Origin of the sequence: Halobaculum rubrum (assembly GCF_019880225.1) — an archaeon.
In the GTDB taxonomy this organism is placed as follows: Archaea; Halobacteriota; Halobacteria; order Halobacteriales; family Haloferacaceae; genus Halobaculum; species Halobaculum rubrum.
Window position 1 is genome coordinate 2740460 of record NZ_CP082284.1, and the last position, 55914, is coordinate 2796373.

54 protein-coding genes and 3 tRNA genes (2 of these 57 only partly in view) are annotated in these 55914 nt (G+C 65.3%); 40 read left to right on the forward strand and 17 right to left on the reverse strand.

Translation table 11 applies throughout. The annotated features are described in order from the left end of the window. The 12 genes from K6T25_RS13975 to rpsB form a co-directional block, all read left to right on the forward strand. Nucleotides 1-522, forward strand: partial view of a 30S ribosomal protein S13 gene (locus K6T25_RS13975; RefSeq protein ID WP_222915113.1) — the 3' portion only. It extends 18 nt beyond the left edge of the window; 522 of the gene's 540 nt are visible here — the last part of the coding sequence; its start codon lies beyond the left edge, outside the window; the stop codon is at nucleotides 520-522. Then, complete coding sequence (locus K6T25_RS13980; RefSeq protein WP_222915116.1) at nucleotides 519-1043, forward strand: 30S ribosomal protein S4; 525 nt, start codon at nucleotides 519-521, stop codon at nucleotides 1041-1043. The genes K6T25_RS13975 and K6T25_RS13980 overlap by 4 nt, the downstream gene beginning before the upstream one ends. Further along, nucleotides 1044-1442 carry a 30S ribosomal protein S11 gene (locus K6T25_RS13985; protein WP_222915118.1) on the forward strand — a complete coding sequence of 133 codons (399 nt, stop codon included), beginning with the start codon at nucleotides 1044-1046 and terminating at the stop codon, nucleotides 1440-1442. A gap of 3 nt (nucleotides 1443-1445) precedes the next feature. Then, the gene (locus K6T25_RS13990; RefSeq protein WP_222915120.1) at nucleotides 1446-2195 is read left to right on the forward strand and encodes a DNA-directed RNA polymerase subunit D; all 750 of its coding nucleotides are present in this window, start codon (nucleotides 1446-1448) and stop codon (nucleotides 2193-2195) included. Nucleotides 2196-2341: 146 nt separating this feature from the next. Beyond that, nucleotides 2342-2426, forward strand: a tRNA-Leu gene (locus tag K6T25_RS13995). 60 nt (nucleotides 2427-2486) lie between these two features. Beyond that, nucleotides 2487-2903, forward strand: a complete 417-nt coding sequence (locus K6T25_RS14000; protein WP_225917759.1) for a 50S ribosomal protein L18e — start codon at nucleotides 2487-2489, stop codon at nucleotides 2901-2903. After that, nucleotides 2900-3367: a 50S ribosomal protein L13 gene (locus tag K6T25_RS14005; protein WP_222915124.1), complete on the forward strand. Its 468-nt coding sequence runs from the start codon at nucleotides 2900-2902 to the stop codon at nucleotides 3365-3367. Before K6T25_RS14000 ends, K6T25_RS14005 begins: the two co-directional genes overlap by 4 nt. Next, a complete protein-coding gene (locus tag K6T25_RS14010; protein ID WP_222915125.1) occupies nucleotides 3361-3759 on the forward strand; it encodes a 30S ribosomal protein S9 in 399 nt (132 codons plus the stop codon). The genes K6T25_RS14005 and K6T25_RS14010 overlap by 7 nt, the downstream gene beginning before the upstream one ends. Nucleotides 3760-3771: 12 nt before the next feature. Beyond that, the gene (locus tag K6T25_RS14015; protein WP_222607868.1) at nucleotides 3772-3966 is read left to right on the forward strand and encodes a DNA-directed RNA polymerase subunit N; all 195 of its coding nucleotides are present in this window, start codon (nucleotides 3772-3774) and stop codon (nucleotides 3964-3966) included. Then, a complete protein-coding gene (locus K6T25_RS14020; RefSeq protein WP_222915127.1) occupies nucleotides 3963-4145 on the forward strand; it encodes a DNA-directed RNA polymerase subunit K in 183 nt (60 codons plus the stop codon). Before K6T25_RS14015 ends, K6T25_RS14020 begins: the two co-directional genes overlap by 4 nt. Further along, nucleotides 4146-5402: a phosphopyruvate hydratase gene (eno, locus tag K6T25_RS14025; protein WP_222915129.1), complete on the forward strand. Its 1257-nt coding sequence runs from the start codon at nucleotides 4146-4148 to the stop codon at nucleotides 5400-5402. It abuts the gene before it with no gap. Then, nucleotides 5399-6178 (forward strand): 30S ribosomal protein S2, encoded by a 780-nt coding sequence (rpsB, locus tag K6T25_RS14030; RefSeq protein WP_222915131.1) that lies wholly within the window; start codon nucleotides 5399-5401, stop codon nucleotides 6176-6178. Before eno ends, rpsB begins: the two co-directional genes overlap by 4 nt. A 117-nt stretch (nucleotides 6179-6295) precedes the next feature. Here rpsB and K6T25_RS14035 read toward each other — a convergent pair whose 3' ends face one another. Further along, nucleotides 6296-6646, reverse strand: a complete 351-nt coding sequence (locus K6T25_RS14035) for a hypothetical protein (protein ID WP_222915134.1) — start codon at nucleotides 6644-6646, stop codon at nucleotides 6296-6298. A 358-nt stretch (nucleotides 6647-7004) separates the two neighbouring features. Here K6T25_RS14035 and mvk point away from each other — a divergent pair, with 358 nt between their 5' ends. Further along, a complete protein-coding gene (gene mvk / locus K6T25_RS14040) occupies nucleotides 7005-8021 on the forward strand; it encodes a mevalonate kinase (RefSeq protein ID WP_222915136.1) in 1017 nt (338 codons plus the stop codon). Further along, nucleotides 8022-8756, forward strand: a complete 735-nt coding sequence (locus K6T25_RS14045) for an isopentenyl phosphate kinase (RefSeq protein ID WP_222915137.1) — start codon at nucleotides 8022-8024, stop codon at nucleotides 8754-8756. Between the two features lie 6 nt (nucleotides 8757-8762). Here the strand turns inward: K6T25_RS14045 and K6T25_RS14050 are convergent, their stop codons facing one another. Both K6T25_RS14050 and K6T25_RS14055 read right to left on the reverse strand, forming a co-directional pair. Then, a complete protein-coding gene (locus K6T25_RS14050; protein ID WP_222915140.1) occupies nucleotides 8763-9722 on the reverse strand; it encodes a DMT family transporter in 960 nt (319 codons plus the stop codon). A gap of 82 nt (nucleotides 9723-9804) precedes the next feature. Continuing rightward, nucleotides 9805-10671 carry an MBL fold metallo-hydrolase gene (locus K6T25_RS14055; RefSeq protein ID WP_222915142.1) on the reverse strand — a complete coding sequence of 289 codons (867 nt, stop codon included), beginning with the start codon at nucleotides 10669-10671 and terminating at the stop codon, nucleotides 9805-9807. Between the two features lie 121 nt (nucleotides 10672-10792). Between K6T25_RS14055 and K6T25_RS14060 the strand changes: the two genes are divergently transcribed. From K6T25_RS14060 to K6T25_RS14070, 3 genes are all read left to right on the forward strand, one after another. Then, nucleotides 10793-13747 carry an ATP-dependent helicase gene (locus K6T25_RS14060; protein ID WP_222915144.1) on the forward strand — a complete coding sequence of 985 codons (2955 nt, stop codon included), beginning with the start codon at nucleotides 10793-10795 and terminating at the stop codon, nucleotides 13745-13747. 89 nt (nucleotides 13748-13836) lie between these two features. Beyond that, nucleotides 13837-14295, forward strand: coding sequence for a PH domain-containing protein (locus K6T25_RS14065; protein WP_222915146.1), 459 nt, complete (start codon nucleotides 13837-13839; stop codon nucleotides 14293-14295). Beyond that, the gene (locus tag K6T25_RS14070; protein ID WP_222915148.1) at nucleotides 14295-16145 is read left to right on the forward strand and encodes a PH domain-containing protein; all 1851 of its coding nucleotides are present in this window, start codon (nucleotides 14295-14297) and stop codon (nucleotides 16143-16145) included. Before K6T25_RS14065 ends, K6T25_RS14070 begins: the two co-directional genes overlap by 1 nt. Before the next feature lie 45 nt (nucleotides 16146-16190). Here the strand turns inward: K6T25_RS14070 and K6T25_RS14075 are convergent, their stop codons facing one another. The 4 genes from K6T25_RS14075 to K6T25_RS14090 form a co-directional block, all read right to left on the reverse strand. Further along, the gene (locus K6T25_RS14075) at nucleotides 16191-18962 is read right to left on the reverse strand and encodes an AAA domain-containing protein (RefSeq protein ID WP_225917760.1); all 2772 of its coding nucleotides are present in this window, start codon (nucleotides 18960-18962) and stop codon (nucleotides 16191-16193) included. A gap of 114 nt (nucleotides 18963-19076) precedes the next feature. After that, nucleotides 19077-20129, reverse strand: a complete 1053-nt coding sequence (locus K6T25_RS14080; RefSeq protein WP_222915152.1) for a two-component system sensor histidine kinase NtrB — start codon at nucleotides 20127-20129, stop codon at nucleotides 19077-19079. A gap of 73 nt (nucleotides 20130-20202) precedes the next feature. Beyond that, nucleotides 20203-20658, reverse strand: coding sequence for a UPF0179 family protein (locus tag K6T25_RS14085; RefSeq protein ID WP_222915154.1), 456 nt, complete (start codon nucleotides 20656-20658; stop codon nucleotides 20203-20205). 127 nt (nucleotides 20659-20785) lie between these two features. Then, complete coding sequence (locus K6T25_RS14090; protein ID WP_222918068.1) at nucleotides 20786-21157, reverse strand: DUF5820 family protein; 372 nt, start codon at nucleotides 21155-21157, stop codon at nucleotides 20786-20788. Between the two features lie 587 nt (nucleotides 21158-21744). On the opposite strand from K6T25_RS14090, the gene K6T25_RS14095 reads away from it, so the two are divergent. The 7 genes from K6T25_RS14095 to K6T25_RS14125 all read left to right on the forward strand — a co-directional run bounded on the left by K6T25_RS14095 (nucleotide 21745) and on the right by K6T25_RS14125 (nucleotide 33149). Continuing rightward, nucleotides 21745-23859, forward strand: a complete 2115-nt coding sequence (locus K6T25_RS14095) for a PrkA family serine protein kinase (RefSeq protein ID WP_222915156.1) — start codon at nucleotides 21745-21747, stop codon at nucleotides 23857-23859. Nucleotides 23860-23869: 10 nt separating this feature from the next. Next, the gene (locus K6T25_RS14100; RefSeq protein ID WP_222918070.1) at nucleotides 23870-26164 is read left to right on the forward strand and encodes a PrkA family serine protein kinase; all 2295 of its coding nucleotides are present in this window, start codon (nucleotides 23870-23872) and stop codon (nucleotides 26162-26164) included. Then, the gene (locus tag K6T25_RS14105; protein ID WP_222915158.1) at nucleotides 26155-27489 is read left to right on the forward strand and encodes a DUF444 family protein; all 1335 of its coding nucleotides are present in this window, start codon (nucleotides 26155-26157) and stop codon (nucleotides 27487-27489) included. Before K6T25_RS14100 ends, K6T25_RS14105 begins: the two co-directional genes overlap by 10 nt. Nucleotide 27490: 1 nt before the next feature. After that, a complete protein-coding gene (locus tag K6T25_RS14110; protein WP_222915160.1) occupies nucleotides 27491-29482 on the forward strand; it encodes a SpoVR family protein in 1992 nt (663 codons plus the stop codon). Nucleotides 29483-29611: 129 nt separating this feature from the next. Continuing rightward, nucleotides 29612-31045 carry a DASH family cryptochrome gene (locus K6T25_RS14115; RefSeq protein ID WP_222915162.1) on the forward strand — a complete coding sequence of 478 codons (1434 nt, stop codon included), beginning with the start codon at nucleotides 29612-29614 and terminating at the stop codon, nucleotides 31043-31045. 122 nt (nucleotides 31046-31167) lie between these two features. Then, a complete protein-coding gene (locus K6T25_RS14120; RefSeq protein ID WP_222915164.1) occupies nucleotides 31168-31962 on the forward strand; it encodes an HpcH/HpaI aldolase family protein in 795 nt (264 codons plus the stop codon). A gap of 44 nt (nucleotides 31963-32006) precedes the next feature. After that, nucleotides 32007-33149 (forward strand): ATP-binding protein, encoded by a 1143-nt coding sequence (locus K6T25_RS14125; protein WP_225917761.1) that lies wholly within the window; start codon nucleotides 32007-32009, stop codon nucleotides 33147-33149. A 17-nt stretch (nucleotides 33150-33166) separates the two neighbouring features. Here K6T25_RS14125 and K6T25_RS14130 read toward each other — a convergent pair whose 3' ends face one another. The 3 genes from K6T25_RS14130 to fen form a co-directional block, all read right to left on the reverse strand. Next, nucleotides 33167-33466, reverse strand: a complete 300-nt coding sequence (locus tag K6T25_RS14130) for a hypothetical protein (RefSeq protein WP_222915167.1) — start codon at nucleotides 33464-33466, stop codon at nucleotides 33167-33169. A 55-nt stretch (nucleotides 33467-33521) separates the two neighbouring features. Beyond that, a tRNA-Glu gene (locus K6T25_RS14135) sits at nucleotides 33522-33596 on the reverse strand. Between the two features lie 105 nt (nucleotides 33597-33701). After that, a complete protein-coding gene (gene fen, locus K6T25_RS14140) occupies nucleotides 33702-34679 on the reverse strand; it encodes a flap endonuclease-1 (protein WP_222915169.1) in 978 nt (325 codons plus the stop codon). A 246-nt stretch (nucleotides 34680-34925) separates the two neighbouring features. Here fen and K6T25_RS14145 point away from each other — a divergent pair, with 246 nt between their 5' ends. Both K6T25_RS14145 and K6T25_RS14150 read left to right on the forward strand, forming a co-directional pair. Beyond that, nucleotides 34926-35312 (forward strand): cupin domain-containing protein, encoded by a 387-nt coding sequence (locus K6T25_RS14145; RefSeq protein ID WP_222915171.1) that lies wholly within the window; start codon nucleotides 34926-34928, stop codon nucleotides 35310-35312. Continuing rightward, a complete protein-coding gene (locus K6T25_RS14150) occupies nucleotides 35309-35614 on the forward strand; it encodes a cupin domain-containing protein (RefSeq protein ID WP_222915173.1) in 306 nt (101 codons plus the stop codon). The genes K6T25_RS14145 and K6T25_RS14150 overlap by 4 nt, the downstream gene beginning before the upstream one ends. A 58-nt stretch (nucleotides 35615-35672) precedes the next feature. Here the strand turns inward: K6T25_RS14150 and K6T25_RS14155 are convergent, their stop codons facing one another. Beyond that, nucleotides 35673-36092, reverse strand: a complete 420-nt coding sequence (locus K6T25_RS14155; RefSeq protein WP_222915175.1) for an SRPBCC family protein — start codon at nucleotides 36090-36092, stop codon at nucleotides 35673-35675. 91 nt (nucleotides 36093-36183) lie between these two features. Here K6T25_RS14155 and K6T25_RS14160 point away from each other — a divergent pair, with 91 nt between their 5' ends. Further along, nucleotides 36184-36498 carry a CGCGG family putative rSAM-modified RiPP protein gene (locus K6T25_RS14160; RefSeq protein ID WP_222915177.1) on the forward strand — a complete coding sequence of 105 codons (315 nt, stop codon included), beginning with the start codon at nucleotides 36184-36186 and terminating at the stop codon, nucleotides 36496-36498. A 63-nt stretch (nucleotides 36499-36561) separates the two neighbouring features. After that, on the forward strand, nucleotides 36562-37149 hold the full coding sequence (locus tag K6T25_RS14165) for a DUF7998 family protein (protein WP_222915180.1): 588 nt from the start codon (nucleotides 36562-36564) through the stop codon (nucleotides 37147-37149). Between the two features lie 50 nt (nucleotides 37150-37199). Here the strand turns inward: K6T25_RS14165 and K6T25_RS14170 are convergent, their stop codons facing one another. Next, nucleotides 37200-38570 (reverse strand): hypothetical protein, encoded by a 1371-nt coding sequence (locus tag K6T25_RS14170; protein WP_222915182.1) that lies wholly within the window; start codon nucleotides 38568-38570, stop codon nucleotides 37200-37202. Nucleotides 38571-38651: 81 nt separating this feature from the next. On the opposite strand from K6T25_RS14170, the gene K6T25_RS14175 reads away from it, so the two are divergent. After that, nucleotides 38652-38981, forward strand: a complete 330-nt coding sequence (locus tag K6T25_RS14175; RefSeq protein WP_222915184.1) for a DUF2249 domain-containing protein — start codon at nucleotides 38652-38654, stop codon at nucleotides 38979-38981. A 21-nt stretch (nucleotides 38982-39002) separates the two neighbouring features. Here the strand turns inward: K6T25_RS14175 and K6T25_RS14180 are convergent, their stop codons facing one another. Continuing rightward, the gene (locus tag K6T25_RS14180) at nucleotides 39003-39617 is read right to left on the reverse strand and encodes a GNAT family N-acetyltransferase (protein ID WP_222915186.1); all 615 of its coding nucleotides are present in this window, start codon (nucleotides 39615-39617) and stop codon (nucleotides 39003-39005) included. Nucleotides 39618-39688: 71 nt separating this feature from the next. Here K6T25_RS14180 and K6T25_RS14185 point away from each other — a divergent pair, with 71 nt between their 5' ends. After that, the gene (locus K6T25_RS14185; RefSeq protein ID WP_222915188.1) at nucleotides 39689-40336 is read left to right on the forward strand and encodes a class I SAM-dependent methyltransferase; all 648 of its coding nucleotides are present in this window, start codon (nucleotides 39689-39691) and stop codon (nucleotides 40334-40336) included. Nucleotides 40337-40360: 24 nt separating this feature from the next. Continuing rightward, nucleotides 40361-40795: a DUF3054 domain-containing protein gene (locus K6T25_RS14190; RefSeq protein WP_222915190.1), complete on the forward strand. Its 435-nt coding sequence runs from the start codon at nucleotides 40361-40363 to the stop codon at nucleotides 40793-40795. Nucleotides 40796-40838: 43 nt separating this feature from the next. Here K6T25_RS14190 and K6T25_RS14195 read toward each other — a convergent pair. Beyond that, nucleotides 40839-40920: transfer RNA gene (locus K6T25_RS14195), tRNA-Ser, on the reverse strand. Nucleotides 40921-41058: 138 nt separating this feature from the next. Here K6T25_RS14195 and K6T25_RS14200 point away from each other — a divergent pair. Then, nucleotides 41059-42162, forward strand: coding sequence for a tyrosine-type recombinase/integrase (locus K6T25_RS14200; RefSeq protein WP_222915192.1), 1104 nt, complete (start codon nucleotides 41059-41061; stop codon nucleotides 42160-42162). 61 nt (nucleotides 42163-42223) lie between these two features. Continuing rightward, nucleotides 42224-42673 carry a hypothetical protein gene (locus K6T25_RS14205; protein WP_222915193.1) on the forward strand — a complete coding sequence of 150 codons (450 nt, stop codon included), beginning with the start codon at nucleotides 42224-42226 and terminating at the stop codon, nucleotides 42671-42673. Nucleotides 42674-42861: 188 nt separating this feature from the next. Here K6T25_RS14205 and K6T25_RS14210 read toward each other — a convergent pair whose 3' ends face one another. After that, nucleotides 42862-43395: a uracil-DNA glycosylase family protein gene (locus K6T25_RS14210; protein WP_222915196.1), complete on the reverse strand. Its 534-nt coding sequence runs from the start codon at nucleotides 43393-43395 to the stop codon at nucleotides 42862-42864. Nucleotides 43396-43601: 206 nt separating this feature from the next. Between K6T25_RS14210 and K6T25_RS14215 the strand changes: the two genes are divergently transcribed. Further along, complete coding sequence (locus K6T25_RS14215; RefSeq protein WP_222915198.1) at nucleotides 43602-45395, forward strand: hypothetical protein; 1794 nt, start codon at nucleotides 43602-43604, stop codon at nucleotides 45393-45395. 828 nt (nucleotides 45396-46223) lie between these two features. Here K6T25_RS14215 and K6T25_RS14220 read toward each other — a convergent pair. Next, the gene (locus K6T25_RS14220; protein WP_222915200.1) at nucleotides 46224-46382 is read right to left on the reverse strand and encodes a hypothetical protein; all 159 of its coding nucleotides are present in this window, start codon (nucleotides 46380-46382) and stop codon (nucleotides 46224-46226) included. Between the two features lie 249 nt (nucleotides 46383-46631). Here K6T25_RS14220 and K6T25_RS14225 point away from each other — a divergent pair, with 249 nt between their 5' ends. The 6 genes from K6T25_RS14225 to K6T25_RS14250 are packed head-to-tail and all read left to right on the forward strand — an operon-like array spanning nucleotide 46632 to nucleotide 54141. Next, complete coding sequence (locus tag K6T25_RS14225; protein WP_222915202.1) at nucleotides 46632-47240, forward strand: hypothetical protein; 609 nt, start codon at nucleotides 46632-46634, stop codon at nucleotides 47238-47240. A 59-nt stretch (nucleotides 47241-47299) separates the two neighbouring features. Beyond that, complete coding sequence (locus K6T25_RS14230) at nucleotides 47300-48802, forward strand: type I restriction-modification system subunit M (RefSeq protein WP_222915205.1); 1503 nt, start codon at nucleotides 47300-47302, stop codon at nucleotides 48800-48802. Next, nucleotides 48795-50138 carry a restriction endonuclease subunit S gene (locus tag K6T25_RS14235; protein ID WP_222915207.1) on the forward strand — a complete coding sequence of 448 codons (1344 nt, stop codon included), beginning with the start codon at nucleotides 48795-48797 and terminating at the stop codon, nucleotides 50136-50138. Before K6T25_RS14230 ends, K6T25_RS14235 begins: the two co-directional genes overlap by 8 nt. After that, nucleotides 50131-50466 (forward strand): hypothetical protein, encoded by a 336-nt coding sequence (locus K6T25_RS14240; RefSeq protein WP_222915209.1) that lies wholly within the window; start codon nucleotides 50131-50133, stop codon nucleotides 50464-50466. Before K6T25_RS14235 ends, K6T25_RS14240 begins: the two co-directional genes overlap by 8 nt. Then, nucleotides 50466-53426, forward strand: a complete 2961-nt coding sequence (locus tag K6T25_RS14245; protein ID WP_222915211.1) for a type I restriction endonuclease subunit R — start codon at nucleotides 50466-50468, stop codon at nucleotides 53424-53426. Before K6T25_RS14240 ends, K6T25_RS14245 begins: the two co-directional genes overlap by 1 nt. After that, complete coding sequence (locus tag K6T25_RS14250) at nucleotides 53419-54141, forward strand: M48 family metallopeptidase (RefSeq protein WP_222915213.1); 723 nt, start codon at nucleotides 53419-53421, stop codon at nucleotides 54139-54141. Before K6T25_RS14245 ends, K6T25_RS14250 begins: the two co-directional genes overlap by 8 nt. A 1102-nt stretch (nucleotides 54142-55243) precedes the next feature. Here K6T25_RS14250 and K6T25_RS14255 read toward each other — a convergent pair. After that, nucleotides 55244-55914, reverse strand: partial view of a hypothetical protein gene (locus K6T25_RS14255; RefSeq protein WP_222915215.1) — the 3' portion only. The gene runs 76 nt beyond the window's last position; 671 of the gene's 747 nt are visible here — the last part of the coding sequence; its start codon lies off the right edge, out of view; the stop codon is at nucleotides 55244-55246.

Here is a 55914-nt window from a genome sequence, read left to right on the forward strand (position 1 = left end):
GAGAACGCGCCCGACGCGGAGGAGGACGACGAGGACCTCCAGTACTTCGTCCGTATCGGCCAGACGGACCTGGACGGGACGAAGGCCGTCGAGCGCAGTCTCAGCGACATGAAAGGTATCGGCCAGCGCACGGCGCGCCTGGTGGCCGAGACGGCCGACGTGGACCGAACGGCCACGATCGGCCGCCTCGATCAGGACGACATCGACAGCATCGTCGACGTCGTCCAGAACTTCTCCGACCACGTCCCCGAGTGGATGGTCAACCGGCAGAAGGACTTCTTCACCGGCGAGACCGACCACATCGTGGGCGGGGACCTCAACGAGAAGCGCCGCCACGACATCAACCGGATGAAGATGATCGACTCCTACAAGGGCGTCCGCCACAAGCGCGGGCAGAAGGTCCGCGGACAGCGGACCAAGTCCACGGGCCGGACCGAGGGCACCATCGGGGTCAACGTCGAGGAGATCCGCGAGGAACAGGCCGAGGAGGAAGCGGCCGCCGCGGAGGATGACGACGAATGAGTACCGGAACCTCCACCAAGCGCTACGAGACGCCGAACCACCCGTACCAGGGCGAGCGTATCGACGAGGAGTCGGACCTGCTCTCCCGCTACGGCCTGAAGAACAAAGAGGAGCTGTGGCGCGCGCAGTCGGAGCTGCGTCGCTACCGCCGCGAGGCGCGACGCCTCATCGGCGAGTCGCAGGGCGACGTCGAGGCCGCCAACGAGGCCGGCGCCGACTTCGTCTCGCGACTCCAGCGCCTCGGCATCCTCGACGACGCGGACGCCATCACGGACGTGCTGTCGCTCGACGTGACCGACGTGCTCGAACGCCGGCTCCAGACGGTCGCGTACCGCAACGGCGTCGGTAACTCGACCAAACAGGCGCGGCAGTTCATCCTCCACGGCCACGTGGTCGTCGGGGACGCCCGCGTCACGCGCCCGTCGTACAAGGTCGAGACGGTCGAGGAGAGTCTCGTCGACTTCGACGAGATCTCCCCGCTCGCGGACGAACTCCACCCCGAACGCGCGGAGGGCCAATAAATGAGTGAATCCGAGAACGAAACCGAGAGCCGCTGGGCGATCGCGAACGTGTTCGCGTCGTTCAACAACACGCTCATCACGGTCACCGACATCACCGGGGCGGAGACGCTGATCAAGTCCTCGGGCGGCGCCGTGGTGAAGCAGAACCGGGACGAGGCGTCGCCGTACGCGGCCATGCAGATGGCCGAGGGCGTCGCCGAGCAGCTCCAGGCGCAGGGTATCGAGGGCGTCCACGTCCGCATCCGCGGACCCGGCGGCAACGCCCAGAAGTCCCCCGGGCCGGGCGCGCAGCCGACGATCCGCGCGCTCGCCCGCGCCGGGATCGAGATCGGTCGCATCGAGGACGTGACCCCGATCCCGCACGACGGCACTCGAGCGGCAAAGAAGAACCGCCTGTAACCCATGGCGGATGACTTCGACGTCGAGGTAGTCACCCGAGACGACCGATCCGCGCGGCTGCTCGTCCGCGGGCTCACCCCCGCGGTCGCGAACGGCCTGCGCCGGACGATCCTCTCGGAGGTGCCGACGTTCTCGATCGACACCGTCCGATTCGTCGAGAACTCGTCGGTGATGTTCGACGAGATGGTCGGGCTCCGCCTGGGGCTCGTCCCGCTGACGACGCCGCTGGACGACTACGAGGTCGGCGAAACCGCCACCCTCGCGCTCGACGTCGAGGGGCCGGCGACGGCGTACTCGGGCGACATCGAGACGTCCGACGACCTCGTCCAGCCCGCCGACGAGAACGTCCCCATCATCGAACTGAAGGAGGGGCAGCGGCTGGAGCTCGAGGCCGACGCGGTGCTCGACTCCGGGAAGGAACACGCGAAACACCAGGGCGGCGTGGCCGTCGGCTACCGCCACCTGCAGCGCGTGACCGTCGTCGGCGACGCCGCCGAGTTCGACGAGGAGGAGCCGAACATCCTCCGCGGCGTCATCGAGACCGAGGACGGCGAACTCGTCCACACGGAGGAGTTCGATTCCGACCTCACGAACCGTTACCCCGGCAAGGAACTGGACATCGAGGACGTGCCCGGCGCGTTCGTCTTCCACATCGAGACGGACGGGTCGATGAGCGTCGAGGAACTCACCCTCCGCGCGGTCGAGTCGTTGCGTGACCGCGCGGACGAACTGGCAGACAAGGTCGCAGTCTAATCCACAGATGACGCTGTCCCACCACACCCCTCGAACGTTCGCCCCCGCGGCGGGTCCGACCGGCCAGCGGACCCGCCGTCACCGCCACGCGCGGACGGGGTGGACCGAAGGGGTTATCCGGTGGGACAGCAAACGACGGGACGCGAGCAGGGGTAGCCCAGTCTGGCCAACGGCGCAGCGTTCAGGGCGCTGTCCTGTAGAGGTTCGCAGGTTCAAATCCTGCCCCCTGCACTCCCGTTTTCACACATCGACTCGGTCGCGACCGAGTACCGGCGTCGACCACACGACGACGTGTGGTCCGCGCCGTCGGCTCGCGACCGACCCGACAACTCCCACTCAGGAGGTAACCGTATGAGTAGTAGCAAGACTAATCCGAGACTTCAAAACCTCATCGCCGAACTGAAGTCGGTCGCGCGGTCGTCCGATGCCACCGTCTGGCAGGACATCGCCGACCGGCTCGAAAAGCCGCGGCGCACGCACGCGGAGGTCAACCTCGGCCGCATCGAGCGGTACGCAAACGAGGACGAGACCGTCGTCGTGCCGGGCAAGGTGCTCGGCTCGGGCGTGCTCCGTAAGGACGTCACCGTCGCCGCCGTCGACTTCTCCGGCACCGCCGAGACGAAGATCGACCAGGCCGGCGAGGCCGTCCGGCTGGAGGAAGCGCTGTCGAACAACCCCGAAGGGACCGACGTCCGGGTGATCCGATGAGCCTCGCAGAGTTCGAGGCCGACGTGGTCGTCGACGGACGCGACGCCATCATGGGTCGCGTCGCGTCGAAGGTCGCACAGCGGGCGCTCGACGGCGAGCGCGTCGCTATCGTCAACGCCGAGCGCACGGTCATCACCGGAAACTCCGAGGCGACGCTCGAGAAGTACCGCACCCGCGCGAACCTCGGCTCCGACTCGGGTCCGTACTACCCGAAGCGGCCGGACCGCATCTTCAAGCGGTCGGTCCGCGGGATGCTGCCGTACAAGACCACGAAGGGTCGCGAGGCGTTCGAGAACGTCCGCGTGTACATCGGCAACCCGTTCGAGTCCGAGACGACCTCGCCCGACGAGGACGCGCCGGAGCCGGAGGTGCTCGATGGCACCTCCCTCGATCGCCTGTCGAACATCAAGTTCACCACCCTCGGCGAGGTCGCCGAGGACCTGGGGGCCAACGTCACATGGTAACGAACACGTCCGGAAAGAAGAAGACCGCCGTCGCCCGCGCCACCGTCACGGACGGCGAGGGGCGAGTGCGTATCGACTCCCAGCCCGTCGAGCTGGTCGAACCGGAGATGGCGCGCCTGAAGATGCTGGAGCCGTTCCGCGTCGCCGGCGACGACCTCCGCGCGGAGGTCGACATCGACGTGACCGTCAACGGCGGCGGCTTCGCCGGGCAGGCGGACGCGGTCCGCACCGCCATCGCCCGCGGGATGGTGCAGCACCGAAACGACGCCGAGCTCCGCGACGCGTTCATGGAGTTCGACCGCTCCCTGCTGGTCAACGACTCCCGGCAGAGCGAACCGAAGAAGTGGGGCGGGCCCGGCGCGCGCGCCCGCTACCAGAAGTCGTACCGCTGAGGTGATCCATCCATGATGATCCCTGTCCGGTGTTTCACGTGCGGCAACGTCATCGGTGAACACTGGGAGGAGTTCAAAGCCCGCGCCAAGGAGGGCGACGAGGACCCCGCGGCGGTCCTCGACGAGCTCGGCGTGGACCGCCACTGCTGTCGGCGGATGATGGTGAGTCACACCGATCTGGTCGACGTCGTCTCCCCCTACCAATGAGCGGGAACCTGGAGTACAACCGGTACGAGAAGGCCCGCATCCTGGGTGCGCGAGCGCTGCAGTTGGCGTTCGGCGCGCCGGCGCTGATCGACAGCGAGCAGTCCGAGCCGATCCTCATCGCGGCCGAGGAGTACGACGCCGGAGTGCTTCCGTTCACGGTGCGCCGGGAGGGGAAGTAGATGACCCTGATCGAGTCGGTATCGCTGCGTCGCGTGCTCGATTCCCGGGGCAACCCGACGGTCGAGGCGGACGTACTCACCCAGTCGGGCGGCTTCGGCCGCGCGGCGGCGCCCTCCGGGGCGTCGACGGGCGAGTACGAGGCGATCGAGCTGCCGCCGATGGAGGCCATCGCGGCCGCCCGCGAACACGCCGTGCCGCGGCTCGAGGGCTCGGTCCACGCCGGCAACCAGCGCGACGTCGACGCCGCGCTGCACGCGGCCGACGGGACCGAGGACTTCTCGGAGATCGGCGCCAACAGCGCGGTCGCGATCAGCATGGCGGCGTCGAAGGCCGGCGCCGACGTGCTGGGCGCGCCGCTGTTCCAGCACCTCGGGGGCACGTTCCGCGACGCGGACCGGTCGTTCCCGATCCCGCTGGGGAACGTCGTCGGCGGCGGCGAACACGCCGCCGACGCGACCCACATCCAGGAGTTCCTCTCGGCGCCCGTGGGGGCGCCGTCGGTCGCGGAGGCGGTCTTCGCGAACGCCGACGTGCACGCCACGGTCGCCGAGATCCTCGCCGACCGCGGCGTCGCCGCCGCGAAGGGTGACGAGGGCGCGTGGGCGCCCGCCGTCTCCGACGCGGAGGCGTTCGAGATCGTCGACGAGGCGACCTCGCGCGTCGAGGAGACGCTGGGCTTCGAGATCAAGTTCGGCCTCGACGTGGCCGCCTCGGAGCTGTACGACGCCGACGCCGGCGTCTACCGCTACGGGGACATCGAGCGGACCTCGGCCGAGCAGGTCGAGTACATGGCCGAACTGGTCGAGGAGTACGACCTCGCGTACGTCGAGGACCCCCTCGACGAGGACGACTACGACGGGTTCGCCGACCTGACCGACAGAGTGGGCGGCGGGGCTTCAGCCCCGGGTGCGAGCGGGCAAGGCCCGCGAGCCGACCGCACGCTGATCTGCGGCGACGACCTGTTCGTCACGAACGTCGAGCGCCTCTCGCGAGGCATCGACGAGGGCGCGGCCAACAGCATCCTGATCAAGCCGAACCAGATCGGGACGCTGTCGGACGCGTTCGACGCCGTGGAGCTGGCCCAGCGCAACGGGCTCGACGCGGTCGTCTCCCACCGCTCGGGCGAGACCGAGGACACGACCATCGCACACCTCGCCGTCGCGACCGGCGCCTCGTTCATCAAGACGGGGACGGTCGGCGGCGAGCGCACCGCAAAGCTGAACGAACTCATCCGCATCGCGGAGGAGGCAGTATGAGCGAAAGCGAGAACGACGCAGACACCGAAGAGGCGGCCGACGCCGAGGAGGAGGTCGAGGAGACCCAGCCCGCGGCCGACGAGTCGCCCGACGAGACTGAGGCACAGCCCGAGGAGACCGAGGCGGCCGAAGAGGCCGCCGACGAGGAGGCGGACGCGGGTCCGCGCTTCGACGAGGACGTCATGCCGGACGACGAGGCGGACCTCCTCATCCCCGTCGAGGACTACCTCTCGGCCGGGGTCCACATCGGGACCCAGCAGAAGACCGAGGACATGGAGCGGTTCATCCACCGCGTCCGCGACGACGGCCTGTACGTGCTCGACGTGAGCGAGACTGACGGCCGCATCCGGACGGCGGCCTCGTTCCTGGCGAACTACGACCCCGAGCAGGTGCTCGTCACATCCTCGCGCCAGTACGGTCGCTTCCCGGCCGAGAAGTTCGCCGACGCGATCGGCGCGCGCGCCCGCACCGGGCGTTTCATCCCCGGGACGCTGACGAACCCCGAGTACGCCGGCTACATCGAGCCGGACGTCGTGGTCGTCACCGACCCGATCGGCGACGCACAGGCGGTCAAGGAAGCCATCACGGTCGGTATCCCCGTCATCGCGATGTGCGACTCGAACAACCAGGTGAGCAACGTCGACCTGGTCATCCCCACCAACAACAAGGGTCGCCGCGCCCTGTCTGTCGTCTACTGGCTGCTGGCCAACGAGACGCTCGACCGCCGCGGCGCCGAGCCCGGCTACGCCCTCGAGGACTTCGAGGCCGAACTGTAAGCCGGTCGCTGGATTCCGCGATCACTCCTTTGTCTTCACGTCGCCAGCGGCGGCGCCGCGGCTCGATGATCGGTACGGAGCTCCCGAGACGTACGCGCCAAGCGGCAGCTACGTCGGTTACCGCTGAAACAGTATTCGTTCCGCCTCCTCGACGGAGCCGGCGCGGCGGTCGGCGCCGCCGAGCTGGGCGTCCCCCTCCCCGACGCGAACGACCGCGGTCGCGCCGGCCATGCGGAGAAACGTCTCCCACTCGCCGAGCGCGGCGAGGGCGTTCCCGCGAGGGGTGAACTCCCGCACGTCGACGAGGACGCCGAACTCGGCGTCGCACTCCTCGGCGACATGGCGCGCTCGCGCCATCGCCGTGACCACGTCCGACACCTCGAACTCCCCGGAGAGTTCGACCCGCAAGCGCGTGCCGTCCCGACTCTGATCCACGTTCGGGGCGGCGTCCGGTGTCGTCGAACTCATGAGTGCAGAGGAACCGTCGAACGGTATAATCCCTCGGACGTGATTATCGAATAGGATACTCACATGGCTCGGGACAACGCCGGGCGAACGCGGCGCTCCGTTGCAAAGCGGCACCGCGGAGCCGACCCGATCCGACCGGAGACCGGTCGCGACAGCGTGCGTCCCTCTTTCCCCGGGTCGTCGATCCGCGGCCGCGAGCGTGGCGCCGTTGCCCCCGTGGTTCCGCGGCGGCAGCGCGCCACACGGTGACACGGAACGGCGTCTCACATAATCGTACCGCAGCACGTATCGAAGTCGCGACGGGGACTCGCTTCCGGGAGTCGAAACGGCTGTTAGGCGCGGGGTGTTGGTCGCGGGTATGACCACCTGCAGCGCGCCGGGGAAGGTGTACCTGTTCGGCGAGCACGCGGTCGTGTACGGGGAACCCGCGGTTCCGTGCGCGGTCGAGCGTCGCGCCCGCGTCACCGTCGAGCCGCGCGAGGACGGGCGCGTCCGCGTCGACGCCGCGGACCTCTCGTTGGACGGGTTCATCGTCACCTGGGGCGGCAGTATCGACGACCGGCCGGACATCGACGTGCCCGCGTCGCTGGTCGAGGCGGCGATGGAGTACATCGAGGCGGCCGTGCGGCAGGCCCGCGACGCCGCCGACGCGCCCGACGCCGGCTTCGACATCTCCGTCGAGTCGGCCATCCCGCTGGGAGCGGGGCTCGGCTCGTCCGCGGCGGTCGTCGTCGCGGGCATCGACGCGGCGACGCGCGCGCTGGGGACGGAACTCGACCCAGAGGAGGTCGCCCGACGGGCCTACGAGGCCGAGTACGAGGTCCAGGAGGGGCAGGCGTCGCGAGCGGACACCTACTGCTCGGCGATGGGCGGGGCCGTCCGCGTCGAAGGCGACGACACGCGAACCATCGACGCGCCGCCGCTGCCGTTCGTCGTCGGCTACGACGGCGGCGCCGGCGACACCGGGCAGCTCGTCGCGGGGGTGCGCGCGCTCCGCGAGGAGCACGCGTTCGCCGCCGACACCGTCGAGACGGTCGGCGAACTCACCCGCGAGGGCGAGCGGCTCCTCGCAGACGCCGACCCAGCGAGCGAACCGAGCGACGACCTGCTCGCGGATCTGGGCGAGCTGATGGATTTTAACCACGGACTGCTAGAGGCGCTCGGCGTCTCCGCCCGGTCGCTCGACGCGATGGTGTGGTCCGCCCGGGAGGCGGGGGCACACGGCGCGAAGCTCACGGGCGCGGGCGGCGGCGGCTGCGTCGTCGCGTTGGATCCGACTCCAGAGACCGAGCACGCGCTCGACTACACCGCCGAGTGCGAGCAGTCGTTCCGCGCCGAGTTGGCGACCGAGGGCGTCCGCGTGGAGGCGGCGTAGATGGTCACCGTGTTGAAGCTCGGCGGCTCGGTCATCACCGAGAAGGACCGCCCGGAGACGCTCGACGGCGACGCGCTGACGGCGCTTTCGGCCGCGATCGCCGCCGCGGACGTGGCCGACCTGGTGATCGTCCACGGGGGCGGCTCGTTCGGCCACCACCACGCCGCCGAGCAGGGGGTGAGCGCGAGCGAGGGTATCCGGGACGTCGACGGCGTCATGGCGGTCCACGGCGCGATGACGACGCTGAACCGGTTCGTGCTTTCCCGGCTGCACGCCCAGGACGTGCCCGCCCTGCCGGTCCATCCCCTCTCGGCGGCCGCCCGCGACGCCGACGGCGGCCTCTCGCTGATGACCGATCAGGTTTCGACGATGCTCGACGAGGGGTTCGTCCCGGTGCTCCACGGCGACGGGGTCGTCCACGCCGGGGAGGGCGTCACCGTCCTCTCGGGCGACGAGATCGTGACCGCGCTGGCGGGCGCGCTCGACGCCGACCGCGTCGGCCTCTGCTCGACGGTGCCGGGCGTCCTCGACGGCGACGACGAGGTGATTCCCCGCATCGACCGCTTCGAGGAGGTCGCCGACGTGCTCGGCGTCAGCGACGCGACGGACGTAACCGGGGGGATGGCCGCGAAGGTCCGCGAACTCCTCGCGCTCGGCTCGCCGGCGTACGTGTTCGGACCGGACGACGTCGAGTCGTTCCTCGCCGGCAAGGACGCCGGGACGCGGATCGGCTGATCGGCCTCAGGTGAGGCGCCGCCGGAGGGCCGCTCGAATCGGCTCGCGCTGGACCAGAACGAACGCGGCGAAGATACAGACGAACCCCCACGCGGTGTTGGCCGCGAGGGTCTCGCTCAACACGACGAACCCGAACAGCGCGGCGAACGGCGGGATCGCGTACTCCAACAGCCCCGCCCGGATCGGGCCGAGTCGGTCCAGCAGCCGGAAGTACAGCAGGAAGCCGCCGGCGCCGGGAACGACCGCGAGGTACGCGAGCCACGCCAGCCCGGTCGTCGACGGGTCGAGCGCGACGGCCGATTGCCCGAGGACCGCGGCGGCGACGTGGAGCAGGAGCGCGCCGACGGCGGCCATCCACGCCTGCAGCGCGAGCGGTCCGAGCGTCGCGTCGTCCTCCCGGGTCGTCACCGCGCCGGCGACCCAGGCGACAGCGGAACCGAACACGAACAGCGCGCCGGCGTTCGCGGCCAGTGCCCCGCTGCCCACGCCGCCCGCGCCGCCCGTGCCGCCCGTGCCGCCGCCGACGAGCGGGAGGCGGCCGACGTCCGGGTCGGCGATCAGGATCAATCCGGCGAAGCCGACGAGCAGGCCGACGGCACCCACGGCGTCGATCCGCTCGTCCGGACGCAACACGCGTGCGGCGACGGGCGTGAGCACCGGAATCAGCCCGAGCAGCGTCGCGGCGACCGCGCTGGGGACGTACTGCTGGCCGGTGAACAACAGTGCGTGGTGGAGGCCGATGCTGAAGGCGCCGCCCGCGAGGATCGGAGCGAGGTCTCCCCATCCGGCAGGCCGGAGCCGCCGGCCGGACGCGACCGCGACGGCGATGAGGACCGCTGCCGCGATGTCGAAGCGCAGCGCCCCCAGCAACACCGGCGGGAACTCCGCGAGCGCGGCCTTCGTCGCGACGAACGCGGTCCCCCACAGCGCCGCGAGCGTCAGAAACCCGAGGGCGTCGCGGTTCATCGCGCGCCACCGCTGTCGCCCACACGCGACAGCAGCCGTGCTCGTCGCCGACACAGGGGGGAATCCCTCCGGTCACGCTCCCTCACAGCTCGAATCGGAGCCCGTCGCGGGCGAACCGCACGTCGCCGTCGAAGTGACGACCGACGGCCTCGAGCATCTCGTCGTGGCGACCCTCGGTGTGCGGGTACAGGTGCGTGAGATACACCCGGTCGATGTCGCGGCCGGCCAGCGCCTCGCCCAACTGCGTCGGCGTCGGGTGGTTGTCAACGTCGACCTCGTCGGGGAACGAGCAGTCGTGCGCGAGCACGCTCGCCCCCTCGGCGAAGTTCGCGAGCCCTGCGAACGCTTCGGTGTCGCCCGAGAAGACGAAGTCGCCGCCGGCCGTATCGTCGGTGTCCTCGTCGGTGTCGCCATCGTCGGCTGCCGTATCGTCCCCGGCTTCCGCCTCGTCGGCCCCGCCGCCGACCCCGTCTCCCGCGTCGTCCCCTCGGTTCGCGAACCGGTAGGCGAGACACTGCTTCGAGTGGCGCGTCTCGAACGCCTCGATCTCCACTCCGGCCAGCGAGAACTCGGCGCCGGGATGGACCTCCCGGACGCTCAGGTCCGCGCGGCCGTCGAGGTACTCGAACGCCCCGACCGACAGCAGGTCGTCGAGCAGGCCCTTCGTCCCGGGCGGACCGACGACGTGGAGGCGCTCCTCGCCCGCGAGCCAGCGAGCCTTGAGCAGCGAGAGCAGGTCGGAGACGTGATCGAGGTGGTGGTGCGTCAGGAGGACCGTCGAGACGGCCTCGTAGCCGGGGTCGGTCTGGGAGAGCCGGTGGAGAACGCCGGCGCCGCAGTCGACCAGCAGCGGGGCTCGGTCGCCCGGAGCGGCCTCGACGAGCAGCCCTGTCTGGACGCGGTCGCCGACGGGCATCGCCGACCCCGTCCCGAGGAAGGTGACGCGCATAGTGGTGTGTCCGCGTCTGGCGGGGAAGTGATTGCGGTTCGAGCGCCGCTCCGGGACTGGGGGTCGGCACCCGCCTGCGACCCCCACAACCGACTTACCGTCCCGACCCCTTGCGATCGCAATGACCGACGGTCGGGACCTCCTCGCCGCGACCGACGCCGACTACGAGTTCGACCCCGCGACCGTCGACATCGCCGACGGCGACGTGCTCGACCGACTGGATCCCTCGGTACGGGGGTGGTGGGTCGACCAGTTCGGCGAGTACGTCGGGACGAACGGCGGCTTCTTCACGCCGCCACAGCGCGAGGCGATCCCGCTCATCGACGAGGGGGAGAACTGTCTGGTCGCGTCGCCGACCGGGTCGGGCAAAACCCTCGCGAGCTTCACCGCGATCCTCAACGATCTCTTTCGACGCGAGCGCGAACAGGCGGCGGACGGCGGGCTCGACGACGGCGTCCGCTGCCTGTACGTCTCGCCGCTGAAGTCGCTCGCGAACGACATCACCCGCAACCTCGCGGAGCCGATCGACGGGATCGCCGAGAGGCTGGCCGACCGCGGCCACGACACCGAGATCCGGCAGGCGATCCGCCACGGCGACACGCCCGACAGCGAGCGCCGGGCGATGCTCGAGTCGCCGCCGCACGTCCTGAACACGACGCCGGAGACGCTCGCCATCCTGCTCAACTCGCCGAAGTTCAAGGAGACGCTCCGCAGCGTCGAGTACGTCGTCGTCGACGAGATCCACTCGCTGGCGGACAACAAGCGCGGGACGCACCTCTCGGTCTCGCTGGAGCGGCTCGAACGCCTCTGTGACGGGTCGCCGACGCGGATCGGCTGTTCGGCGACGGTCGAGCCGCTGTCGACGATGGCGCGGTTCCTGGTGGGGGGCGAGGCCGAAGGCCGTGAGGCCTCGATCCGAGCGGGGAGTGAATCGACCCGCGAGGGAGGCCAGCCGCGAAGCGGCTCGGAATCGGTGAGCGGGGAGCGAAGCGACCCGCGAGACGGCGAGGGCGACCCGGAGTCGGGGTCGTGGACCCCCCGCGACTGCGAGATCGTCGACACCCGGTTCGTCCGCGACTTCGACCTCCGGCTGGAGTGCCCGACCGACGACCTGATCGACACACCCCGCGACGTGGTGAACGATCGCTTCCACGACCGCCTCCACGAGCTGATCGACGGCCACGAGAACACGCTCGTGTTCACGAACACCCGATCGGGCGCCGAGCGCGTCCTGACGACGCTGCGCGAACGCCACGGCTACGACGAGACCGACTCGGGCTGTCACCACGGCTCGATGTCGAAGGAACACCGTGAGGCCGTCGAGGAGAAACTGAAGTCCGGAGACGTGGACGTGGTCACGACCTCCACCTCGCTGGAACTCGGGATCGACATGCCCCACGTCGACCTCGTCGTGCAGGTCGGCTCGCCGAAGTCCGTCGCCTCGCTGCTCCAGCGCGTCGGCCGAGCGGGCCACCGCCTCGGACGGACCGTCGAGGGTCGGGTGATCGCGCTCGACCGCGACGAGCTGGTCGAGTGTGCGGTGATGCTCCAGCGCGCGGAGGAGGGGTTCGTCGACCGCGTGTTCGTCCCCGAGAACGCCCAGGACGTGGCCGCACAGCAGGTGTACGGGATGGCGATCAACGGCGTGAAGCGGGAGGCCGACGTTCGCGACACGCTCGCCTCGGCGTACCCGTACCGGAACTACTCCGATTCCGAGTGGGAACAGCTCATGCGGTATCTGACGGCCGACCACGAGGGGATGGAGGAGAAGAACGCGTACGCGAAGGTGTGGCGCGACACCAACGACGCGCCGGACGGAGAGCACCACTACGAAGAGTTCGACGTGGGCGAGCCACTGATCGGCAAGCGGGGTCGGCTGGCGCGCGTGATCTACATGACGAACATCGGCACCATCCCGGACTCGTTCACGATCGACGTGTACGTCCGCGGCGGCGACGAGTGGGTCGGCCAGCTCGACGAGGCGTACCTCGACACGCTGGAGCCCGGCGACGTGTTCCAGCTCGGCGGCTCGACGTACCAGTACAGCTACCGCCGCGGCTCGAAGGTGTACGTCGACCAGTCGAGCCAGCGGCCGACGGTGCCCTCGTGGTTCTCCGAACGGCTCCCGCTCAGCTACGATCTCGGGCGGGAGATCCTCGCGTTCCAGGGCGAGCTGCTGGACCGGCTCGCGGCCGGCGGACCCGCGAACGCCCGCCGGTGGCTCAGGCGACGCCCGCTCGACGAGAACGCCGTGCGCGCGATCACCCGGATGTTCGACGAACAGCGTCGGTACCTCGGTCCCGACGGTGTCTCCACGCCCGACCGGCTCGTCGTCGAGCAGGTGCTCGACCGCGCGGAATACCGCCGCCACTACCACGTCCACAGCGCCTACGGCCGCGAGTTCAACGACGGCCTCTCGCGGCTGGTCGCCTATCGCTGTACCCAACGGGCGAACGCGAACGTCCAGGTCGCCGTCGCCGACAACGGCTTCACCGTCACGATGCCGCTGAACCGGAAGGTCGACATCGCCGACGTGATCGCGTCTCTCGACCCCGACGCCGTGTATTCGGAGTTCCGGGCGGCGCTGGAGGGGACTGACCTGTTGCAGCGCTACTTCCGGATCAACGCGACTCGGTCGCTGATGATCCTGAAGCGGTACAAGGGGTACGAGAAGTCCGCCGCCCAACAGCAGGTGTCCGCCGAGATGCTCGTCTCCTTTGCCGCGGACCTCGACTCCTTTGCGGTGCTTGAGGAGACGTACCGAGAGATCGTCGAGGACAAACTGAACGTCGCGGGGATCGGTGAGGTGCTCGAAGCGGTTCGGGCCGGCGACATCGAGGTGGTCCGTCACGAGGTCGACGCGCCGTCGCCGCGGGCGTTCGGGCTGGCAACGTTGTCGGCCAGTGACACGGTGCTCGCCGGGGACGAGGACGCCGCCCTCGAGGAGTTTCACGCACGCGTGATGGAGGAGTTGGACGACGGCGGGGCCGGAACAGACGACGGACACGGCGGAACCGAGGGACTCGGCGGCGTGCGCGCCGACTCCGGGGGCCCGGTCGACTCGGACCCGGACTGACTGAGCCCTCACCGCGATCGCCGGCGTCGGGCTCCGATCGACCGTCCCGGGATCCCACAGCGTTTACCGGAGGCGGCCGAACGCGGGGTATGGAATCGCTCAACTCGCGGGTCCGCCTGGCGTGGGTCGTCGGGGCGCTCGTCCCTGGCGCCGTGATCCTCGCCGTCGGCGTCGTCGCCGGTCGGATCGGCGCGCCGGTGCCGCCGGCGGCGGCCGCGGGCGTTGCGCTGGTAATCGTCGCGCTCGGCGTCGGCGCCGCGTTCGTGCGCTATCGGGTGTGGCGCTTCGAGGTGCGTGACGACTCCCTGTATCTGGTTCGCGGCGTCCTCACCCGCGTCGACACCTCGGTGCCGTACGTGCGCGTCCAACACGTCGACACCCGGCGCGGGCCGATCGAACGCACGCTCGGGCTGGCCTCGGTCGTCGTCTACACGGCCGGCTCCCGCGGCGCCGACATCACGATCCCCGGGCTGACGCCGGCGCGGGCGAGCGACCTGCGCGAGCGCCTGCGCGAGCTCGCGACCGAGTCGGAGTTCGACGCCGTCTGATGGTTCGACTCCACCCCGCCTCCGCCGCCGTCAGCGCGCTCCGCTCCGGCGGCCAACTGGCGCTGTTCGCGCTGTTCGCGAGCACCGCGTTCGTCGGCATGGGCGGCGGCGACGGCGCCGGGCCGCTCGCGCCGCTGGCGATCCCGGCGGCGTTCCTCGTCGGCGCCGGCGCCGCGCTGGCGCGGTGGTACCGCTTCGAGTACGAGACGCTTCCCGACCGGCTGGTCGTCCGATCCGGCGTGATCTCCCGCCAGGACCGGGAGATCCCGCTTCACCGCGTCCAGAACGTTGACGTCCGCCGGAGCGTCATCCAGCGCACGCTCGGGCTCTCGACGGTCACCGTCGAGACGGCCGGCGGGGGGGCGACGGAGGCGACACTCGACGCCGTCGCGCGCGAGGAGGCCGACCGACTTCGCGAGGAGCTCGGTCGCCACGGTCGCCGGAGCGACCAGCGCGAGGGGCGCGACCGACAGGACGAACGCGACGGCGCCACGGACGCCGCCGGAGCCAGCGCAACCGGTTCCGGTGCAGCGGATGCGGCCGGTGCCGGAGCGGCCGGCGATACCCGCGTCGCCGCCGACCGCGACGCGGAGGAGACGGGGGAGCGGCGTCGCTCCGAGCCGGAGTCGGAGACGCTGTACGAGCTCGCCGGCCGGCGGTTCGCGATCCTGTGTGCGGTGTCGTTCCGGCCGAGCGCGGTGATCGCGCCGTTCGTCGGCGCGAGCCTCTTCGACGATCTGCTGTTCGACGGCGGACGGCTGCTCGTACGCTACGGGATCATCGACGTCGAGGTGGGCCCCGGCGACGTTCCCTCGCTCGGGACGGGCGACCTGCTGTCGTTGGGCCTGCTCGGCGTCGTCGGCTTCCTGCTGGTCGTCTGGGTCGTCAGCGCGGCGCTGACGTTCGTCCGCTACTACGGCTTCCGGCTGGAGCGGGTCGGCGACGAACTCCGCTACGAGCGCGGCCTGCTCGGGCGCTACAGCGGGACGGTCCCGCTCTCGAAGGTGCAGACGCTCACCGTCTCGGAGAACGCCGCCATGCGTCGCCTCGGCTACGCCAGCCTGACGGTCGACACCGCCGGCTACGCGCCCGGTTCGGGCGGCGGCGGCGACGGCGGCGTCGAGACGGCCGTCCCGCTGGACACCCGCGAGCGCGTCGTCGCGCTCGCTGACGAGGTCCGGGGAGAGTTGGGTGACGACACGGGAGGCGCGGAGACTCCCTCGGACGACGCGTTCGGGGTCGACACCGTCGAACGGCCGCCAACCCGCGCGCGGCGACGCTACGTCGCCCGCTACGCGCTCGCGGCGCTTGCGGTAACCGCCGTCGCGGTCGGCGTCGACCGGCTCGTGTTCGACCTGCCGCAGTTCGTCGCTCTCGCGCCGCTGGTCGGCGTTGCGCTGGCGCCGCTCGCGGGACATCTGACGTGGACACACCGCGGGCACGCGACCGCCTCCGACGGGCTCGTCACCCGGACGGGGGTGATCCGTCGCCACACCCGGCTGGTGCCGTACTTCCGGCTACAGACCGTGTTCGTCTCGCGGACGGTCTTTCAGCGGCGGCGACGACTCGCGTCCGTCGTGGGCGACTCGGCGTCCTCCTCCGGCCTGCTCGGCGGCGACGCGGTCGCCCACGACCTCGATGCGGACGCCGCCGACCGGCTTCGCGAGGAACTGCTCGACAGGCTGCGCGGGGATATCGCGGGCCGACGACGCGCGCGCCGCGAGCGCCGTCGGCGAGCGGCCTCGGAGGTCACCCCGAACACCGACGAGACCGTGGGGGAGACGGACGCGTTCGATACCGCCGCCGCCAACGGACATGGGTCCGACAGCGACGATGGCAGCGACTCGTGATCGACCGGTCCGTGAGACGGCGATGAGACGCGCCGACCCGGACGACTACCGTCGTGCCCAGTCGAGCATCCGCTCGTAGAACGGCTCGGTGACGAGCGCGTCGGCGTCGCCGACGAGACACAGCGCCTTCTTCGCGCGCGTCAGCGCGACGTTGACGCGGCGGGTGTCCTCGAAGATGGGCGAGGAGAGGTCGCCGGTGGCGACGAACGAGACGACGATCACCTCCTTGCTCGATCCCTGGAACCGGTCGACGGTGTCGACCGTCACGTCGGTCCGACGACCGATCTCGGCGACCTGCGCGCGGAACGGCGCGATCACGCCGATGTCGTCTGGGTCGACGCCGGCGGCGACGTACGCGTCGACGACCTCCGCGACGCGGTCGGCTTCAGTCGGGTTCGCGTTGCCCTCACGGGTGCCGTCGGGGTCGACGAAGCTCACCGCGTCGCGAAGTTCCGGCGGGAGATCGTCGACGGCGACGCCCAGGTCCCCGAGCGTCTGCCCGGCCACCGCCGGCGTCGCCGGACGGAGCTTCCCGTCGTAGAACTCCCGCGAGGAGAACGCCTGGATACGCTGACTCATGCGGTACTGTCGGTCGAGCATCACGCCCGCCTCGGGGTGCTCCTCGATGAGCCGCTGGAACAGCGACTCTCGGAGCCGGTTCTCGGCGCGCACGACCGGCGGGAGCTGCTCGTGGTCGCCCACGAGCACGAAGCGGTCGGCGCGGTTGGTCGCCGCGAGCGTCCCGGGTTCGGTGAGCTGGGAGGCCTCGTCGACGATCGCCACATCGAACGCCTGCTCGCGCATCGTCCGCGAGCCACAGGAGGACGTGGTGGCTGCGACGACCGGCGCCGAGTTCAGTGTCGCCGCGCGGTCGTTCGGCTCGCCGCGGGTGACGAGGCGGAGGTCCTGCATGTCGCCGCGGACGCCCGTCTCGGTGCCGACGCGCAGGACGTCCCCGAAGCCTTGCTCCTGCAGCGCCTCAACGGCGTTGTCGACCGCGCGGTTCGTGAACGCCGAGAGGAGCACCCGGTCGCCCCGCTCGACGAGCGCCTGGACGATGCGGGCGATGGTGTACGTCTTGCCCGTGCCGGGGGGTCCGTGGACGAGCGCGAAATCCTCGGCGTCGACCGCGCGCTCGACGGCGGCGTTCTGCGCGTCGTTGTTGTCGATGAACGGCTTACCGGTCGAACTGCGGTCGGCGAACGCCGGCTCCCGCCGCCCGAACAGCACGTCCTTTCGGTCGGCGTCGCCCTTGAGGACGAAGTCGTGGACCGCGGTGTGCATTCGCGACACCGACAGCTCCGAGGGGTACACGTCGAGCCGGTGCAGCTCCACGGGCTCGTCCGTCTCCACGACGACCTCGTCGCTCAGTTTCGTGATGCGGCCCAACTCGGAGTGCCCCGACGCCGGGTCGCCGTCGGACGCCAGCGCCACGTCGCCCTCGCGGAGCTTCGAGACGGCGTCGCTGTCCTTGCGGGCGGTGAGCCGCCATCGGCCGTCGCCGATCGGCTCCTCGGAGACGGGCTCGAGATCGATCAGCGCGCGGTCGTCGGCTGCGCGTTCCCCGGCGGTCTGTTCCCAGAGCTTCCGGTACTCCGCGTGGGTCTCGCGGCGCTCCTCCTCCAGTGCGCGGTAGGTTTGTTCGAAGTACTCGCGCTCCGCCTCGGGAAGCGCCGTGCCGATCTGGCCGGCCTTCGACTCCTGATCGAGACGGCCCGAGACGACCATGCACGTGTCCTGCTCGAAGCAGTACTCGCATTTCGCGTCGGCCTCGTACCCCGTCGGGACGGACATGTCGAACTCCGTCGCGGCGATCTCGTTGCGCTGGCGGACGACGAACTCGAGCAGGCCCTTGCCGACCGAGAACTCCTTGGCCGGCGAGAGGTCGCCGGACTCCTCGCCGCGGTCGAGCGCGGTGTTTTTGGTGTACAGCAGCGTGCCCGTGTCCGCGTCGACGCCGCGCTCGCGCAGGAGGAGCGCGTAGCAGGCCGCCTGGATCTTGTCCTGGAAGCGCGGCTCGCGGTTCGTGTTCTTCCCCGTCTTGAGCTCGACGGGTTGTCCGCGGCGCAGCGCGTCCGCGCGGCCCTTGATGCCGAAGGTGGGCGATATCAGCGTGTACTCCGAGCGCCACTCCGACTCGTCGGGGCCGCCGTCCCACTCAGAGAGCGAGGCGTTCGCGGCGTCGTCGCCGTCCGCGGACGCGTGTTCGCCGCCCGCGGACCCGGTTGCGTCTCCCACGGACGCGACGCCGTCCGTGGCGAGGGTCCCCTGGTTGAGCCATCCCTCGATCGCGGCGGCGTTGCGCCGAACCTCGTCGACGACCTCCTCGCGCTCCATTCCGAGCAGGCCGAGCTCGAGGCCCGCCTCCGCGACGCGGTCGTCGATCGACTCCTCCAGGTCCACGCCCCGGAGGAGGTCGCCGAACACCTCGTGGACGACCGTCCCCTTCACGACGGGGTAGTTCAGCGGGATGCCCGAGAGCTTGTTCAGATAGTACATCCGCGGGCACTGCACCCACGACCGAATATCGGTCACGTCGACGAGGAAGTCCGGCTCGAGGACGACGTACGACTCCGAGGAGGTGGTGTACCCCTCTCGGTCGCCGTAGTCGTCGCGCTCGGCGTCGGTGACGAGCAGTTCCATCCCCTCCTCGGCGTGCTCGGCGGTGTGGGTCCACTTCCCCCACAAGGTGACGGTGACTGAGTCACCGGCGCCGCGGTCAGCTTTCACCGTCAACTCGGCGAGGTCGCGCTCGCCGTAGCGCGTGCTCACCTGCCGGACCTCGCCGACTTCCAGGAGGGGACCGCGAACGTTCACTACCGGAGGGGGCGGGCGCTCGGGAAAAACGGTGTCGGTGCGATCGCCACTACCCTGCATCTTCGTCCGACAGCGACCGCCCGGCCACGGGATCGGGTCGTTCGCGGGGCGACGTCACTCTCCCGGTGCGCGCTCGACGCCGCGGATCTCGATCGCCGCCCCCCCGTCTGCGGCGTCGTCGACGGAGACGCTCCAGCCGTGGGCGTCGGCGATCTCGGCGACGATCGCGAGCCCGAAGCCGGTGCCGTCCGCGGCCGTCGAGTAGTCGCTCTCGAACGCACGATCGCGGACGTTCGCGGGGATCCCCGGGCCGTCGTCCGCGACGCGGAACCCGTCCTCGAGGTCATCAACGGTGACGGCGACGTCGTCGCCGGCGTGGTCGACCGCGTTTCGAAGGAGGTTCTCGAGCAGCTGCGTGAGGCGATCGGGGTCGGCGACGACGCGACTCGTCGTCTCGATCGAGACGCTCGCGTTCGACCCGTCCGTCGCGGTTTCCCACGCCGACTCGGCGATCGACGCGAGGTCGACCGGTTCGGTCTCGTCGATCACCGCCCCCTCGCGCGCGAGCATCAGCAGGTCGTCGACGAGCGTCGTCATGTCCTCGACCGCCCGCTCGGCGCGCTCGAGGTGGTCCCCGTCGCCGGTTTCGCGCGCCAGCTCCAACGATCCGGAGAGGACGTTCAGCGGGTTTCGCAGGTCGTGGGAAACGACGCTCGCGAACGACTCGAGCTGCTCGTTCTTCCGGCGCAGCGCGTCCTCGCGCTCCTTGCGCTCGGAGACGTCCCGGATGACGCCGACCCGTCCGAGCTCGATATCGCCGCTCGTCACCCGCTTGAACCGGAGCTCCGCGGGGAACCGGTCGCCGTCGGCCGTGAGGAAGTCGTACTCGACGACTCCGACGTCGCGCTCGCCCGCGGCGATCTCCTCCAGCGCCGCCCGCGCCCGCTCGGCCGCCTCGTCGGTGACCCAGTCGTAGATGTGGGTCCCGACCAGCGTTCCGGCGTCGACGCCCTTCATCTCCGCGTAGCGCTGGTTGACGTAGACGATATCGCCGTCGGGGTCGAGGGCGTACACCGCGTCGTCGAGATCGTCGAGGACGGTTTCGTACAGCAGCAGCTCGCGGTCGCGGCGGTCCTCGTCGCCGGGCGGCCCCTGGGTATCAGTCATCGAGAAGGTCTCGTCCGTGTGTCGGCCCATCGCGGCAAAACAGTACCGTCTCCGGCGGTCGAAGCGACGCGATCTACTCGTCGTCGGGCGCCTCGAACGTCACCGTCGTCAGGGTCCGCCCGAGGTGACACACCTCGTGTGGCGGGTCGCCGTGAACCTCCGCGATACGGTACTCCTCGTCGAAGTCGGCCCCCAGCGGCTCACACAGCTCGTGGCTCGGGCAGTCGACGTGCGGACACGGTCCCTCGAGCGATCCCCTCGAACCGGCGTACGCGCCCCGGGAGGCGACGTTCGCGGTGACGGACGCCGGCTCGACATCGACGGCGCGGACGCTCGCGTCCGCGTGGACAGCGCAGTCGAGCGCCTGCGTCCCGTCGCGGACGCCGGTCACGCGGTATCGCCGCCCCTCGGTGAGGTTGAGACACTGGCCGCGGTACGGACAGCCCTCGCAGGCACTGGACTCCCCCTGGTAGACGAACTCGGTTCCCTCGGCGGCGAGTTGTGTACCGATGAGCGTGACAGTGGACATGGTGGAGATATCCCGCGCGCCGCTGATAACGGCGTCGCCGGGCGGCTCGTAAGTCGGCGGGTGACCCGACGGTCGGCGGGCGACCGGCCTGCGACCGAGCGACCCGAGGGTTGCCGCCGGCGTCGCCTTACTCGCCGCGGATCAGGTTGTCGAGCTCGTCGAGGTACGCCTCCCGCGGGACCTGATAGGCGCCGCGGTAGTCGAGCGCGCCGCCGACGAACCGCTCGGTCACGTCGCGAACGCCCTCCAGGGCGGCCGCACGGTCGTCGAACGTCGTCGACTCGGCCTCGACCTCCGGTTCGAGAAACAGCGTCACGTGCCACTCGTCGGTCCGGCGTTGTCCCGACCCCGGCCGCGCGCGCCGGGAGCCGTCCGTGAGGTACACCGTGGGAAGACACGGCGCTGGGAAGCGATCGGCGTCGAACACGTCCGGCCGGAACACGACGATCGCCCGGCCGCTCGGCTCCTCGTTCCACAGCCGCCAGCCCTCGGCGAGCATGTCGGCGTCGACCCCGGCGTCGACAGCCGTATCGACCGTTCTCCCGGATCCGGTGTCGCCCGTCTCCTCGATCCCGCCGCCGACATCGGGGTCGCCGGCCGCGGGCCCCCCGTCGCCGTCCTCGCCCCCGGTCCGTCCGTCGCTGTCGTCGGTCATGGCGGTCGTTACTCGCCCGGCGGCTTAGGCGCCACGTTCGGCGTTCGGCTCGATGACACGGAGAGCAGTGAATCCGACGCACGAGACTCAGTTCGGTGCCATTCCGGCGATCCTGCGACCCGACGATCGATCGAGCGCGCGACGGTATCGGTAGCAATTGCCGTCAAGCTTATGTGTGTTAACACCCACCACAATATATAGCCTCGGTCCGACCACGGGACGGAGGCAACGACCCCCACTGGCCGCCCTCACGACGAGTTCTGTTGGAGACGCAGCCCACGCCGGTTCCCCACGCGGTCGTGTGGCACGAGCGGACACGACGGTCCGGCGGCGCTCGGATCGGTGTCAGCCGGCGGAGCGGGCGTCGGCGCCGACACCGGGTGCCTGCGAGCGGGACCGTCGCGGTCGTCCCCGCACACGTGGCCCCACACATGAGTGAACAGACCGACAACGCGAACGACCGAACGGCGGGGGAGGTATCGAGAACACACACGCTCGAGGAGCTCAGCCGGCAGTACAAGCGGTCGGTTCCCGCGGACCTCCGGGAGGCGAACCCCTTCGAGTGGTATCTCCGGGAGGTCACGGCGGACCCCCTGATCGCGCGCAACGCCCACCAGCGCGTCGCCGACATGTTCGACCACTACGGTACGCGCTACGACGAGGACGCGGGCGTCGTGGAGTACCTGCTCGCCTCGGAAGACCCGATCCACGACGGCGAGAACACCTTCTACGGGCGGGAGGTCCACGAATCGATCCACGAGTTCGTCAACAAGGTGAAATCGGGAGCGCGCGGGCTCGGGCCCGAAAAGCGGATCAAGCTGCTGTTGGGTCCGGTCGGGTCGGGGAAGAGCCACTTCGACTGGCTCGTCCGGCGCTACTTCGAGGACTACACCCGCAGCGACGAGGGGCGGATGTACACGTTCCGCTGGACCGACCTCTGTTCGGTGATCGAGGACCAGGACCCCGCCGACGACACCGTCCGCTCGGCGATGAATCAGGACCCGATCGTGTTGCTTCCTCAAGAACAGCGCGATGGAGTGATCGACGAGCTGAACGGGGCGCTCGACGCGCCGTACACGATCCGCAACGAGCAGAGCCTCGACCCAGCGTCGGGCTTCTACATGGACGAGTTGCTCGCGCACTACGAGGACGACCTGCAGGCGGTGTTGGAGAACCACATCGAGGTGGTCCGGCTCGTCGCCGACGAGAACCAGCGCCGGGCCATCGAGACGTTCGAGCCGAAGGACAAGAAGAACCAAGACGAGACGGAGCTCACCGGCGACGTGAACTACTCGAAGCTCGCGGTGTACGGCGAGAACGACCCGCGAGCGTTCGACTACGCGGGGGCGTTCTGTAACGCCAACCGGGGCATCTTCTCGGGAGAGGAGCTGTTGAAGCTCCAGCGGGAGTTCCTCTACGACTTCCTGCACGCCAGCCAAGAGCAGACGATCAAGCCGCGCAACAACCCGCGGATCGACATCGACCAGGTGATCGTCGGCCGGACGAACATGCCCGAGTACCGGGACAAGAAGGGCGACGAGAAGATGGAGGCGTTCAACGATCGCACCAAGCGGATCGACTACCCGTACGTCCTGGAGTACGAACAGGAGTCGGAGATCTACCGGAAGATGCTCCGCAACGCCGACGTGCCCGACATCCACATCGAGCCGCACGCCATGGAGATGGCCGGCCTCTTCGGCGTGCTCACCCGTCTCGAGGAGCCGACCGACGAGTCCGTCTCGCTCGTGCAGAAGGCGAAGGCGTACAACGGCGAGATCGACGAGACCGACGAGATCGACGAGCGCAAGCTCAGGGAGAACGGCGACCGCGCGGCCGACATCGCCGAGGGAATGGAGGGGGTCTCTGCACGGTTCATCGGCGACGAGATCGCCGAGGCGATCATGGACTCCCGGCACAGGGATCGGGGGTACCTGTCGCCGCTGGCGGTGTTCAAACACTTCGAGCACAACCTCGAGAACCACGGCTCGATCCCCGAGGAAAAGCTCGACACGTACCACCGCTATCTCGAACTCGTCCGCGAGGAGTACAAAGAGCGGGCCATCGAGGACGTGCGCCACGCGCTCGCGTACGACGTCGACGAGATCCGCCGCCAGGGCGAGAAGTACATGGACCACGTGATGGCGTACATCGACGACACGACCGTCGAGGACGACCTCACCGGCCGCGAGCAGGAGCCCGACGAGACGTTCCTCCGGTCGGTCGAGGAGAAGCTGGAGATCCCCGGCGACCGCAAGGACGACTTCCGCCAGGAGGTCGCGAACTGGGTGAGTCGCCGCGCCCGCGAGGGGTCGAGCTTCGACCCGCAGGAGAACGACCGGCTCCGGCGTGCTCTCGAGCGGAAGCTGTGGGAGGACAAGAAACACAACATCAACTTCTCCGCGCTGGTGTCGGCCGGGGAGCTCGACGACGACGAGCGCGCCGCGTGGGTCGACGCCCTGACAGAGCAGGGGTACTCCGACGAGGGCGCCCGCGAGGTGCTGGAGTTCGCCGGCGCGGAGGTCGCCAAAAGCGAGCTCGAGGACTGAGATGTCCGAGATGACCGAGTCGACGGAGTACCTCGCGCGGGCCGACGAGGCGCTCGACGGCGCCTACGAGCCGCCGCGCTCGCTCGCGGAGTTCGTCGATCTGGCGTTCGAGCGACCCGGGGTCGCCAGCCACGCGGCCAGATACGTCCTCTCGGCGATCGAGTCGATGGGCACCCGAACCGTCGTCGAGGAGGGCCTCGAGCGCGAGCGCTATCGCTTCTTCGACGACCCCGCCAACGACGGCGAGCACGCCGTCCTCGGCAACACGAGCGTGCTCAACGCGTTCGTCGACGACCTCCGCACCGTCGCCTCGGGGCGGGGGAAAGAGGAGAAGATCCACTGGTTCGACGGCCCGACGGCGACCGGCAAGTCCGAGCTGAAGCGCTGTCTCATCAACGGCCTGCGCGCGTACTCGAAAACGGAGGCGGGGCGCCGCTACACCGTCGAGTGGAACATCGCCGCACGCGACGAGGACCGGAGCCTCAGCTACGCCGCCGGCGACGACGCCGACGACGACTGGTACGAGTCGCCGGTGCAGGCGAACCCGCTGTCGGTGTTCCCCGCGGCAGTTCGGGCGGACCTCGTGGACGCGCTCAACGCCGTCCACGACGACCACATCCCGATCCGTGTCGACTCCGATCTCGACCCGTTCAGCCGCGAGGCGTTCGAGATCCTCGAGGAGCGCTACCGTAGAGCCGGCCGTCGCGACCTGTTCTCGGCGGTGACCGATCGCCGACACCTTCGCGTGAAGAACTACGTCGTCGACGTCGGCAGGGGGATCGGCGTCCTCCACGCCGAGGACGACGGCTCGCCGAAGGAGCGCCTCGTCGGCTCGTGGATGCCCGGGATGCTCCGGGAACTGAACGCCCGCGGGCGCAAGGACCCCCGCGCGTTCAGCTACGACGGCGTCCTCTCGCAGGGCAACGGCCTGCTCACGGTCGTCGAGGACGCCAGCCAGCACGCCGACCTGCTCCGGAAGCTGCTGAACGTGCCCGACGAGAAGCGGGTGAAGCTCGACAAAAGCATCGGGATGGACCTGGACACCCAACTGGTCGTCATCTCCAACCCCGACCTGGACGCCGAGTTGGAGCAGTTCGCCGACCGCAACGACCGCGACCCGCTGAAGGCGCTCAAACGCCGACTCGACCGCCACGAGTTCCGCTATCTCACGAGCGTCTCGCTGGAGACGGAGCTGATCCACCGCGAGCTGACCGACGAGACGGCGGTCTGGGCCGACGAGATCGACGCCGCCGACCCCGAGGCGGCCCACGACCGGCTGCGCGAGCGGATGGCCGCGCCGCTGTCGGTTCGGATGCGCGACGACCGCGGTCGCCTCCGCACGCGCGAACTCGCGCCCCACGCGCTGGAGGCGGCCGCGATGTACGCGGTCGTCACCCGGCTGGACGCCGAGAACCTGCCCACCTCGATCGGCCTGATCGACAAGGCGCTGCTGTTCGACCGCGGCGTCGTCCGCGACGGCGACGAGCGCGTCGACGCCGACGAGTACGAGTTCGACGGCGACGACGGCGCCCACGGCATCCCCGTCACCTACACGCGGGACACGATCGCGGACCTGCTCCACGGCGAGACGGACCGCGCACACCCCGACCTCCCGGTCGAGGACGTGATCACTCCCGAGGACGTCCTCCACGCGATGGCCGAGGGGCTCGCGACGGCGCCGGTGTTCTCGCGCGCGGAGATCGCCGAGTACGAGGGCCGGCTGGCGACGGTGAAAGAGTACGCGTTCGAACTGCAGGAGGCGGACGTGCTCGACGCCGTGCTCTCGGACAAGGGCGTCGACGAGGCGACCGTCGAAGAGTACGTCGAGCACGTGTTCGCGTGGGACGCCGACGAGCAGGTGGAGACCGACCGGGGCGCCGTCGACCCGGACCCGCTGTTGCTGAAGGTGTTCGAGACCGAGCACCTCGGCCGCTTCGACGCGGACGACTACGCGGGCAACGAGCCGAGCGAGGCCGTCGAGGTGTTCCGCAGGGAGACGGTGATCACGGCGTTGAACCGCTACGCCTGGGAGCACCGCGACGAGGACTTCTCGGTCGCGGACGTCGACCTCTCGACGGTCCCGGTGATCCGCGCGGTGCTGGAGGCGCACTCGTGGGAGGACGTCCGCCGCATCTACGACGACCTCGACCCCGCGCAGTGGGACGACCCGCCCGCGAACACCGAGACCGCCCGGGTGAAGGCGGCGACGATCGACCACATGACGAGCGAACAGGGGTACAGCGAGGCGTCGGCCGAGCTGGCCACCAGACACGTGATGCGCGAGGTGAAGGGCCGATGGGACTGAGGGAGGACCTCGAACGGTTCCGAGAGATCGGCGACGAGCGCCGCCCGGACCTCGCGGAGTTCATCCGCGAGGGCGACCTCTCGGGCTCCTCTCGGAACGCCGTTCGGATCCCGGTGAAGCTGGTCGACCTCCCGTCGTTCGAGTACGACCAGCGGGACATGGGCGGCGTCGGACAGGGCCAGGGTGGCACGCCCCAGCCCGGACAGCCGGTCGACGTGCCCGGCGACCCCGGGGACGGCGACGAGGAGGGCGAGGACGGCGAGCCGGGCGAGGACGGCGGCGAGCACGGCTACTACGAGATGGACCCCGAGGAGTTCGCCCGGGAGCTCGACGAGGAGCTCGGGCTCGACTTGGAGCCGAAGGGCAAGCGAGTGGTCGAGGAGGTGGAGGGCGACTTCACCGAGCTGACGCGGGCGGGGCCCAACTCCACGCTCGACTTCGAACAGCTGTTCAAGCGCGGCCTCAAACGGAAGCTGGCCACCGACTTCGACGAGGCGTACGTCCGGGAGGCGTGCCGGGTCGCCGACGCCGACGCCCGCGACACCTTCGAGTTCTGCCGGGAAGAGAACGTGCTGGTCTCGCTGGCGTGGATCCGCGAGGCGATCGCCGAACTGGAGGCCGAGGGCGTCGACCTCGACGAGTACGCGGACTTCGACGACTTCGCCGCGCGCGTCGAGCGCGACCCGATCGCCGCACGTATCCGCCGGGACGGCCTGCAGCAGGTCCCGTTCCGGCGCGACGACGAGCGCTACCGCCAGCCCGAGGTGATCGAGAAGAAGCAGAAGAACGTCGTCGTCGTGAACATCCGCGACGTGAGCGGGTCGATGCGCGAGACGAAACGCGAGCTCGTCGAGCGCACGTTCACGCCGCTGGACTGGTATCTCACCGGCAAGTACGACGAGGCGGAGTTCCGCTACGTCGCCCACGACGCCGACGCGTGGGAGGTCGAGCGCGGGGAGTTCTTCGGGATCCGGTCGGGCGGCGGGACGCGCATCTCCAGCGCCTACGAGCTGGCCGCGGAGATCCTCGAGGAGTACCCCTTCAGCGAGTGGAACCGCTACGTGTTCGCCGCCGGCGACTCGGAGAACTCCAGCAACGACACCGTCGAGAACGTCGTGCCGCTGATGCGCGACATCCCGGCGAACCTCCACGCGTACGTGGAGACCCAGCCGGGCGGCAACACGATCAACGCCACCCACGCCGAGGAGGTCGAGCGGGAACTGGCCGACCGCGACAACGTCGTCGTCGCGCGCGTCGCCGACTCCGATGACGTGACCGACGCGATCCGCACGATCCTCTCGACGGAGAGCGGGGAGGACACCTGACATGATACACGACGAACGAGTCGCGACCCGTCGCGTCGCCGCGGAGCTGGCGGAGCCCGCCGAGCGCGCCAGGGAACTGGCCGAGACGCTCGGGCTCCGCCCGTACCCGGTGAACTACTGGGTCGTGACCCACGACGAGATGAACGAGCTCATCGCCTACGACGGGTTCCAGACGCGGTACCCGCACTGGCGGTGGGGAATGAAGTACGACCGCCAGCGCAAGCAGGACACCTTCGGCATGGGGAAAGCGTTCGAGATCGTCAACAACGACAACCCCTGTCACGCGTTCCTTCAGGAGTCGAACACCCTCGCCGACCAGAAGGCGGTCATCACGCACGTGGAGGCGCACGCGGACTTCTTCCGCAACAACGAGTGGTTCGGTCGGTTCGCGGGCGAACGCGAGGACCCCGACGCCGCCGCGATGCTGGAGCGCCACGCCGAGACCGTCGCCGACCACATGTCGAACCCGGAGATCGACCGCGAGGACGTCGAGCGCCTCATCGACGCCGTGTTGTGCGTCGAGGACACGATCGACCAGCATCGCGCGCTCGCGGCCGAGCGCGGCGGCGACGAGGAACTGGACGAGGAGCTGTCCGACATCGAGGAGCGCCTCGACCGCCTGGGCCTCTCCGCGGAGGTTCGCGAACAGGTGTTCGACGCCGACTGGGTCGACGCCCAGCGCGACCGCGAGCGGCTGCCCGAGCCGCGTCCGGACGTGCTCGCGTACCTCCGCGAGCACGGCAAGCAGTTCGACGAGGAGGAGGGGAAGGCCGTCGAGCGCGAGCCGTGGATGGACGAGGTGATCGAGCTCCTCAGACGGGAGGCGTACTACTTCGCCCCGCAGAGAATGACGAAGGTGCTCAACGAGGGATGGGCCGCGTACTGGGAGTCGCTGATGATGGGCGACGAGCGCTTCGCCGGCGACGACGAGTTCCTCACCTACGCCGACCACATGGCGCGGGTGCTGGGGTCGCCGGGGCTCAATCCCTACAAGCTCGGCTTCGAGATCTGGCGGTACGTCGAGAACAGCGCCAACCGCCGCGAGGTGGTCGACAAACTGCTCCGTGTCGAGGGGGTGACGTGGCGCACCTTCCACGACGTGATCGACTTCGACGAGGTGGCCGACCTGCTGGAGCCCGACCCGGCGATCGCGGGCGTCACCGCCGACACGCTGGACGACCTCGATCCCGACGACCCCCGCGTCGACGCCGACGCGCTCGCGCGGGCGAAGGCCGGCGATCTCGACGCCGACGCGTATCCGTGGGCCGTACTGACTCACGAGGGCCTGTGCGAGCGCCACTTCTCGCTGACGAAGCCGGCGAACAGGGGGTTCCTCAGCCGGATCGGTCGCTCGGAACTGGAGCGGGTCGCGCGATACATGTTCGACGACGAGGTGTACCCGGACGTGGCGTCGGCGCTCTCGGACGTGGACTACGGCGCCGGCTGGACGCGGATGCGCGAGGTCCGCGAGAGCCACAACGACGTGACGTTCATCGACGAGTACCTCACCGAGGAGTTCGTCGTCGAGGGCAACTACTTCACCTACGAGTACTCGGAGGCGGCCGAGGGGTACCGCGTCGCCAGCGTCGATCCCGACGACGTGAAACGGAAGCTCCTCCTCCGGTTCACGAACTTCGGGAAGCCGACGATCGCGGTGTACGACGGCAACTACGACAACCGGGGCGAACTCCTGTTGGGGCACCGCTACAACGGCGTCGCGCTCGACATCGAGCAGGCGAACCGGGCGCTGGAGCGAGTGTTCGATCTCTGGGGTCGGCCGGTCAACCTCGCGACGATCGTCACCGAGTACGACGACCACGAGCTGGAGGTCGCCCGCCGTCGCGGACGCGAACCCGACGGCGAGGAGATCCCGATCCGCCTCCGCTACGACGGCGAGACGGTCGAGCGGCACGCGCTGGAGCCCGAGTTGGCCGAGCAGATCGGGGCCGACGAGGTCGACTACGACACCACGCCCGAGGAGTGGCTGGCCTGAGGTGTCGCTCGGGCGGTCCTCCCGTTCGTCGACCGTTGCCCGCCGCCTGCCGGTCGCGTCCCCCGTTCGGAGCCAGTCCCGGCCGTCGCGGCGGACGGGTTCAAGTTCGTCGCGCCCGTGATCGGTTCGATGGCAGTTGACACGGCCGTCGTCTGGTTCCGTCGCGATCTGCGCATCCACGACAACGAGGCGCTGCTGGAGGCCGCAGACGCGGAGGAGGTACTCCCGGTGTACGCGTTCGACCCGCGCGAGTACGGCGAACGCGAGTTCGGGGGCGAGCACTCCTTTCGCTACGAGAAAACCGGCGGAATCCGGACCCGCTTCCGCCGCGAGTCGGTCGCGGACCTGCGCGAGCGCCTCCGCGAGCGCGACTCGGATCTCGTCGTCCGTCACGAGACGCCCGAACGCGTCGTTCCCGCGGTCGCGGCGGCCGTCGACGCCGACGCGGTCCACTTCGGGACGCTCCCGACGCCCGAGGAGGTGAGTGTCGAGAACGCCGTCCGAACGCGACTCCGCGGGATCGATGTGACGCCGTCGCGTCACTGGACGCACACGCTGTACCACCTGAACGACCTCCCGACGCCGTACACCGACATCTCCGACACGTACACGGGTTTCCGGAAGTCGGTCGAGAACCGCGCGACCGTGCGCGATCCGCTCCCGGAGCCGGATCTGCCGACGGCTCCGGTCGGGGAGGTCGGCGCCGGGTCGGTTCCCACGCCGACGGATCTGGGTGTCGACGAGGTCGAGTACGACGACCGCGCCGCGCTCCGGTTCGAGGGCGGCGAGACGGCCGGAACCGAGCGGCTTGACCGCTATCTGTTCGAGGAGGACCGCCTGCGCGAGTACAAGGAGACGCGCAACGGCCTGCTCGGACAGGGGTTCTCATCGAAGCTTTCGCCGTGGCTCAACGAGGGGTGCCTGTCGCCGCGGTACGTGAACGCCGAGGTCGACCGCTACGAGCGCGAGCGCGTCTCGAACGAGTCGACGTACTGGCTCGTGTTCGAACTGATCTGGCGGGACTTCTTCCAGTTCCAGTTCGCCAAACACGGCGGCGACTTCTTCGGGCGGGGCGGTATCCGCCGCCGCGACGACATCGACTGGCGAGAGGACGACGCGCAGTTCGGGCGGTGGACGGCCGGCGAGACGGGGATCCCCTTCGTCGACGCCGCGATGCGGGAGCTGAACGAGACCGGGTACCAGAGCAACCGCGCCCGCCAGAACGCGGCGTCGTTCCTCGCGAACGACCTCCGGATCGACTGGCGGATGGGCGCGGCGTACTTCGAGACGCAGTTGGTCGATCACGACCCCGCCTCGAACTACGGCAACTGGGCGTACATCGCGGGCGTCGGCAACGACAGCAGGGACCGCGCGTTTAACGTCGTCAAGCAAGCCGAGAAGTACGACGCCGACGGCGAGTACGTGACACACTGGATCCCGGCGCTGTCCGACCTGCCGCCGACGAAGGTCCACGCGCCGTGGACGTTAAGCGAGCAGGAGCAGGCTGAGTACGACGTCCAGGTCGGGATCGACTACCCCGAGCCGATGGTCGATCTTGAGTAGAGCTGCCGCACGCTCCGATAGTCCACCCGGCGGAGCGTCGCTCGTTGGCGCGGAACGTCCGTGGTCCCTCACCGGGCTGGAATCTACGAGGCGCTTTTCCGACACGCCGTCGAGCCGATCGCATGGCGAACTCTGAGCCTCGAAACGGCGTTCGCGCCCGGATCGAGGACGGCGGCGTCGCGCTGGGCGTGCTCGACACGACGTACGACCCCTCGGTGGTCGAGCTGTACGGGGAGCTCGGGCTGGACTTCGTCTGGCTCGACATGGAGCACGGCGGCCCCGACCCCTGGGACGGCCAGACCGTCGAACACCTCCTGCGGGCGGCCGAGCGAACCGGGATCGAGCCGCTCGTGCGCCTCCCCGACAGCGAACCGACGCTCGTGCGGAAGGCGCTGGATCTCGGTGCCCGGTCGGTGTTCCTCCCGCGGGTGGAGACGGCCGCGGAGGTGGAGACGGCCGTCAGGTCCGCCCGGTTCCGCTACGACGGCGAGCCCGGGGACCGCGGCCTCGCCGCGCCGCGGGCGCGCCGCTGGGGGCTCAAGGAGGAGTACGTCGAGGCGGAGGACCGCGAGACGCTCGTCGGCACGACCGTCGAGACGGTCGAGGCGGTCGAGAACATCGACTCGATCCTCGCCGTCCCCGATCTGGGGTTCGTGTTCATCGGGCCCCTCGACCTCTCGGTGCAGCTTGGCCACCCCGGCGAGCTCGACCACCCGGAGGTCGAGGAGGCCGTCGACCGCGTCCGCACCGCGGCGCTGGAGGCGGACGTTCCGGTCGGTGGGCTCGGCTTCGGCATGGACGACGTGAACGAGAAGGTCGATGACGGTTATCAGATCCTCCATCTGGGGAGCACCGCCGGGGCGATCCAGTCGGTGGTGGGCGACTGGCTCGACGACTACGAGGGCGAGCGTCCCTGAATTGACGGAGAGTGACAGTCGGAGATACGCTCACTCCGAGAGGGATGTCGCTCGGCACGCAGCGAGCGCGAGAAACACTCGGCGAGGAAGACGCTATCGTCGTCATCGACGAGTTCCCGTTCCTCATCGAGGAGGACGAATCGCTTCCCTCACGGATCCAACGGGTGTGGGACATAGAGCTCCAGGAGACGGGGATGACGCTCGTGCTCGTCGGTTCGTCGATCAGCGTCATGGAGGACAAGGTCCTCTCCGGAAGCGCACCGCTGTACGGCCGTCGGACAGCGACGATCGATCTCAAACCTCTCTCTGTCGCTGACGCACGCCAGTTCTTCCCGGTGTACGACCCCGAAACCGCCATCACTGCGTGGTCGATCTATGGTGGCACTCCGTACTACCTCCAGACCATCGATCCCGACCAGTCGCTCGGAACGAACGTCCAGCAGGGGATTCTCTCGGAGCGGGGGCTACTGTACTCTGAACCCGAGTTCCTACTCCGCACTGAACTTCGACAGCCGAACACGTACTTCAGCATTCTCCGTGCGCTCGCGCACGGGCGTCGCACTCCAAACGAAATCGCTGGCATGGCCGGCGTAGAGTCGGGATCTCTCAGCACATACCTTCAGAAACTCCGTCGACTCCGTCTCGTCGAGCGCCACATCCCCGTGACGGAATCATCGACGGCCTCGAAGCGCGGTCGGTATCGCATCGCTGCGCCGTTGTTCCGGTTCTGGTTTCGGTTCGTCTACGGGAACCAAGACCAGCTTCGGATGCTCGACGACGACGCGTACGACGAACTTGTCGTACCAGAACTGGCGGATTACGTGAGCCCGCTGTTCGAACGTCTCTGCCAGCAAGCGCTCCCAGCCCTCCTCAACCGACAATTCCGCGATGTCGGGCAGTGGTGGTTCAAGGAACACGAACTAGATATCCTCGGCCTCACTGGCGACGGCCTCGTCGCCGGCGAGTGTAAGTTCACATCCCAACCCGTGAGCGAAGGCGTTCTCGCCGATCTTGAACGAACAGCGTCGGAAGTCCGATGGTCAGAAGAACCGGCAGACGGCGAGACCCTGTACGTCTTGTTCAGCCGCTCCGGGTACACCACTGATCTTGAAAACGTCGCTGAGACGCGTGATGACGTCCGGCTCTTCGAGTTGCCTGACCCGCTGAATACTGATGGGAACGCGTAGCAGGGAGTGGCGACAGCTTATAGAACTGCGTCGACGGTGACGTCCCTCCAGTCGGGGAGTACGTTGTTCAACTCCTCCCGGCGGAAGATTCCGTCTCTCGTTCCGAACACCGCCCGAATATCATCCAAGTTCAAGTACGGTTCTCGGAGGGGGAGTACGATGAGCTCTTCGAGTAACTCGGCGCTAAGGAACACGATACTCTCTCCGGCAGTCGTCTCGCGGAGCTCGCGGTTGAATCGAGTAGGTGGGACAAAGCGATTAATCGCAAGACGGCGTCGAGCGGTCTGAATCCTGATTTCTGACTTGGCCTGAAACATTGGCTATCATTGCTCTATTCACGGCTCAAAAACGCAAGACGGCGGTAGAATGGGATGCTCGGTCAGGGATTTGAACCCTGGTCGTCGGCTCGAAAGGCCAACATGATTGGCCGGACTACACCAACCGAGCGCAATAACGGCTACCCCGCGCGGTATGTTAATCCCATCGGATCCGACCGAATGCGCCGGGCCGTGGTGTGACTCGTTCGCTCACCCGACCGACAGCGACGACGCGTCAGGTCCAGTCGTCGAGTCCCGTCTGCGTGAGCGCGGCCTCGATGCGCTCGAAGCCGCGTTCGACCTCGTCGGGATCGACCTCCCACTCGTCGACGACGTACGCGCGGGCGGCGTCGACGTCCGGCGATATCGTCGTGTCGAACGCGTAGTCGTCGGTCACCGGCGGGGAGTGGAAGAACTCGCGGACCCGCTCGGCGTTGGGGACCTCGGCGTCGCGGGCGTCGAGGACCGCGAACAGGTCGCCGTGCTCCTTCACGGCCGTCAGTGCCGTCTTCGGCCCGATCCCACGAACGCCCTCGTTGAAGTCAGTGCCGCACAGCATCGCAACGTCCACGAGCTGTTCCTGAGTGATGTCGTGATCCGCGAGGGTCCGCTCCAGGTCCATCAGCTCCGGGTCGCCCTTCGACGTGAGCTGTCGGAGCGTTCGCGGCCCGCCGAACAGCATCGTGTCGTAGTCCTCGCTGCCCGAGAAGTCGGCGTCGCCGACGCGGTTCATGTACGCACACTGCGCCTCGCCCTCCGCGGGCGCCTCGACGACGGGCACGTCGAGCAGGCGTAGCACCTCCCGGGAGGTCCCGTGGATGGTGTCGGTGAGCCGTTGCGTGCGCGCCTCCAGGCGCGCCGCCTCGACCGAATCGCCGCGCTCCTCGGCATCCTTCCTGCGCTCCTCGGCCTCCTCGCGTGCCGCCCGACGCTTCGCGACCTCGTCGTCCTTCAGGTCGGTGACGCCCCCGTCGAAGACGAACACCGGCGTGAGGTCGTTGTCGAAGAACTTCGGCAGCCCCTGGACGATCCCGATGAGGTTCGCGACCTCCTCGCCCTCGTCGGTGGTGTAGCGGTGGTCGCTGGTGAACTTCACCGTCGTCGTGAGATACCGGTACAGCCAGTTGTGCGCGTCCACCGCGACCACACCGGACAGATCCTCGAAGGCGACGTCCTCGATGTGCGCGATGTCACGCAGATCCGCGTTTCCCATTGTCGCCATCACGGACCGGCGGCGTTTGAACCTCCCGAGTCACCCGCCCGAGTGACGACCCGGATCGACTGTCGCCGACTGCCGCGAACGTGTTCGGACGAACGCTCTTTGTGATAGGCGCGAAAGCGAGGATCGGATGCATTTAGGCATACCTAAACCGAAGCCGAGCCGAGGTGTCGGCCGCAACGGTCCGTCCGCAGTCGTGGCTTTCGCCGAATCGAACGCCTCATCGGCGGGGAGATCGGCGTGACGGCGATCGAGTTCGACGAGGAGCGCGAGTACGACGACGACCGGTTCTCGGCCGTCGAGGCGTTCCGCAGCGACCGGATGAAGGTGGTCTGCGGCTACTTCGAGCCGGGCCAGTTCATCCCGGTCCACGCCCCGTCGAGCGACGTGACGATCTCCGTCCGCTCGGGAACCGGAATCGTCAGGGACGGGCAGATCGACCGCCGCGTCGAACCGGGTGACGTTGTCGTGGTCGAGGCGGGCATCGACCGCGGGGTCGAAGCCGACGAGGACGGCAGGCTCGAGGCGCTGCTCGTCACGGCGCCACCTCCGACCGACGCCGAACACGAGCCCGTTCGCGCCGGACTACAGCGGGGCGAGTTCGACCCGCGAGGCGATTCTGAATGACGACCGTCCGCCCGCTGGCCGAACTGGAGGGTGAACCGCACGCGAACGTCTTCCCGGGTGACGAGCCGAAGACGATCAGACTCACGCTCGCGGACAGCGAGACGGTTCCCCCCCACACCCACCCGGGGCGAGATATCGTCCTCTACCTCCTCGAAGGCGCGATCGAACTCCACCTCGACGAGGAAATCCACGAGGTGACCGCCGGCGACATCGCCCGGTTCGAGGGCGAACGGGAGATCTCGCCGCGCGCGCTCGAGGACAGCGTCGCCCTGCTCGTGCTCGCGCCTCGATCGGACGAGTAGCGGGCGTCCCGACACGCCGTCGACTGGCGGTTCCGCCCGGTCGATCCATCCGGTTGATCTACTCGGTCCCGGCGACCGTTTCGAGGTAGTCGAACTGCGCGTTCAGCTCTGCTCGCCGTTGCCGCGAGATGACGGTGGCGTCGAGCACCTCGCCGACGAGCGGCACGTCGAGCGCGAACTCGGTCGTCGCGCGGACCTCCGTTCCGGCGTCGGTCGGCTGTAGCGTGTACGCCGTCCGCATCTCCTCGAATATCCCCTCGCGCTGTTCGTAGGCGAGGACTGCGTCGGGGTCGTTCACGATGTCCAGTTCCAGCGTGATCTCAGTGACCCCGACATCGTTCGTGATCTCGATCTGGTGGCCGTCCACGCGGACCTCGTCGAACCCCGCGGCGCGGGTGAACGGCTCGATATCGAGGATCGATTTCCGAACCGTGTCGGGGGACGCCGGGATCTCTCGTGACACCGTGACCGATCGCATACCACCGATTCGTCACCGAGCACGGTATCGATTGCTGGGAACATGTTCGCCACCGCGGCTTTAGGTGGGGAGGCCGAACGTCCACGTACCGATGAGCACGTCTCACGATCACGACCACGCCGAGGCCGATCCCGTCACCGACCGGATGCACGACACTTCCTGGTCGGCGAACCTCGAACACCCGAAGCACGCGTCCGACCGGGACCTCCTCGTTTCCCAGGCGGTCGACGCGATCGAACACACCGAGCCGGGGAACCACGTCAACCTCGTCACGCACGGCGACCACGGTCACCCTTCCGAGTACCTCTACGAGGCGCTCGAGGAGCGGGTCGACGGCGACCTCGAGTGGGAGTACATCGAGCAGTGCGGCTGTGGCGGCCACGTGACCCGAGTGTACGTCGAGTAGACGCGCTTCTCGGCGATCATGTTCGGGGGTACTCACAGGCCGACGGAGGACGTACCGGCACCTATGACAGGATTCCCGTCACCGTTCGGCGACTCCGACGACGACCTCTTCGACGAGTACGGCGAGTTCGTCCCGGAGCATCTGCCGGCGCCCGGTGAGTTCCTCGACGGCCATCGGGTTCTCGCCGACGAGGAGCACGTTCGGTTTCACGAACTGACCCGCGACCTGTTCGAGGAGCGGACGGTGTACGACATGACGTTCAACTACAACCTGGCCCGGTTGAACCTCGACAGCCGCCACACGACCGCCGGATACCGGTACGCCGAGGAGTCGGACGACCCCTCGGTTCTCCGGGCGGAGTTCACGCCGACGACCCAGTTTTGCCCGCAGACACACACGCTGACGATCGGGTCCTTTCGCGCGTGGAACGGGCTCTCGGAGCGACACGACTACGATCTGGTCCGGGTTCGGGCCGCGCCGATGCACCAGAACAGCGAGTCGGTCAACGACCGACTCGAGGAGTTGGAAGCGGAGTACCGCTCGACCGGCGAGATAAGCAACGTCCCCGACGAGGGCGGCGGTTCTCCCCCCATGGGGCGTGGGACCGAGAAGGAACCGCCGAGCAGCGGCGGTCCGAGCGCGCCCTTCTGAGCGACGATCCGATCACGCTCGGCCGAGAGTATCGACAGCGGGCCGTCCCGTTACCTGGATTCGACCGGATCGACGGCGTCCTCGTGTGCTGGGTCCGAGTCCGTTCGGAGCGTGTCGAGGAGCACTCCCGGGATCGAATGGGGGCTGTGGGCTCTGATCACCTGGAGGATGTTGGCGACGAAGCAGAGCCCACCGACGAATACGAGTCCACCGCCGACGGCGGTCGCGGCCCGCGGAAGCGCGAGCAGGTCCGCGGCGACGAGCACCGCCGTTCCGCCGCCCAACAGGAGGAAGTCGAGGGCCGCGATCCGGTCGTCGTAGAGGTCGTCGATCATCGGGACCGCCTCGTACCCGAGCAGGTCGCTGTAGCGGTCGACCCAGACGATGAACGGCACGACGTGATACAGCGTCCCGAGGACGACGAACCCGATCACGCCCAGAACGAGGAGGTGAACGGTGCCGGGCGCGCCGAACAGCGCGGACGCGGCGAGCGGATCCCCGAGCCAGGCCGGAAGCGTGAGTAGTCCCCACAGCGTGAGGGCGGGGACGACGACCGCGTACCGAGAGAGCATCGGCGTCCACTCGACTCGCGTCTCGTGGAGCCTCCGCACGAGGATCACGGCGAAGCCCAGGAGCGAACCGACGACGAGCAGTCCGCCGACTCGCGCGACCGTCGCCGCATCGAGCAACCGACCGAGCGCGAGGAGGAGGACGCCGGACGGGTAGGCGACCTCCTCCACGCGACGAAGGTGGAGGTCGATCCCGTGGAGGTCCGTCTGCGTGAACATCGTCGCGAGTTGGTAGAGCGCCCCCAGCACCGTCGTGAGGACGGCCCCGAAGACGGCGAGCGTAGCGTGGGCACCGAGCACGTCCGCCCGGCCGATCGGCGAGCCGGCGAAGACGGGACGGACAAACCCCGCGGCGAGGAGGACGCCCAGGGTGCTCACGAGCAGGAAGAAGCCGAGCGCGATGCCGAAGTGGCGCTCGGTCACGTCGTACGAGGAGACGGACGCGAGAGTTCGTCCCATGTTGTACACGAACGCCCAGAACCCGAGCAGCATCACGCCGCCGAACGCTGGGATCCACGCCACGTAGCCGCCGAGGAGACTCCCCGCGAACCCGACCAGCCCGACCGTGACCAGCCACAACTCCACGGACGCCAGCCGTCGCGAGTGGAGTTCGGTGCCGGACCAGACGGGGACGAACTGCGTCATCGCCCCCATGATCGTGAGACAGACCCAGCCGGCCAACAGCAGGTGGACGTGAGAGAGCACGGCGTACCCGCCGGTCGCGTCGAGTGCGACGCCGACCGCGACGAGGAGCCCGACGAGCAACAGGCCGAGCCCGACAACGAAGTGTCGCAGCGGAATCGTCATCGGCGGCTGGTGATCCGTGTCGACAGCGGCGGGAACTGCGCCCATGGGAGACTGTCCGTTCCCGAGGCCCCTGCCGGTGTTCCCGAACATCTTCGTCGGCCGGCCCCGGCCGCCGACATCGGTAACATGTTCGGGGTAACTGGCTGGTTCCTGTGGCACCGCGGATCGGACGTGACCGACGCGACCACCGAGACATCGCTGATCGAGGGGACGGGCGCACCGACCGACCGACCGCGGGAGACGCTGGATGCCCGCGATCTCCCGCCGCCGGAGCCGCTTCAGAACACGCTCGAGCGCCTGGCCGAGATCGACGCCGAGACGGTCCTCGTCCAGCGGAACGACCGAGCGCCCCAGCACCTGTATCCGAAGTTGAGCGACCGGGGGTACGAGTACGAGACGATCGAGCGCGACGGCGTCGTTACGACGGTGATCTGGACACCGAATCCGGCCGAGTAGCGGCTCGACGATCGGATCGCCTCAGGCGAACGCGTCCCCGTCGACGGCGGGCGGCCCCCGCTCGCGCTTTCGCCGGGCGAACGCCCGTTCGTCCTCGCCCACGTCCCCGCGGGCGGCGATCGTCGCCAGTCCCTCGCGGTAGGTGTCCGAGTCGAGTGCGGCCGGCTGGTCGGCCGGCCGCTCCAGCACCAGTTCCGCGATCCCGGTCTCGCGACCGGTCCACGCGAACCCGACCTTGTGCAGCGCCTCGTAACTGTAGGCGTTATTGACGGCGATACGGACGCGCTCGTAGCCCCGCTCGGCGGCGCGGGCGACGACGAACCCGCACAGCCGCGGGCCGATCCCCTCGCCGCGCCGGTCGCGGCGAACCGTCACGTAGCGGAGCCACAGCGCGCCGGGGTCGGTTCGGTCCTCGTTGAACGCCACCGCGCCCGCGGGCGCGACGTGCTCACGTTTCGGATCGTCGGGAAGCCGGAACTCGCCCGGTCCGTCGTCGCCGTCGTCGCCGTCGTCGCCGTCGACGGCGACGGCCTTCCCCGTGCTCGACATGACGAACTTCCCCGCGTAGGCGTACTCCCGGTGATCGAGCCGGAGCACGATCCCGTCGACGGGCCAGCCGAGCAGTCGAACCTCCACGGCCGCCGTTGGTGCCGACGGGGCTTCAGTTCGGCGCCACGGCTTTGTCGGGCGGGCGCGTCCGGTTCGACATGTTCGGTCACGGCGACGTGGGGTTCTTCGACCGCATCGCCCCCCTGTACGACGCGTTCATGCCGCCGGCGCGCGCCGCGGACCTGCGCGCGGGGCTGGCCTTCGCACACCGTCCGGTCGAGCGCGTCGTCGATCTGGGCGGCGGGACGGGACGCGCCAGTCGGCGCCTCCGGGAGATCGGTCTCGACTCCGTCGTGTTCGACTACTCGGCGGGAATGCTCCGGCGCGCCGGCGAGGAGGGGTTCCCGGGCGTTCGTGCCGACGCCGCGACGCTGCCGGTTCGCGACGGGAGCGTCGACGCCGTCGTCGTCACGGACGCGCTGCACCACTTCCCCGACCCGGACGCCGCGATCGGGGAGGTCGCCCGCGCGCTGGCTCCCGGCGGCGTGCTCGTGATCCGCGAGTTCGACCCCACCACCCGCCGCGGGCGGGCGTTGGCGGCGCTGGAGTCGGTCGCGGGGATGGACTCGCAGTTCTTCGGCGCGGAACGGCTCGTCGGCCTGCTCGACGACGCGGGGCTGCGCGGGCACGTCGTCGACCCGGGCTTCGGCTACACCGTTGCCGGGGTGAAGCCGACCCAATCGGAGAGGGGCACGGCGAACGGCGACGCGTCCGGGACGGCGTCGACCGAAGAACGCGGGCGTTAAGCCGGATCGGACGAAGGTGCGGGCATGGCAACGGATTCGGGTACGGAATCGTTCCTCGAACGCCGGGTCGACCGGGCCGCGCTCCCGCTCGCGGTCGGCGACCTGCTCGTCATCGTCGCGTTCATCTACGTCGGCACGATCCAGCACGGGAGCGTCCCGTTCCCCCCGACGGGCGCGGGCGACGCGCTCGCGCTCCTGACCGTGGCGGCGCCGTTCCTCGTCGGCTGGGTCGTCGCGGCGCCGCTGATCGGCGCGTACTCCGCGGGCGCCGCCGAGTCGGCGAAGGCGTCGGTGCCGCTGGCGATCCGGTCGTGGATTCCCGCCGCGGTCCTCGGGCTGATCATCCGCGCGACGCCGGTCGTCGAGGGCGGCGTCGCGATCACGTTCGCGATCGTGATGTTCGTCGTCGGCTCGGTGTCGCTGGGCGTGTGGCGGTACGTCGCCGGACAGTTCGTCTGAGGGCGATCGAGTCGCTCACGCGTCGCTGGTCTCTCGAGAAGCTCGGTGGGGCTGGGATTCGAACCCAGGAGGCTTGCGCCATCTGCTTTCAAGGCAGACGCAATAGGCCACTCTGCCACCCCACCTCGTTGAGTACGGCACCCCGCCGCAGTCCGGCGATTCAGGCCTTCATCACCTGAAGTAAACGATGAACCACGGACCATTCCAAGCCCGATTGAACAAGCCCGGAATCGCCAATATCCATCGTCTCGAGGTGTGTACGGATGGATAAGCCCGAGAAAGTTGAAGGTATCGTTATGATGAGCGACGAATCTCGGCAGCAAATCAACCAGCGGCAGGTCGTCGCCTACGAGAGCCACCGCAAGCAGTTCATCCGCTGGCTCTGCAAGATGGGCAACAACCCCGATAGCCTCGAGGGATACGCCCATCACACCGCCCAAGTCTACGCCAAGATCACCGATAAGTTCCACCGGTGGGCTTGGGAGCATCGAGGCGAGTTTACCCTCGATCTCACCCACGACGAGGCTGACACCTACATTCGAAACATGGTGCTGTCCGAAAACGACTACTCGGACAGTTACCTCCACAACATCAAACTCGCGCTCAAGGCGTACTTCCGCTTCCGAGACGACGCAGACGAGTGGGAGTGTTCGATCACCATCTCATCAAGTTCGAGCGCCAACAACCCCCGCGAACTTCTCTACCGGGACGAGCGGAAAACAATTCGAGAAGCCTCACTTGAGTACGCGACCGTTCCCTCGTACTTCGGACTCGATCCTGAAGGCCGTCGCAAGTGGAAAGCCTATCTCGGCCGTCGGTATGAGAAGCCCGTCGATGAAGTCGGACCCGAGGACTTCGATCGGGCGAACGGGTTCAAATATCCGAGTATCGTCCACACCAGTCTCGATGCAGGGCTTCGACCCATCGAGGTGGGGCGTGCCAAGACGTATTGGGTCGATACTGACAACGCCGCACTCCAGATTCCTGCTAAGGAGTCCTCGAAGAACGAGAACAACTGGACGGTGACACTCCGCCGCGAGACGGCAGAGTACCTCTCCAAGTGGCTCGAACAGCGGAGCATGTACGAAAAGTACGACAACACCGACCAACTGTGGTTGACACGGCACAGCAATCCCTACAGTTCGTCCTCTCTCAAGCACCTGCTGAACGAACTCTGTGAGATCGCGGGTATCGACCGTGATCTCTCTTGGTATGCGCTCCGCCACTCAACGGGGACGTACATGTCGCGAGAGGAGGGACTTGCCGCCGCACAGTCTCAACTTCGTCACCAATCCACTGAGACGACGATGAAATACGATAACGTCTCACTGGAGGACCGTCGTGAGGCACTTGACCGAATGGGGTAGATCAATGACGGACACTCAATACATCATGGACGGATTAGAACGACTTGCGCTCGAATACGGTATGGCTGCTTCAACCGAAGGTGAAGACCACATCGAGGGAGGGATAGCCGCCGAGATACTCGAAACAATCTATCCCGACCGGATTCCTGAAGAGATGGACTTCCCTCCGGGGACAGCCCTCCTCGTCGCTCTCACCAAGTTGCACCGGGAGACTGACGATGCCGATCTGATCGAACACATCGAACGGGAGATCAAGTCGGTACGAGATGGGCACAACCGCCTTGCGTCATTCAAACTGAAGCCCTTCCCCTATGCAGGGGACACCCATTTGCTGAAACATGCCGACCACTTCGAAAACCGGGACGATCCAGTATCTCGGTACTTCCGACTTCGAGCGTTCGAGAGCGTGGGAGCGTTCGACGATCGAGGGCTGCGCCGCGTTCGCCAGTCCGAAGGACCTCCGATGGAGGGCTTGACGGACGAGGAGCGGGCGTTTGTCGAAGGGTTGTAACGTCCGTCAAGCGCCTCTTCATTCAGATTAGCGCACCTGTTTTTCAGTAGCCTCACTTCTCGAAGTTCGTTCGATATGGGTTTTGACTCAGCGAAACGGTCCATGGAATAGAAATGATAGAACTATCCTGAACACAGTTGCTTTCGCTGTAGAAATAGGCGAATGCTCTGCTAAGAGGATATTCGAACCTATCGGAATTGGTGTACATCATCTTCACAATATTTCCAAAACTCTAACCACAATTCTTTATCCCAATGTCTATGAGTATTACTTAATAGAAAGAAATCGAGTCCCTTGTAATCCCAATCTAATTCCAATCCACTCAAATTTCGCCTGTCTGTCTTGTGACCAGAAGCCTGTGAATGCGTCAGTTCCTTGTCGTTGATGTATCGGTAAAACCATGTAGCGGCGTTCTTCCCGACGAACGCAATTCGATTGGGGTCTTGAGCATCTATTCGATCATCAAGGGTCTCAACACCCTCCTGAACCTGATGAGGCTTGATATTGCTATCTTTTGGTACTCTATATTCGGCCGGATCAACAATCTCAGTTAGATATATACCGTATTCCTGTCCAAGTCGTCGGTACTCTTCGGGTGGAAGTTGTTCTTCAGTTATCCCCGCTTCGTGAAGTGTTCCCCAAAATCGGTTATTGTGATAGATATAGTACGCATCTTGTTGTTTGCTCTTTGAACTTCCACAAAGAAATGTGTGATGTGCCATAAACAACACTATCCGCGAATATTGATAATTGTTGCGTGTGATTGATAGTTGTCTCAGATGTTCATAGTGCAACCATAAATTCTGGAATATACCGTTTAAACTGTTAGATTGATGTAGACTTGGACTTCCGAACCGTTATCAAAGAATGAGCGTTTCACTCCGCTATCTCGCAGAATAGTCTCTTACCTGAAGACGGGACACTGACAATGTCGGAAGTTCGCGACCGCCTCGATGCATCGATCCACTCTGCATTTACTCACGATGGGATCTCGCTTGTCGAAGCCCTTCCTGCGATGGGCAAGAGTTTCGGAGTGATCAAGTGGGCCGATGAAACCAGGAATCCGCTTACCATCCTCACGTCTCGGCAGGAACTCTATGGGCAGTACGAAGAATGGTGTGAAGACGCCGGACTTTCATATCTCATCTTACCAGCGTTTCACCGGGAATGCGGAACGATGGGAGCGGATCACCCCATCGAGGCGAGTGTAAAGGAGGTCTATGAATCGGGAATCTCTGGCGCGGGGCTTCACCGAAATGCAGAGCGGTACTTCGATCAATCCCTTCCCTGCCAGCAAGACGGTCCCTGCCCGTACATGGAGAAGCGGGAGTTCGACCCTCACGAATACGACGTTCTGATCGGTCACTACCTACAAGCCCACAACGGAGAGTACATCGAAGATCGATACGTCGCATACGACGAGTTCCCCGGAGATGCCTACTTCTTCGAGCCGACGCACAACGAAGCGACCAGAGCGATCAGGAACTACCTCCAAGCCGAAGAGTCCCTTCCATTCAATACGTGGAGAGAACTCCGCCTCAATGCAAACAACCCGGAGTTCGAAGCGGCGGTGAGTGAGTGGACGGAAGAACTCGGCTTCTATTCGCACCGAGACACGCGGGCGACATTACAGAATAAGCCGGGATTCCATGCTCACGCACCCCTGCTGACTCACGCTGGTCTTGAGTTCGAACTATTGGATAACGATTGGGAGTATGCAAGTCTCGGATCAGGGCGAAAGGCTGTGCGAAGTCCTGAAGACGAGTGGACCGTTCTCATCCCGCCTTCGCTCTATGCGGCTGAAAGTGTCGTCGCACTCGATGGAACGCCCACTATCACGAAATGGCGGCTCGTCCTCGGGGACAACTACATCGAGCGGGAGACAGTCCTCTACTCTGACCGAGAGAAGCGGAAGTATGTTTCTGATGTACTGGGCCTTGAGATCATCCAGACAGATGCCGGGGCGAAGCCGTACCAAAGTGGGAAGCACGTCAATGCGAAATCTGACGGGGCGCTACTGGAGAACATCCAGAAGAGAGAAGGAAGCCGCCCGGCGGTGATCTCCTCGAAGAAAGCAAAGGACCACTACGATTCGACCGGCGTTGACAAACACATCGAGCGGTCGGAACACTATGGCAACCTCAAGGGGAGTAACGACTTCGCGGAAGTCCGACTTGGAGCCGTTATTGGTAGTCCTCATCCACCGGAAGGCGAAGCGGTGGAGCGATGGGCCGCTCTTGACGGGAAAGCCGTCTCTCGCCAACAGGGTGACGACGGGCGATTGACCAAGGGTGCTGGATTAAAATTCAACCCACCCGGAAACGCGCTGTTCAGAGACGTTGTTGAGAAGGAAGTGATGCAGGCCCTGATGAGATTTGGACGGACACCAAGCGACGGTGAGCGTGGTGCAACGGTCTACGTCCACACGTCTCGGCTGCCTCGATGGGTCGAACCAGACGAGCGCGTGGAGGTCACAACGTGGTCGTCAGGGATGCACGAGGTAGTGAACGCGATACGTGACTCAGACGAGTGGCCTGACGGCGAATGGACGAACAACGAAATCGCAGAGTCGATCTCTATCGGGACTCGGCAGGTGGGTGAGTTGATGAAGGAATTAGAGGGGGAGGGATACGTTTCGTACCGGCGCGGTGGGCGTGGCAACGCATATCATTGGTCGAACGAGCGGCTCGAGGAATTCCAGCGATTTGGACGGGTCGAGTAGGTTTCCGAACTCCGGCGTATGTACTCTGTACGTGCGACTTCGGAAAGAAGCGCACATACCTGCGCGCGAGCAACCAACCAACTACTCCAGCGAAGATGGTGCGTCTATATTGAGTCAACAATGAACAGAACTGTACAATAGATATGCCCTCACTCATGCTTCGTTTATAAAGGCCCGAATGGGTATATAAACCCTTTACCATTAATAGTAGTGTAGAGGGGTTGAGAGGGCGGAATGGTGGTCGGTGAAATTCCGACAAGTGATTTGCTCGTCACGGTAAAGGCGGTTGTCCTACCCGGAGTGGTGGGGTTTCCGTCACGCTCGTAGTAGCAACTGGATGGTGAGGGGGCTGTTGGAAGAAGGCAAAGAGGCGAACACAAGACCTTGCGCCTAACGATTCTGACAGTGACGCCTCTTAGGTTTGGCAGTTCCACTCTGTGCGCCACACCGTGGTAGGCGGCGTAACAGTGGTAAAATAGGCCAAGAAAGTCCCAATGTGAACGAGCGGCCAGAGCAACAGCCTCGGATGGGGGTATCTCGGGGGGGTTTGCAACTTTACGAATTAGGTTTGAATGATTGAAATGAACTGCTGAGGGTTTTAATGCATCGAGCGTGTTGTAAATCTGGTTCAGATTGAAGTACCAGATTAGACTGTTCAGACTAAACTCAACTTATACACGATCAAGTTCAGAGATTCTCCGCCGGCTCGATGCGTTAAACAATGTTAGTTTAACCCGTTGGTGTTCCCGATACGGACACCAGCGGGGATTTTTGTCTTTATTAAGAAACTACTGTTCAACGCGCTCGATGCAGTATTGTCCACAGAGACTATCCAAAGATCGCCTCAACAACGCCGACCCAAAATGCAGTCCCGAAGCCAGATACGATGAACATGCCAAGTTCCATTTGTCCTCCTATGACGAGTTTGATCACCTGAATCAGCAGGTAGAACGGCCCGAGGAAGAAGACAGTCGCTACTTCATTCATCAGAGATCACCCCAACTTCCGCAATCTCTTGAATCAGTGTACATCTGCTTGATGAACTTGCTACGCTACGCCGCCGGATTTCGCCTTTGAATTTGCCAAACATCCGCGTCTCTGACCAGTACCTACAGACCCATAACAATCTGAGACAGTTAATTTTATTTATAATTCGCAGACCGGTCTGCAAATCTCCTGATAGGGGACAAAACCCTTGCAGAGGCATCTGCACATCTTATACAGACCTATCAAGACATGGCAAAACAACTTAAATCACTTAACCAACAGTTCAACAGGGCCGATCAGGAGACAAAGAGAGAGATCGGTGAGTATGTCCACCAGAACCCGGGGAGATGGATTCCAAAAGAGGAATTGGTTGAAGTCGCCGGAATCGATGAGAGCGGAGTAAGTCGGCACATTGAATCACTCCATGAAGAAGAATACGTACTCTCGAAAATGGACGATGGGCAACGGCATGTTCAATGGAATGGCCGTGGTGCTGGTGGTCTTGAATATTGGATACGTCAGATCATCCCTCCGCAAGTTCGGGCAGCCAGTAGTGAATTGCGACCGCTACTGACCTTGGAAACTCTTGGAGGTGCGTATCTCCCGACTATCCTATTTGGAGTGTTCGTAATCCTCGGACTGCTTTGCGGCGTTTTTGCTGTTATTATCTCCTTCACCCCGAGCGGCTCATTGTTTGGATTCAATGCAAAGCAAATCGTGTTTCTCGCTGGATCCTCGACTATCTTCGCTGCTGCCTTTTTTGTAGCAATTCCAATAGCCAAACTCATCGACGCAGGGGTTGGGCGGATCTGGAACATAATGACTGGTGAACCAGAATCAGATGGCCAAGAGGAGTAGGAACTGTACGTAATCTCATCACCAGAGAGAATATAATCACAGGGTGGCAGGAACTCGGTATGCCAATCTCTGTGGATGAACTCGAATCTCATCTGTTCAAATGCGCGGACATAATCCGTGACGCCGTTGACCCGACAGACTACAAGGAGTACATCCTCCCGCTCGTCTATTACAAGTCGATCTCTGACGAGTTCAAGAAGCAATACGAACAGAACGTGGAAGAGTACGGTGAAGACTTTGCCCGGCGTCAGAATCTCTACGATATTCCTGTTGTCCCTGAGGGCGATCTGTGGAAGGACATTCGCGCTGTCAGCGACAACGTTGACCAAGCACTCAACGAGGCGTTCGACGCACTCGCCGATGAGAACCCCGAACTGAAGGGCGTCTTCCGGGCTGACTACATCGACGCCGATGCGCTCGATGATGATCGTCTCGGGCGGCTGGTGGAACACTTGGACACCTACGACCTTGACCGCGACAGCGTGCCGCCGGACATGCTCGGTGAGGCGTACATGGACTTGGTGCGCCACTTCGCGGAGGAGGAAGGCAAGTCCGGTGGACAGTTCTTCACACCGCCGCACATCGTCAACCTCTGCGTCCGCCTCGTCGATAATTTCGAGGACGGGATGACGTTCCACGACCCGACTGTCGGCTCAGGGGGTATGCTCATTGAGGCGGCGCGGTACTACCGTGAGGAGCAGGGTGGTGATCCGACGAAACTCACCTTCTCCGGGCAGGAGATCAACCCAGACATTGCGGCGATCGCGAAGATGAACCTCTCCATCCACGGCCTCGATGGTGAGATACAGCGCGAAGATTCACTCTCCAAGCCTGCGTTCACGAACGACGAGGAGAACGAACTCACACGCTTCGACCGAGTGCTGGCGAACTTCCCGTTCTCCGCTGATTGGGACAAGGATGGGCTTCAGGACGACCCGTATGACCGCTTCGACTGGCACGAGAAACTACCCCGTGCCGACCGTGGCGACTACGCCTTCATTATGCATATGGCGAAGCAGTTGAAGCGTCCCGACCTCGATGAGGCGGGCGGCAAGGCCGCTATCGTCATTCCCCACGGCGTATTGTTCCGTAAGCACGAGCAAAGGTATCGGAAGCCGATGCTGGAAAACGATATGGTGGAGGCCATCGTCGGGCTTCCCGAGAACCTGTTTCAGAACAACTCGATTCCCTCCGCCGTCCTCGTGTTGAATACGGACAAGCCCGCCGAACGCAAGGGTGAGGTACAATTCATCCACGCCGCAGATGAGGCGTTCTACGAGGAACTGTCGAACCAGAACGAACTCACCGAGGACGGCCTTGATCACATCGTTGGGAACTTCCGCAAATGGGCAACCGAAGAGCGAGTGAGCCGAACCGTGTCGCTGGACGAGATTCGAGAGAACGACTACAATCTCAACATTGCGCTGTACGTCGATACCACGGAGCCGGAGGAAGATATTGACGTGGAGGAGGAACTGGCGAAGTTACGCGAGTTGCAAGCCGAACGTGACGAGATTGAGGCGACGATGAACGAGCATATGGAGGCTTTGAATTATGAGTGAGGAGGCAACTCTTGACGAATTCGCCGAACCTGCGCATTCAGGTGACTCTCAAGAGCGCCAAGAGACTCCGATTGGTGAACTGCCGACGAATTGGGGGGTGGAATGGTTGAAAGATGTGGTCAAAATCAACCCTGATGGCTTCTCTGAGGATGATTGGCCGTCAGAGATGTTCGAGTATATCTCGCTCTCAGAGGCATCTGATGGAGAAATAGAAGAAAGTCAAACGACTCCTGTTGAAGACGCCCCGAGTCGGGCACAACGGACAGTTCAGGAGGGTGATATTCTTGTGGGGACTGTTCGCCCAAAACAGAGAAGCCACGGCTTCGTTAGCGAAGAACACGCTGAGAAGATATGTTCGTCTGGCTTTGGTGTTCTACGGCCTGGAACACGGCTTAATTCCCGCTATCTCCTTCAAGAAGTCCTCTCGAATCGGTTTTTCTCTCAGATGGAGGCGTATGTTGCAGGGTCAGGCTACCCTGCTGTCAAAATCAGCGACCTGAAGAAACATCGAGTTGCTATCCCACCACTCCCCGAGCAACGCAAAATCACCACCGTACTCTACACGATTGATCGGGCGATTGAGAAGACTGAGGAATTGGTGAACCAGACTGAACGAGTGAAAACGGGTTTGACTCAAGATCTTCTCAAGCGTGGAATCAATAATCAGCAGATGGTCGAAACCGATTCTCGATTCGGATCATTGCCTGAGACTTGGGAATTACGGCCGCTGAAGGAGGTTAGTGAGATTGCGGGAAGGACTGCACCTGAAAAGGATGATACTGAGTGTTGGGGTGGTGATATTCCGTGGGCCACCCCGAGTGAGATCACGTCGTTGGTGGGCCAGACAATTGATGACACCGAGGAACAACTAACGGAATTGGCCTTGGATAAGGTTTCTTCCAACCTCTTGCCACCAATGTCTGTGCTGATGACAACACGAGCGACAATCGGTGAGTGTGCTGTCAACACAGTCGAAATGACGACAAATCAAGGATTCAAGAATATCATCCCCGGAAAAAGGCTTGATACTTGGTACACCTACTATCGCTTGGATTACGAGAAAGACTACTTAGCAAGTCTCTCAAAAGGTAGTACATTCCCTGAAGTTGGGAAGGACACCGTAGAGAACTTCGTAATTCCAATTCCCCCATTAGAGGAACAACGTAAGATTGGAGAAAAACTTCGGTCTGTGGACGAGCAAATTCTGTCATATAAAGAGAACAAGTCACAGTACGAACGCCTCAAACGCGGTCTAATGCAAGACCTCCTCTCGGGAACAGTCCGCACAACCGACACTAACATAGAGGTTCCCGAGGAGATCGCGCAGTATGGTTAGTGACCAAGGCCTGAGTTACGCTATTGGTAATCTCCTCGCTGGTCCGAGCCAATGGAAAAGAATGTATTCCACAGGTGCCACGGTCGCTTTCATTACCAATGTTCTACTTGCGTATTTGAATGTACTACCACCACTATATTCTGATTCAAGTTCACGACTGGCTAATGCACTCGGAGTTCTTTTCTTGGAACTTGCTAACGCGATGATGCCTCTAATCGCTCTTGCACTTGATAGGCCAGGAAAAGCCGTACTAACAGCAGTACTGTACGTGATTGTTGGGCTGGCAGTTTGGACGATGAAATACGAGTCCGCAACCAGAGGGTACTAATGGTCAGTATTCCATCCGAGGGCGGCGTCGAACGCTCGCTTCTCTCGTGGCTCGACGGCGTCGGATGGGAAACTCACGGGCAGGACGGCGACCGTGGCGCGAACGTTCTCGATGAAGCCTACGAACGCGATAGCCACGAAGTCATCTACTGGAACCTCCTTGCCGAGCAGGTCGTCGCGCTCAACGATGCCGTCACCGAGGACAACGTCGAGAAGTTCATCTCCTCATTGAAGCGCGACCTCGATGCGGAGAACCTTATGGACGGCAACCGTGAGTTCCACCGTCTCCTCACTAAGGGCAAGACATTCTCCGTCCAACACGACGACGGGACGACCGAGACGATCTACGTTGACCTGATCGACTACGAGAACCCCGAGAACAATCGCTTCCACGCGGTGAATCAGTTCTCCGTTTCCCGCGAGACGACCATCCGGCCCGACGTGAATCTGTTCGTCAACGGGATTCCGCTCGTGACGATGGAACTCAAGAGCCGGGCACAAGATAACGACTGGCACGACGCCGTCCGCGACCTCAAAGACTACGAGGAAGACGTTCCCCGGCTGTTCGTACCCGGTCTGTTCAACATCGCCGCCGACACGATGGAACTCCGCTACGGCGCGGTCGGCGCACCGAAGGAGTTCTACGAGCCGTGGAAGGACGCTCCCGAGGTGTACAAGGACGACAATACGATGCGGCAGGCGGTAAAGGCGATCTGCAACCCCGAGACGCTCCTCGATCTGCTGAAGCACTTCGTCTTCTACGAGCGACGGGCCGGTGGTGACGCGAAGATCGTCCCCCGGTACATGCAGTACTACGCGGTCAACGAGATTCTCAACCGCGTCGATGAGGCGGAACACAAGCGCGGACTCATCTGGCACACACAAGGGTCGGGCAAGTCCTTCACGATGCTGTACGCCGCCGAGAATCTTCTCTCACGTCCAACAGTTGCCCGTAACCCGCAGGTGTTCGTCATCGTGGACACGGACAAACTCAACAGCCAGATGCGGGACCAACTGGCGAACCTCTCGCTTGATCGGTGGACGGAAGCCGAGAGTATCGATCACCTGCAACGACTCATCGAGCAGGGGCAGAGCGAACTGGTTCTCACGACCATCCAGAAGTTCGAGAGCGTTGACCCGGACGTGCAGGGCAACGACGAGGTGATCGTCATGTCCGACGAGGCGCACCGCTTCATGGAGGCCGACCTCGGAAGCCGACTCGATGCGGCGTTGCCTGACTGTTACCACTTCGGCTTCACCGGAACTCCCGTCCGAGAGGGAGAACGCGAGAAGGACAAGAACACGTTCCGCGAGTTCTCCCCCGAGGGTGAGGACTACCTCCACCGCTACTCCGTGAAGCAAGGCATCGAGGACGGCCTGATTCTTCCCGTGTACTTCACGCTCCGTCACGAGATGGAGTGGGAGATCGATGAGGCGGGACTCGATGAGGAGTTCGAGCAGGAGTTCCGCGGCATGACGAGCGACGAGAAGCGGGAGTTCATCCGCGACAACGTGAACGCGACGACGCTCGCGGAGATCGAACCGCGTGTTGATCGCGCCGTCGATGAGATCGACCAACACTACGACGAACACGTTGACCCCAACGGATGGAAGGGAATGGTCGTCACTCCGAGTCGGCGGTCGGCGGCGCTCTATGGGGAACGACTCATCGAGCGGCGGGGTGAGGAGGAAGTAGAAGTTCTGTACACTTCGACCAAGGACGACCCGGATCTGATACAGCAGTTCCACACCGACTCAGAGGAGCGCGACAGCATCGTGAAGGCGTTCAATCAGGAGGAGAACCCGAATCTCCTCGTTGTCCACAACATGCTCCTGACCGGCTTCGATGCGCCGGTGCTGAAAACGATGTACCTCGACCGCAACCTGAAGAACCACAATCTCATGCAGGCCATCGCCCGGACGAACCGGCCTGCCGCCGGGAAGGAGAACGGCGAGATCGTTGACTTCCAAGGCGTGTTCGAGAACATCGATGAAGCGTTGGACTACGATGCCGAGACGAAGGCATACGCTGCCCGCGACAAGGACGAACTGTTCGACGAACTCGTAGACCAGTTGGAGTCGGTGATGAGCATCTTCGACGGAATTCCGAAGGACAACACGCAGGAAGCGACCTACGATGCGGTCAACCGCGTGAGTACCCATCCCGAACGGCGCGAGTTCAAGCAGCGGTTCCGTCGGCTCCAGAATCTCTACGAGGCAGTTGCACCGGATGGGCGGCTCGTGAAGGAAGGCATCGAGCGTGACTACAAGTGGCTGAGCCGAATCCATGTCGCGTTCAAGCGGACGACCTCCGGTGACGACGACCCTGAGGAGGATATGCGTGAGAAGACGCGCGACATTATCAGCAACAACGTCGAAATCACGGAGATCAAGCGCGACTTCCCGACGTACAAACTCGGGGAAGAGTTCCTCGAGGACGTTGAGGGGCTGGACAATCCCGGCGTGAAGGCATCACAGATCGCTCACGCTACACGGGAACATCTTCACCCACGGGAGAATCAGAATCCCCGCTATAAGCGGTTGAGTGAGCGCGTAACCGATATTGTTGGACGGTGGCAGGGGGACGAAATGAGCGACCCCGAGGCGGTTGAGGCACTCAAATCCGTTGAGGAGGAACTACTGTCGGTCGAAGAAGACGCTGAGGAGCAAGGAATGGATGATGCGGAGTTCGCCATCTACACGCACCTCACAGAGGAAACGCCGGAGGCGGTGGATTCAGACGATCACGCCGAAGAAGTTGCTGAGGAGATCGTCTCTCAGTTCCGCGACCGAGTTGACCGCGATTACTACGGATGGAAGACCAACCAACAGACTATCGCGGAGATCGAACGCATCCTGCTGGATGTTCTGGTCGTGAACCACGACCTCGGACACCTCATCCAAGGTGACGATGAGTTCGTGGATGACGTTCGGAACTACCTCATCGAGAACGATGGCTAACTCCCCTGTCCACGAGATCGACCTGCTCGGGGAGTCCGTGGAGTACGAGGTTCGGTACAGCCCGGACGCGACGGAACCCCGCCTCGATGTGGACATTCACGGTGTGACAGTAACCCTTCCTGAGTCCACGGAATCAACTCCCACAGAACTGCTTCAGGAGAACGCTGTATGGGTGACGGAGAAGAAGCGACGGTACGACTCGTTCCGTGAGCAGATCCCAGAGCGTCGCTTCATCGAGGGCGAGGACTTCCCATACCTCGGAGAGGATCGAGAGGTCATTGTCGAACGCCGGCCTTCCTCGGAGGTTGACGAGGAGACGTTCAGACTGGCGGAGCATCACGTCGAGGACACATCGCTGAAGCGGGCACTCGAATCGCTCTACCGAAGGAAAGCCCGTGAGAGATTTGAGAGTCGGGCAGAGTCGTTCGCTGTGGAGATGGGCGTCTCCTATGAGCAAATCGAGGTACGCAATCAGCGGACGAAGTGGGGTTCTTGTTCGACCTCTGGTACGCTCGGCCTGAACTGGCGACTGATGATGGCTCCTCCCGAGATCATCGACTACATCGTTGTTCACGAACTGGCACACCTTCGAGAATCAAGCCACGGCGACAAGTTTTGGTCACTTGTGGGCGAGTATGATCCAGAATACAAGGATCACGCTCAATGGCTGGAACAAAACAGCACGAAGTTGATGTTCTCTGAAGACGACCTATGAGGCCCATGTTCCTCTCAGAACGGAACAACGCATCGAGCGGGCGTGGATCGGCGTAGCACCGATAATCAAACATTTGTAAAATTCTCTTTTTCCGGCCCCGGCCACACGCGGGCACACGCATCGTCACACGCGCGCGGCCGCCCGCCCTGCTGTGCTGTTGCTGTTGCTGTGCTGTTGCTGTTGCTGTGCTGTTGCTGTAGGTGGTAAGTGTATAGTTCGGTAAGAAAACACGCTCGATGTACTGTTACCGTTAAGAGATCAGTATATAGTTGATCTCAAGATATAGTAGATAATTCGTAGTGTTTCAAACACGCTCGATGCATTGTAACCTTCAGCAGATCAGTTGAAGGTCAGTACCTTGGGGTATCTCCAGAGGAGTAGTCCGTTTGAGTATGGGAAGTGAGATACCATAGATAACGGAGGGACACACAAACAACTGTAGTCCAACCCAAGGCGCTTCACGGTGGTGCAGAGACGTTTCTTATCAGATTAAGTAGTGTGTATCTCGAAAGATCAAAAACGGATTGTGAGCCATCTCTGAGGGCCTGAGTGAGAGCGGCCGAATGGCGCAGAAGAATTTTACAATTGTCCAATTAAGGAGTTGGAACATTACCCGGAATTCTGACCGCGCATATATGTAAGCCGGTGCGCGAAAATGCCGGTCTGAGACTGGGGTTTGCGGGTTGCGGGCGAAGTTTTTGGGCGTCTTGGAGGTCGAGGAATGTGCGTAAATGGAGGCTCGATGCGGTTAGACAGTAGGGCGACAAATGACCGTCAAGACAATATCGTAGATGGCGCTTTGCCGAACAGATCTATCTGGCAGCATCAGTTCTTTTCACAGAGTCGATTAAACTCAGGATCGATTTACGTTGTTCCACGTAACCGTTGGTTTTATGTGGGAATCTGAAGATAGTTGTAGGTAGAAGGCCTGTTTCGGGGACTCACCGAGGCGAACCATTCAGAGTGCGCCATCTGCTTTCAAGGCAGACGCAATAGGCCACTCTGCCACCCCACCACGGAGTCACCTTTCGCGGTCGGCGTCTAAGAGCTACCGGTCCACTGCGGAGCGACGATCCCGGACCAGCGTCGGCTTCGGCTCCGCTCACTCGTCGAGGACGACCGCGCCGTCGCGCACGCGCAGGCCGTGCTCGTGGACGAACGTCGCCGTGTGTTCGGGGACGACGCGCTCGGTCTCGATTCGACCCCACAGCACCGGCAGGAGGTCACGCAGGTCCGCGGCCGTGTCGACGCCGACGTGCATCGGGAGGAACTCGACGCGGTGGCCGGCGTCGTTCGCGCGGTCGACAAGCGTCTCCAGCTCCGCCGTCTCGAAGGCGGCCTCGTAGTCGACGGGGGCGGTGAAGCCCGCGTAGTACGTCCGACCGCGGGTCGAGGGCCCGAGGACGGTCTGGTTGCCGCGGAGCTTCATCGCCGCCGAGTCGATCACGGTGCGGGTGAGCAACGGCGCGGTCCCCCGCGTGACGGCGACGGAGTCGACGCCTTCCTCGCGCAGCAGGTGCGTGGCCGTGTTGCCCGCGCGCGCCGAGAGCGTCGAGCCGACCTGCGGCTCGAATCGCGCCTCGGTCACATCTTCCAGTGCGTCGCCCGCGAGCGCGCGCAGTTGGGCCTCGCTGGCGGTGTCGCTGACGTACTCGTCGGGGAGGAGGTCGTCGGGACGGAAGTTGACGAGCAGGTCGCCGCCGGAGCGCTCGACGGCGCGGAACGTGTCCTTGAGAACCGCGGCGTACAGGTCGGCCGCGTCCGCGGCCGACA

Excerpts from the sequence above, each read along its gene's own strand:
- K6T25_RS13980 (WP_222915116.1), top strand. The coding sequence starts at position 519 with ATGAGTACCGGAACCTCCACCAAGCGCTACGAGACGCCGAACCACCCG.
- K6T25_RS13985 (WP_222915118.1), top strand. The coding sequence starts at position 1,044 with ATGAGTGAATCCGAGAACGAAACCGAGAGCCGCTGGGCGATCGCGAAC.
- K6T25_RS13990 (WP_222915120.1), top strand. The coding sequence starts at position 1,446 with ATGGCGGATGACTTCGACGTCGAGGTAGTCACCCGAGACGACCGATCC.
- K6T25_RS14005 (WP_222915124.1), top strand. The coding sequence starts at position 2,900 with ATGAGCCTCGCAGAGTTCGAGGCCGACGTGGTCGTCGACGGACGCGAC.
- K6T25_RS14010 (WP_222915125.1), top strand. The coding sequence starts at position 3,361 with ATGGTAACGAACACGTCCGGAAAGAAGAAGACCGCCGTCGCCCGCGCC.
- K6T25_RS14015 (WP_222607868.1), top strand. The coding sequence starts at position 3,772 with ATGATGATCCCTGTCCGGTGTTTCACGTGCGGCAACGTCATCGGTGAA.
- K6T25_RS14020 (WP_222915127.1), top strand. The coding sequence starts at position 3,963 with ATGAGCGGGAACCTGGAGTACAACCGGTACGAGAAGGCCCGCATCCTG.
- eno (WP_222915129.1), top strand. The coding sequence starts at position 4,146 with ATGACCCTGATCGAGTCGGTATCGCTGCGTCGCGTGCTCGATTCCCGG.
- rpsB (WP_222915131.1), top strand. The coding sequence starts at position 5,399 with ATGAGCGAAAGCGAGAACGACGCAGACACCGAAGAGGCGGCCGACGCC.
- K6T25_RS14035 (WP_222915134.1), bottom strand. The coding sequence starts at position 6,646 with ATGAGTTCGACGACACCGGACGCCGCCCCGAACGTGGATCAGAGTCGG.
- mvk (WP_222915136.1), top strand. The coding sequence starts at position 7,005 with ATGACCACCTGCAGCGCGCCGGGGAAGGTGTACCTGTTCGGCGAGCAC.
- K6T25_RS14045 (WP_222915137.1), top strand. The coding sequence starts at position 8,022 with ATGGTCACCGTGTTGAAGCTCGGCGGCTCGGTCATCACCGAGAAGGAC.
- K6T25_RS14050 (WP_222915140.1), bottom strand. The coding sequence starts at position 9,722 with ATGAACCGCGACGCCCTCGGGTTTCTGACGCTCGCGGCGCTGTGGGGG.
- K6T25_RS14055 (WP_222915142.1), bottom strand. The coding sequence starts at position 10,671 with ATGCGCGTCACCTTCCTCGGGACGGGGTCGGCGATGCCCGTCGGCGAC.
- K6T25_RS14060 (WP_222915144.1), top strand. The coding sequence starts at position 10,793 with ATGACCGACGGTCGGGACCTCCTCGCCGCGACCGACGCCGACTACGAG.
- K6T25_RS14065 (WP_222915146.1), top strand. The coding sequence starts at position 13,837 with ATGGAATCGCTCAACTCGCGGGTCCGCCTGGCGTGGGTCGTCGGGGCG.
- K6T25_RS14070 (WP_222915148.1), top strand. The coding sequence starts at position 14,295 with ATGGTTCGACTCCACCCCGCCTCCGCCGCCGTCAGCGCGCTCCGCTCC.
- K6T25_RS14080 (WP_222915152.1), bottom strand. The coding sequence starts at position 20,129 with ATGACTGATACCCAGGGGCCGCCCGGCGACGAGGACCGCCGCGACCGC.
- K6T25_RS14085 (WP_222915154.1), bottom strand. The coding sequence starts at position 20,658 with ATGTCCACTGTCACGCTCATCGGTACACAACTCGCCGCCGAGGGAACC.
- K6T25_RS14090 (WP_222918068.1), bottom strand. The coding sequence starts at position 21,157 with ATGCTCGCCGAGGGCTGGCGGCTGTGGAACGAGGAGCCGAGCGGCCGG.
- K6T25_RS14095 (WP_222915156.1), top strand. The coding sequence starts at position 21,745 with ATGAGTGAACAGACCGACAACGCGAACGACCGAACGGCGGGGGAGGTA.
- K6T25_RS14100 (WP_222918070.1), top strand. The coding sequence starts at position 23,870 with ATGACCGAGTCGACGGAGTACCTCGCGCGGGCCGACGAGGCGCTCGAC.
- K6T25_RS14105 (WP_222915158.1), top strand. The coding sequence starts at position 26,155 with ATGGGACTGAGGGAGGACCTCGAACGGTTCCGAGAGATCGGCGACGAG.
- K6T25_RS14110 (WP_222915160.1), top strand. The coding sequence starts at position 27,491 with ATGATACACGACGAACGAGTCGCGACCCGTCGCGTCGCCGCGGAGCTG.
- K6T25_RS14115 (WP_222915162.1), top strand. The coding sequence starts at position 29,612 with ATGGCAGTTGACACGGCCGTCGTCTGGTTCCGTCGCGATCTGCGCATC.
- K6T25_RS14120 (WP_222915164.1), top strand. The coding sequence starts at position 31,168 with ATGGCGAACTCTGAGCCTCGAAACGGCGTTCGCGCCCGGATCGAGGAC.
- K6T25_RS14125 (WP_225917761.1), top strand. The coding sequence starts at position 32,007 with ATGTCGCTCGGCACGCAGCGAGCGCGAGAAACACTCGGCGAGGAAGAC.
- K6T25_RS14130 (WP_222915167.1), bottom strand. The coding sequence starts at position 33,466 with ATGTTTCAGGCCAAGTCAGAAATCAGGATTCAGACCGCTCGACGCCGT.
- fen (WP_222915169.1), bottom strand. The coding sequence starts at position 34,679 with ATGGGAAACGCGGATCTGCGTGACATCGCGCACATCGAGGACGTCGCC.
- K6T25_RS14150 (WP_222915173.1), top strand. The coding sequence starts at position 35,309 with ATGACGACCGTCCGCCCGCTGGCCGAACTGGAGGGTGAACCGCACGCG.
- K6T25_RS14155 (WP_222915175.1), bottom strand. The coding sequence starts at position 36,092 with ATGCGATCGGTCACGGTGTCACGAGAGATCCCGGCGTCCCCCGACACG.
- K6T25_RS14160 (WP_222915177.1), top strand. The coding sequence starts at position 36,184 with ATGAGCACGTCTCACGATCACGACCACGCCGAGGCCGATCCCGTCACC.
- K6T25_RS14165 (WP_222915180.1), top strand. The coding sequence starts at position 36,562 with ATGACAGGATTCCCGTCACCGTTCGGCGACTCCGACGACGACCTCTTC.
- K6T25_RS14170 (WP_222915182.1), bottom strand. The coding sequence starts at position 38,570 with ATGGGCGCAGTTCCCGCCGCTGTCGACACGGATCACCAGCCGCCGATG.
- K6T25_RS14175 (WP_222915184.1), top strand. The coding sequence starts at position 38,652 with ATGTTCGGGGTAACTGGCTGGTTCCTGTGGCACCGCGGATCGGACGTG.
- K6T25_RS14185 (WP_222915188.1), top strand. The coding sequence starts at position 39,689 with ATGTTCGGTCACGGCGACGTGGGGTTCTTCGACCGCATCGCCCCCCTG.
- K6T25_RS14190 (WP_222915190.1), top strand. The coding sequence starts at position 40,361 with ATGGCAACGGATTCGGGTACGGAATCGTTCCTCGAACGCCGGGTCGAC.
- K6T25_RS14200 (WP_222915192.1), top strand. The coding sequence starts at position 41,059 with ATGGATAAGCCCGAGAAAGTTGAAGGTATCGTTATGATGAGCGACGAA.
- K6T25_RS14205 (WP_222915193.1), top strand. The coding sequence starts at position 42,224 with ATGGCTGCTTCAACCGAAGGTGAAGACCACATCGAGGGAGGGATAGCC.
- K6T25_RS14210 (WP_222915196.1), bottom strand. The coding sequence starts at position 43,395 with ATGGCACATCACACATTTCTTTGTGGAAGTTCAAAGAGCAAACAACAA.
- K6T25_RS14215 (WP_222915198.1), top strand. The coding sequence starts at position 43,602 with ATGTCGGAAGTTCGCGACCGCCTCGATGCATCGATCCACTCTGCATTT.
- K6T25_RS14220 (WP_222915200.1), bottom strand. The coding sequence starts at position 46,382 with ATGAATGAAGTAGCGACTGTCTTCTTCCTCGGGCCGTTCTACCTGCTG.
- K6T25_RS14225 (WP_222915202.1), top strand. The coding sequence starts at position 46,632 with ATGGCAAAACAACTTAAATCACTTAACCAACAGTTCAACAGGGCCGAT.
- K6T25_RS14230 (WP_222915205.1), top strand. The coding sequence starts at position 47,300 with ATGCCAATCTCTGTGGATGAACTCGAATCTCATCTGTTCAAATGCGCG.
- K6T25_RS14235 (WP_222915207.1), top strand. The coding sequence starts at position 48,795 with ATGAGTGAGGAGGCAACTCTTGACGAATTCGCCGAACCTGCGCATTCA.
- K6T25_RS14240 (WP_222915209.1), top strand. The coding sequence starts at position 50,131 with ATGGTTAGTGACCAAGGCCTGAGTTACGCTATTGGTAATCTCCTCGCT.
- K6T25_RS14245 (WP_222915211.1), top strand. The coding sequence starts at position 50,466 with ATGGTCAGTATTCCATCCGAGGGCGGCGTCGAACGCTCGCTTCTCTCG.
- K6T25_RS14250 (WP_222915213.1), top strand. The coding sequence starts at position 53,419 with ATGGCTAACTCCCCTGTCCACGAGATCGACCTGCTCGGGGAGTCCGTG.